57 protein-coding genes and 1 pseudogene (2 of these 58 running past the window's edge) are annotated in these 55,809 nt (G+C 54.3%); 36 read left to right on the top strand and 22 right to left on the bottom strand.

The genetic code is table 11. The features are described 5' to 3' along the window. The 3 genes from ACOTXC_RS05755 to ACOTXC_RS05745 all read left to right on the top strand — a co-directional run. On the top strand, nucleotides 1-360 hold the end of the coding sequence (locus ACOTXC_RS05755) for a glycoside hydrolase family 88/105 protein (protein WP_032622451.1). It extends 780 nt beyond the left edge of the window; only the last 360 of its 1,140 coding nucleotides appear in the window; the start codon falls outside the window, past its left edge; the stop codon is at nucleotides 358-360. Between the two features lie 245 nt (nucleotides 361-605). Further along, nucleotides 606-896: a hypothetical protein gene (locus ACOTXC_RS05750; protein WP_022648496.1), complete on the top strand. Its 291-nt coding sequence runs from the start codon at nucleotides 606-608 to the stop codon at nucleotides 894-896. Nucleotides 897-941: 45 nt separating this feature from the next. After that, nucleotides 942-1,382: a DUF3421 domain-containing protein gene (locus tag ACOTXC_RS05745; RefSeq protein ID WP_171935945.1), complete on the top strand. Its 441-nt coding sequence runs from the start codon at nucleotides 942-944 to the stop codon at nucleotides 1,380-1,382. Nucleotides 1,383-1,427: 45 nt separating this feature from the next. Here the strand turns inward: ACOTXC_RS05745 and argS are convergent, their stop codons facing one another. Next, complete coding sequence (gene argS, locus ACOTXC_RS05740; RefSeq protein WP_063150079.1) at nucleotides 1,428-3,161, bottom strand: arginine--tRNA ligase; 1,734 nt, start codon at nucleotides 3,159-3,161, stop codon at nucleotides 1,428-1,430. Nucleotides 3,162-3,399: 238 nt separating this feature from the next. Here argS and ACOTXC_RS05735 point away from each other — a divergent pair, with 238 nt between their 5' ends. Further along, nucleotides 3,400-3,960 carry a VOC family protein gene (locus ACOTXC_RS05735; protein ID WP_015570274.1) on the top strand — a complete coding sequence of 187 codons (561 nt, stop codon included), beginning with the start codon at nucleotides 3,400-3,402 and terminating at the stop codon, nucleotides 3,958-3,960. Nucleotides 3,961-4,038: 78 nt separating this feature from the next. Then, a complete protein-coding gene (gene cutC / locus ACOTXC_RS05730; protein WP_023300450.1) occupies nucleotides 4,039-4,782 on the top strand; it encodes a copper homeostasis protein CutC in 744 nt (247 codons plus the stop codon). 198 nt (nucleotides 4,783-4,980) lie between these two features. Here cutC and cmoB read toward each other — a convergent pair whose 3' ends face one another. The 5 genes from cmoB to ACOTXC_RS05705 are packed head-to-tail and all read right to left on the bottom strand — an operon-like array spanning nucleotide 4,981 to nucleotide 8,561. Beyond that, nucleotides 4,981-5,952: a tRNA 5-methoxyuridine(34)/uridine 5-oxyacetic acid(34) synthase CmoB gene (gene cmoB, locus ACOTXC_RS05725; protein ID WP_015570275.1), complete on the bottom strand. Its 972-nt coding sequence runs from the start codon at nucleotides 5,950-5,952 to the stop codon at nucleotides 4,981-4,983. Then, nucleotides 5,949-6,692 carry a carboxy-S-adenosyl-L-methionine synthase CmoA gene (cmoA, locus tag ACOTXC_RS05720; protein ID WP_038416270.1) on the bottom strand — a complete coding sequence of 248 codons (744 nt, stop codon included), beginning with the start codon at nucleotides 6,690-6,692 and terminating at the stop codon, nucleotides 5,949-5,951. Before cmoA ends, cmoB begins: the two co-directional genes overlap by 4 nt. A 40-nt stretch (nucleotides 6,693-6,732) precedes the next feature. After that, a complete protein-coding gene (locus tag ACOTXC_RS05715) occupies nucleotides 6,733-7,128 on the bottom strand; it encodes an MAPEG family protein (RefSeq protein ID WP_003859737.1) in 396 nt (131 codons plus the stop codon). 51 nt (nucleotides 7,129-7,179) lie between these two features. After that, nucleotides 7,180-7,998 (bottom strand): DUF72 domain-containing protein, encoded by an 819-nt coding sequence (locus tag ACOTXC_RS05710; RefSeq protein WP_023300448.1) that lies wholly within the window; start codon nucleotides 7,996-7,998, stop codon nucleotides 7,180-7,182. Beyond that, complete coding sequence (locus tag ACOTXC_RS05705; protein WP_320678347.1) at nucleotides 7,995-8,561, bottom strand: hydrolase; 567 nt, start codon at nucleotides 8,559-8,561, stop codon at nucleotides 7,995-7,997. Before ACOTXC_RS05705 ends, ACOTXC_RS05710 begins: the two co-directional genes overlap by 4 nt. Before the next feature lie 263 nt (nucleotides 8,562-8,824). On the opposite strand from ACOTXC_RS05705, the gene aspS reads away from it, so the two are divergent. From aspS to ruvB, 6 genes are all read left to right on the top strand, one after another. Beyond that, complete coding sequence (gene aspS, locus ACOTXC_RS05700; protein ID WP_023300446.1) at nucleotides 8,825-10,597, top strand: aspartate--tRNA ligase; 1,773 nt, start codon at nucleotides 8,825-8,827, stop codon at nucleotides 10,595-10,597. A 1-nt stretch (nucleotide 10,598) separates the two neighbouring features. Further along, nucleotides 10,599-11,042 (top strand): dihydroneopterin triphosphate diphosphatase, encoded by a 444-nt coding sequence (gene nudB, locus ACOTXC_RS05695; protein WP_023300445.1) that lies wholly within the window; start codon nucleotides 10,599-10,601, stop codon nucleotides 11,040-11,042. Between the two features lie 27 nt (nucleotides 11,043-11,069). Next, a complete protein-coding gene (locus ACOTXC_RS05690) occupies nucleotides 11,070-11,810 on the top strand; it encodes a YebC/PmpR family DNA-binding transcriptional regulator (RefSeq protein ID WP_003859747.1) in 741 nt (246 codons plus the stop codon). A gap of 34 nt (nucleotides 11,811-11,844) precedes the next feature. Next, nucleotides 11,845-12,366, top strand: a complete 522-nt coding sequence (ruvC, locus tag ACOTXC_RS05685) for a crossover junction endodeoxyribonuclease RuvC (RefSeq protein WP_014884319.1) — start codon at nucleotides 11,845-11,847, stop codon at nucleotides 12,364-12,366. An 80-nt stretch (nucleotides 12,367-12,446) separates the two neighbouring features. Next, a complete protein-coding gene (ruvA, locus tag ACOTXC_RS05680) occupies nucleotides 12,447-13,061 on the top strand; it encodes a Holliday junction branch migration protein RuvA (RefSeq protein ID WP_022648487.1) in 615 nt (204 codons plus the stop codon). An 8-nt stretch (nucleotides 13,062-13,069) separates the two neighbouring features. Then, the gene (ruvB, locus tag ACOTXC_RS05675; RefSeq protein WP_023300444.1) at nucleotides 13,070-14,080 is read left to right on the top strand and encodes a Holliday junction branch migration DNA helicase RuvB; all 1,011 of its coding nucleotides are present in this window, start codon (nucleotides 13,070-13,072) and stop codon (nucleotides 14,078-14,080) included. A gap of 52 nt (nucleotides 14,081-14,132) precedes the next feature. Here ruvB and znuB read toward each other — a convergent pair whose 3' ends face one another. Continuing rightward, nucleotides 14,133-14,918 carry a zinc ABC transporter permease subunit ZnuB gene (gene znuB / locus ACOTXC_RS05670; protein WP_022648485.1) on the bottom strand — a complete coding sequence of 262 codons (786 nt, stop codon included), beginning with the start codon at nucleotides 14,916-14,918 and terminating at the stop codon, nucleotides 14,133-14,135. After that, nucleotides 14,915-15,670, bottom strand: a complete 756-nt coding sequence (gene znuC, locus ACOTXC_RS05665; protein WP_003859757.1) for a zinc ABC transporter ATP-binding protein ZnuC — start codon at nucleotides 15,668-15,670, stop codon at nucleotides 14,915-14,917. The genes znuB and znuC overlap by 4 nt, the downstream gene beginning before the upstream one ends. A 77-nt stretch (nucleotides 15,671-15,747) precedes the next feature. Between znuC and znuA the strand changes: the two genes are divergently transcribed. The 3 genes from znuA (at nucleotide 15,748) to lpxM (ending at nucleotide 19,118) form a co-directional block, all read left to right on the top strand. Continuing rightward, nucleotides 15,748-16,692, top strand: coding sequence for a zinc ABC transporter substrate-binding protein ZnuA (gene znuA, locus ACOTXC_RS05660; protein ID WP_032622452.1), 945 nt, complete (start codon nucleotides 15,748-15,750; stop codon nucleotides 16,690-16,692). 15 nt (nucleotides 16,693-16,707) lie between these two features. Then, nucleotides 16,708-18,027, top strand: a complete 1,320-nt coding sequence (gene mepM / locus ACOTXC_RS05655) for a murein DD-endopeptidase MepM (protein ID WP_022648483.1) — start codon at nucleotides 16,708-16,710, stop codon at nucleotides 18,025-18,027. 119 nt (nucleotides 18,028-18,146) lie between these two features. Further along, the gene (gene lpxM / locus ACOTXC_RS05650; protein ID WP_022648482.1) at nucleotides 18,147-19,118 is read left to right on the top strand and encodes a lauroyl-Kdo(2)-lipid IV(A) myristoyltransferase; all 972 of its coding nucleotides are present in this window, start codon (nucleotides 18,147-18,149) and stop codon (nucleotides 19,116-19,118) included. 43 nt (nucleotides 19,119-19,161) lie between these two features. Here lpxM and pyk read toward each other — a convergent pair whose 3' ends face one another. Next, nucleotides 19,162-20,604 (bottom strand): pyruvate kinase, encoded by a 1,443-nt coding sequence (gene pyk, locus ACOTXC_RS05645; RefSeq protein ID WP_003859767.1) that lies wholly within the window; start codon nucleotides 20,602-20,604, stop codon nucleotides 19,162-19,164. 114 nt (nucleotides 20,605-20,718) lie between these two features. Continuing rightward, entirely contained in the window at nucleotides 20,719-21,588 is an 870-nt protein-coding gene (locus ACOTXC_RS05640) for a MurR/RpiR family transcriptional regulator (protein ID WP_003859769.1), read from the bottom strand. A gap of 354 nt (nucleotides 21,589-21,942) precedes the next feature. On the opposite strand from ACOTXC_RS05640, the gene zwf reads away from it, so the two are divergent. The 5 genes from zwf (at nucleotide 21,943) to ACOTXC_RS05615 (ending at nucleotide 28,990) form a co-directional block, all read left to right on the top strand. Further along, nucleotides 21,943-23,418 (top strand): glucose-6-phosphate dehydrogenase, encoded by a 1,476-nt coding sequence (gene zwf / locus ACOTXC_RS05635; RefSeq protein WP_022648481.1) that lies wholly within the window; start codon nucleotides 21,943-21,945, stop codon nucleotides 23,416-23,418. A gap of 234 nt (nucleotides 23,419-23,652) precedes the next feature. Continuing rightward, on the top strand, nucleotides 23,653-25,464 hold the full coding sequence (gene edd / locus ACOTXC_RS05630) for a phosphogluconate dehydratase (protein WP_421767477.1): 1,812 nt from the start codon (nucleotides 23,653-23,655) through the stop codon (nucleotides 25,462-25,464). A gap of 39 nt (nucleotides 25,465-25,503) precedes the next feature. Beyond that, entirely contained in the window at nucleotides 25,504-26,145 is a 642-nt protein-coding gene (gene kdgA / locus ACOTXC_RS05625; protein WP_023300441.1) for a bifunctional 4-hydroxy-2-oxoglutarate aldolase/2-dehydro-3-deoxy-phosphogluconate aldolase, read from the top strand. 340 nt (nucleotides 26,146-26,485) lie between these two features. Then, complete coding sequence (locus tag ACOTXC_RS05620; protein WP_421767476.1) at nucleotides 26,486-27,544, top strand: type VI secretion system Vgr family protein; 1,059 nt, start codon at nucleotides 26,486-26,488, stop codon at nucleotides 27,542-27,544. 99 nt (nucleotides 27,545-27,643) lie between these two features. Next, nucleotides 27,644-28,990, top strand: coding sequence for a hypothetical protein (locus ACOTXC_RS05615; protein ID WP_421767475.1), 1,347 nt, complete (start codon nucleotides 27,644-27,646; stop codon nucleotides 28,988-28,990). A gap of 61 nt (nucleotides 28,991-29,051) precedes the next feature. Here the strand turns inward: ACOTXC_RS05615 and purT are convergent, their stop codons facing one another. Then, nucleotides 29,052-30,230 (bottom strand): formate-dependent phosphoribosylglycinamide formyltransferase, encoded by a 1,179-nt coding sequence (gene purT, locus ACOTXC_RS05610; protein ID WP_421767474.1) that lies wholly within the window; start codon nucleotides 30,228-30,230, stop codon nucleotides 29,052-29,054. Between the two features lie 171 nt (nucleotides 30,231-30,401). On the opposite strand from purT, the gene ACOTXC_RS05605 reads away from it, so the two are divergent. Continuing rightward, nucleotides 30,402-31,052: a tellurite resistance TerB family protein gene (locus ACOTXC_RS05605; RefSeq protein WP_022648470.1), complete on the top strand. Its 651-nt coding sequence runs from the start codon at nucleotides 30,402-30,404 to the stop codon at nucleotides 31,050-31,052. A 75-nt stretch (nucleotides 31,053-31,127) separates the two neighbouring features. Further along, nucleotides 31,128-33,203 carry an oligopeptidase B gene (gene ptrB / locus ACOTXC_RS05600; RefSeq protein ID WP_046619432.1) on the top strand — a complete coding sequence of 692 codons (2,076 nt, stop codon included), beginning with the start codon at nucleotides 31,128-31,130 and terminating at the stop codon, nucleotides 33,201-33,203. On the opposite strand, the gene exoX is transcribed toward ptrB, so the two are convergent. The 3 genes from exoX to ACOTXC_RS05585 all read right to left on the bottom strand — a co-directional run bounded on the left by exoX (nucleotide 33,185) and on the right by ACOTXC_RS05585 (nucleotide 34,852). Further along, complete coding sequence (exoX, locus tag ACOTXC_RS05595) at nucleotides 33,185-33,847, bottom strand: exodeoxyribonuclease X (protein ID WP_022648468.1); 663 nt, start codon at nucleotides 33,845-33,847, stop codon at nucleotides 33,185-33,187. The genes ptrB and exoX overlap by 19 nt on opposite strands. 24 nt (nucleotides 33,848-33,871) lie before the next feature. After that, entirely contained in the window at nucleotides 33,872-34,510 is a 639-nt protein-coding gene (locus ACOTXC_RS05590) for a nitrilase-related carbon-nitrogen hydrolase (protein ID WP_023300434.1), read from the bottom strand. 111 nt (nucleotides 34,511-34,621) lie between these two features. After that, nucleotides 34,622-34,852: a DNA polymerase III subunit theta gene (locus tag ACOTXC_RS05585; protein ID WP_003859784.1), complete on the bottom strand. Its 231-nt coding sequence runs from the start codon at nucleotides 34,850-34,852 to the stop codon at nucleotides 34,622-34,624. Between the two features lie 137 nt (nucleotides 34,853-34,989). On the opposite strand from ACOTXC_RS05585, the gene yobA reads away from it, so the two are divergent. Genes yobA through ACOTXC_RS05570 form a run of 3 tightly spaced genes read left to right on the top strand, consistent with a single transcriptional unit; the run spans nucleotide 34,990 to nucleotide 36,587 of the window. Then, complete coding sequence (yobA, locus tag ACOTXC_RS05580; RefSeq protein WP_058646906.1) at nucleotides 34,990-35,361, top strand: CopC domain-containing protein YobA; 372 nt, start codon at nucleotides 34,990-34,992, stop codon at nucleotides 35,359-35,361. Nucleotide 35,362: 1 nt separating this feature from the next. Then, nucleotides 35,363-36,232 (top strand): copper homeostasis membrane protein CopD, encoded by an 870-nt coding sequence (gene copD / locus ACOTXC_RS05575; RefSeq protein ID WP_421767473.1) that lies wholly within the window; start codon nucleotides 35,363-35,365, stop codon nucleotides 36,230-36,232. A gap of 16 nt (nucleotides 36,233-36,248) precedes the next feature. Next, on the top strand, nucleotides 36,249-36,587 hold the full coding sequence (locus tag ACOTXC_RS05570; protein ID WP_063146317.1) for a YebY family protein: 339 nt from the start codon (nucleotides 36,249-36,251) through the stop codon (nucleotides 36,585-36,587). A gap of 125 nt (nucleotides 36,588-36,712) precedes the next feature. Here ACOTXC_RS05570 and ACOTXC_RS05565 read toward each other — a convergent pair whose 3' ends face one another. Continuing rightward, nucleotides 36,713-36,910: a hypothetical protein gene (locus ACOTXC_RS05565; protein WP_063146318.1), complete on the bottom strand. Its 198-nt coding sequence runs from the start codon at nucleotides 36,908-36,910 to the stop codon at nucleotides 36,713-36,715. Nucleotides 36,911-36,955: 45 nt separating this feature from the next. Further along, complete coding sequence (locus ACOTXC_RS05560) at nucleotides 36,956-37,936, bottom strand: DUF535 family protein (protein WP_252065532.1); 981 nt, start codon at nucleotides 37,934-37,936, stop codon at nucleotides 36,956-36,958. A 167-nt stretch (nucleotides 37,937-38,103) separates the two neighbouring features. Between ACOTXC_RS05560 and pphA the strand changes: the two genes are divergently transcribed. Further along, nucleotides 38,104-38,748, top strand: coding sequence for a protein-serine/threonine phosphatase (gene pphA / locus ACOTXC_RS05555; protein WP_421767472.1), 645 nt, complete (start codon nucleotides 38,104-38,106; stop codon nucleotides 38,746-38,748). Nucleotides 38,749-38,782: 34 nt separating this feature from the next. Here pphA and ACOTXC_RS05550 read toward each other — a convergent pair whose 3' ends face one another. The 4 genes from ACOTXC_RS05550 to yebS form a co-directional block, all read right to left on the bottom strand. After that, the gene (locus ACOTXC_RS05550) at nucleotides 38,783-39,022 is read right to left on the bottom strand and encodes a YebV family protein (protein WP_006811010.1); all 240 of its coding nucleotides are present in this window, start codon (nucleotides 39,020-39,022) and stop codon (nucleotides 38,783-38,785) included. A gap of 104 nt (nucleotides 39,023-39,126) precedes the next feature. Beyond that, on the bottom strand, nucleotides 39,127-40,590 hold the full coding sequence (rsmF, locus tag ACOTXC_RS05545; protein WP_421767471.1) for a 16S rRNA (cytosine(1407)-C(5))-methyltransferase RsmF: 1,464 nt from the start codon (nucleotides 40,588-40,590) through the stop codon (nucleotides 39,127-39,129). Nucleotides 40,591-40,646: 56 nt separating this feature from the next. Next, the gene (locus ACOTXC_RS05540; protein ID WP_022648460.1) at nucleotides 40,647-43,280 is read right to left on the bottom strand and encodes a PqiB family protein; all 2,634 of its coding nucleotides are present in this window, start codon (nucleotides 43,278-43,280) and stop codon (nucleotides 40,647-40,649) included. Continuing rightward, nucleotides 43,249-44,532 carry a membrane integrity lipid transport subunit YebS gene (gene yebS, locus ACOTXC_RS05535; RefSeq protein WP_022648459.1) on the bottom strand — a complete coding sequence of 428 codons (1,284 nt, stop codon included), beginning with the start codon at nucleotides 44,530-44,532 and terminating at the stop codon, nucleotides 43,249-43,251. The genes ACOTXC_RS05540 and yebS overlap by 32 nt, the downstream gene beginning before the upstream one ends. Nucleotides 44,533-44,664: 132 nt before the next feature. On the opposite strand from yebS, the gene ACOTXC_RS05530 reads away from it, so the two are divergent. The 4 genes from ACOTXC_RS05530 (at nucleotide 44,665) to htpX (ending at nucleotide 49,088) form a co-directional block, all read left to right on the top strand. Next, complete coding sequence (locus ACOTXC_RS05530; RefSeq protein ID WP_006811006.1) at nucleotides 44,665-45,162, top strand: GAF domain-containing protein; 498 nt, start codon at nucleotides 44,665-44,667, stop codon at nucleotides 45,160-45,162. A gap of 96 nt (nucleotides 45,163-45,258) precedes the next feature. Further along, complete coding sequence (proQ, locus tag ACOTXC_RS05525; RefSeq protein ID WP_421767470.1) at nucleotides 45,259-45,945, top strand: RNA chaperone ProQ; 687 nt, start codon at nucleotides 45,259-45,261, stop codon at nucleotides 45,943-45,945. A 19-nt stretch (nucleotides 45,946-45,964) separates the two neighbouring features. Further along, nucleotides 45,965-48,013, top strand: coding sequence for a carboxy terminal-processing peptidase (gene prc, locus ACOTXC_RS05520; protein ID WP_003859896.1), 2,049 nt, complete (start codon nucleotides 45,965-45,967; stop codon nucleotides 48,011-48,013). A 193-nt stretch (nucleotides 48,014-48,206) separates the two neighbouring features. Then, entirely contained in the window at nucleotides 48,207-49,088 is an 882-nt protein-coding gene (gene htpX, locus ACOTXC_RS05515; RefSeq protein ID WP_003859899.1) for a protease HtpX, read from the top strand. A gap of 52 nt (nucleotides 49,089-49,140) precedes the next feature. Here the strand turns inward: htpX and ACOTXC_RS05510 are convergent, their stop codons facing one another. After that, nucleotides 49,141-50,514, bottom strand: a complete 1,374-nt coding sequence (locus ACOTXC_RS05510; RefSeq protein ID WP_022648456.1) for an MFS transporter — start codon at nucleotides 50,512-50,514, stop codon at nucleotides 49,141-49,143. A 178-nt stretch (nucleotides 50,515-50,692) separates the two neighbouring features. Here ACOTXC_RS05510 and kdgR point away from each other — a divergent pair, with 178 nt between their 5' ends. Beyond that, nucleotides 50,693-51,484 carry a DNA-binding transcriptional regulator KdgR gene (kdgR, locus tag ACOTXC_RS05505; RefSeq protein ID WP_022648455.1) on the top strand — a complete coding sequence of 264 codons (792 nt, stop codon included), beginning with the start codon at nucleotides 50,693-50,695 and terminating at the stop codon, nucleotides 51,482-51,484. 63 nt (nucleotides 51,485-51,547) lie between these two features. On the opposite strand, the gene ACOTXC_RS05500 is transcribed toward kdgR, so the two are convergent. Next, entirely contained in the window at nucleotides 51,548-51,787 is a 240-nt protein-coding gene (locus ACOTXC_RS05500; protein ID WP_022648454.1) for a YobH family protein, read from the bottom strand. A 160-nt stretch (nucleotides 51,788-51,947) separates the two neighbouring features. On the opposite strand from ACOTXC_RS05500, the gene mgrB reads away from it, so the two are divergent. The 6 genes and pseudogenes from mgrB to rlmA all read left to right on the top strand — a co-directional run. Continuing rightward, the gene (mgrB, locus tag ACOTXC_RS05495) at nucleotides 51,948-52,091 is read left to right on the top strand and encodes a PhoP/PhoQ regulator MgrB (protein ID WP_003859906.1); all 144 of its coding nucleotides are present in this window, start codon (nucleotides 51,948-51,950) and stop codon (nucleotides 52,089-52,091) included. A gap of 74 nt (nucleotides 52,092-52,165) precedes the next feature. Next, nucleotides 52,166-52,453 (top strand): YebO family protein, encoded by a 288-nt coding sequence (locus ACOTXC_RS05490; protein WP_023300358.1) that lies wholly within the window; start codon nucleotides 52,166-52,168, stop codon nucleotides 52,451-52,453. Nucleotides 52,454-53,122: 669 nt separating this feature from the next. Further along, nucleotides 53,123-53,267: pseudogene (locus tag ACOTXC_RS05485) on the top strand (DUF2627 domain-containing protein). Nucleotides 53,268-53,279: 12 nt separating this feature from the next. Beyond that, nucleotides 53,280-53,489: a transcription antiterminator/RNA stability regulator CspE gene (cspE, locus tag ACOTXC_RS05480; protein ID WP_001062678.1), complete on the top strand. Its 210-nt coding sequence runs from the start codon at nucleotides 53,280-53,282 to the stop codon at nucleotides 53,487-53,489. Nucleotides 53,490-53,705: 216 nt separating this feature from the next. Then, on the top strand, nucleotides 53,706-55,451 hold the full coding sequence (gene ftsI / locus ACOTXC_RS05475; RefSeq protein ID WP_023300357.1) for a peptidoglycan glycosyltransferase FtsI: 1,746 nt from the start codon (nucleotides 53,706-53,708) through the stop codon (nucleotides 55,449-55,451). A gap of 39 nt (nucleotides 55,452-55,490) precedes the next feature. Next, a protein-coding gene (rlmA, locus tag ACOTXC_RS05470; protein ID WP_022648451.1) for a 23S rRNA (guanine(745)-N(1))-methyltransferase crosses the window boundary here: on the top strand, nucleotides 55,491-55,809 show its 5' end (the start). It continues 497 nt past the right edge of the window; 319 of the gene's 816 nt are visible here — the first part of the coding sequence; it begins with the start codon at nucleotides 55,491-55,493; its stop codon lies off the right edge, out of view.

The following is a 55,809-nucleotide window of genomic DNA, read 5'->3' as shown; positions in this document are numbered from 1 at the left end:
GTGCTAAATGCGCAGATCGCCGCACTGGCAAAATGTCAGGATGAGAGTGGATTGTGGCATACGCTGCTGGACGATCCTGATTCTTATCTGGAGGCGTCGGCCACGGCAGGGTTTGCCTACGGCATTCTGAAAGCCGTGCGCAAGCGGTATGTCGGCGCAGAGTATGCAGAGGTGGCGGAGAAAGCGATCCGCGGTATCGTGCAAAACATCTCGCCGGAAGGGGAACTGCTGCAAACGTCCTTCGGGACGGGGATGGGCAGCGATCTGGCGTTTTACCGCCAGATACCGCTGACCTCGATGCCGTATGGCCAGGCAATGGCGATTTTGTGCCTGACGGAATATTTACGGAAATATTTTTAATACCTGAATAATAATCTCATTACTGCAAAGCCTCTTTTAGAAGAGGCTTTTTTTTATAATGGCACCGGGAAAATACCTTACGCCATCAATATCAGGCGTGTTATATATTGATGGAGTGAATACTATGCTGGAAATACATTACGCTTAGTATTAAAGCGTGATTTTCTTCACAAAACACAATCCGTATTTATCCTATTTTTTATCTGCGTTAAGATTCTTCTAATATTCATACAAGGAGTGATGCAATGGAAAATACAATGGGCGGTATTATCGTTAACCCTGCTGTAAATATGCATGCCGATAAAATGTCTGATGAACATATCAATATGTTCGACACGGTTTTCAAGGATATTGATGGTGCGGGTTATTTCCCACTACTGTATGTCGGAAGCCAGCTTGTGGCTGGCCAGTTCCATACCTTTATTGCGCTTCGCCGTTTTATCCATGCGGAAGGCCCGGAAAAATCACTGGTTAAGGTGATTATTTTTCAAAGCCTGAATAATGACTTTGCCATTCATTCAATTTCTGAGTTTTAATGATTTTAACTACGGATGATTATTTAGACTGAAAAGGACATCATTATGTGGAAATCAGCGAAAAGGGATGAGTTTATCCCATTGGACGCGCCTGTAGCAGGTTATGAAATAGGTGTTCCTGGTATCAAAGGACCATCTCCATTGTTTATTATTCGCGCAAAAGTGAATGGTGGGATTCATCCGGGGAAATGGGTGTTCGGCAATACGGCATGGGTCCCATGGGGAGGAAGAGAGCACTTTTGTAATGAATTTGAAGTTTACGTGGGCGCTTTAAAATGGGTAGACGTTAAGGATAAACATTTCCCACCGAATATGGTTGAGGCGGGACATGAAGCCAATGGCACTAAGCTCTACGTTGCCCGTGCAAAATTCGATAACGGTCTCTTTTTGGGTAAAGCTGGAAGTCACCTCAGCAGAGGTTGCTGCATCGGCTATAACGGCAGAGAGTATGAATTAGATACCTTCCAGGTACTCGTTCACGACTGATGGCGTTCATTTATAAAAAAACCCGGCAACCGCCGGGTTTCTTTTTTACATACGTTCTATGGTTTCGATACCCAGAGTATCCAGACCCAGTTTCAGGGTCTTCGCCGTCAGCTGCGCCAGCTTCAGGCGGCTGTTACGCACCGCTTCGCTCTCGGCGGTCAGGATAGGGCAGTGTTCGTAGAAGCCAGAGAACAGACCGGCCAGATCGTAAAGGTAAGCACACATAACGTGCGGCGTACCGTCGCGCGCGACCACAGAGAGCGTCTCTTCGAACTGAAGCAGGCGGGCAGCCAGCTGTGCTTCACGGTCTTCGGTAAGGGTCACCGTGGCGTTCGCCAGCACGCTTTCGTCAATACTGGCTTTACGGAAGACGGAGAGTACGCGGGTGTAAGCGTACTGCATGTACGGCGCCGTGTTGCCTTCAAACGCCAGCATGTTGTCCCAGTCGAAGATATAGTCGGTGGTACGGTTCTTGGAGAGATCCGCGTATTTTACCGCACCGATCCCAACCGCGTTAGCCAGTTTCTCCAGCTCGTCAGCAGGCATATCCGGGTTCTTCTCGGCCACCAGCCGACGGGCGCGCTCCAGCGCTTCATCCAGCAGATCGGAGAGCTTCACGGTGCCGCCCGCACGGGTTTTGAACGGCTTACCGTCTTTACCCAGCATCATGCCGAACATGTGGTGTTCCAGCGGCACGGATTCAGGTACATAACCCGCTTTACGCACGATAGTCCACGCCTGCATCAGGTGCTGGTGCTGACGGGAGTCGATGTAATACAGCACGCGGTCTGCATGCAGGGTTTCGTAACGGTATTTCGCACAGGCGATATCGGTGGTGGTGTAGAGGTAGCCGCCATCCTTTTTCTGGACGATCACGCCCATCGGTTCGCCTTCCTTGTTTTTATACTCATCAAGGAATACTACCGTTGCGCCTTCGCTTTCCACCGCCAGGTTTTTGGCTTTCAGGTCCGCCACAATGCCCGGCAGCATCGGGTTATACAGGCTTTCACCCATTACGTCGTCGCGGGTCAGGGTCACGTTCAGACGGTTATAGGTAAGCTGGTTCTGGGACATGGTGATGTCCACCAGCTTGCGCCACATCTCGAGGAAGTACGGATCGCCGCCTTGAAGTTTCACCACGTAGCTGCGCGCGCGCTCGGCAAAGGCTTCGTCTTCGTCGTAGTGTTTTTTGGCTTCACGGTAGAAACCTTCCAGGTCTGCCAGCGCCATTTCGCCTGCGTTTTCCTGCTGCTGTTTTTCCAGATATGCGATCAGCATACCGAACTGCGTGCCCCAGTCGCCTACGTGGTTAGCGCGGATCACCTTGTGACCGAGGAACTCCAGGGTACGCACGGCCGCATCACCGATAATGGTGGAGCGCAGGTGACCGACGTGCATCTCCTTCGCCACGTTTGGCGCGGAGTAGTCAACCACCACGGTCTGCGCTTCTGGCTGAGCCACGCCCAGACGGTCAGATTTCAGCGCCGCGTCAACGTGGCTTGCCAGGAACGCAGGCTCAAGGAAAATGTTGATAAAGCCCGGACCGGCGATTTCGGTTTTGCTGGCGATGCCGGTGAGATCCAGATGCGTCAGTACCTGCTCAGCGAGCTGTCGCGGCGGCATGCCCAGTTTTTTAGCCACTGCCATCACGCCATTAGCCTGATAGTCGCCAAACTGTACTTTCGCTGACTGACGAACCTGTGGTTCGCAATCCGCAGGCGCACCTGCGGCAATCAGTGCCTGACTGACTTTTTCTGAGAGAAGAGCCTGAATATTCACCTGGATACCTTACGTTTTTGATGCGGGTAAAAAACACCCACGCCAGTTTAAGAATTTAGGGCGGGAGTATACTGCAAATGGCCTCGGGCGTCAGCCCTGCGGGGGGCGAAGATCGCTCAGAATCCAGGCGAAGACGGTATGCATAATCATGCAGTCAAAAAAACCGTGATTCTGCGGTTGGTCGACAGAGGTCAACAGAGTAAATTAGCGGCTTTGCGACATGAAACGAGACTGACCTATGGCGAACTGGCACACCATTGACGAACTGCATGATATTTCCGCAGATTTACCGCGCTTCACCCAGGCGTTCACAGAACTTGCCACCCGTCTCGGGCTGGATATCGCGCCGCTTGAGGCCGATCACATCTCTTTGCGCTGCCACCAGAATGCCACCGCCGAACGCTGGCGGCGTGGCTTTGAACAGTGCGGTGAACTGCTGTCAGAGAATATCATTAACGGTCGCCCGATTTGCCTGTTCAAACTTCACGCGCCGGTTACGGTGGCGCACTGGCAATTCACCGTTGTGGAACTGCCCTGGCCAGGAGAAAAGCGTTATCCGCACGAAGGCTGGGAGCATATCGAAATTGTTCTGCCTGGGGAGCCCGAGACGCTGAACGCCCGTGCGCTGGCGCTGCTTTCCGACGAGGGGTTAAGCCAGCCGGGTATTTTCGTCAAAACCAGCTCGCCAAAAGGTGAGCGCGAACGCTTACCGAACCCTACGCTTGCCGTAACGGACGGCAACGTGACGGTGAAATTCCATCCCTGGACTATTGAGCAGATCGTCGCCAGCGAAGCGTAAGCACTGTGAGCGTCGATCCAGACACGAATCGGGCAACGTGCCACGATGGTACGTTGAGTGAAATTTAAGGAGGATGACATGGCGCTGCTGGAAATTTGTTGTTACAGCGTGGAGTGTGCCGTCACTGCGCAACGGCAGGGGGCCGATCGCATCGAGCTTTGCGCGGCACCGAAAGAAGGGGGATTAACCCCGTCCTTTGGCGTGCTGAAATCAGCCCGTCAGGCCATCACCATTCCGGTGCACCCGATTATTCGCCCGCGCGGCGGTGATTTTTGTTATACGGCGGGTGAGTTCAGTGCCATGCTTGAGGATATCGCCCTCGTCCGTGATTCCGGTTTTCCGGGCCTGGTGATCGGTGTGCTGGACGAAGACGGAAACATCGATCTTTCGCGTATGCGCCAGGTCATGCGCGCAGCCCAGGGAATGGCGGTCACTTTTCATCGTGCGTTCGATATGTGTCAGGATCCGATACAAGCCTTTGATACGCTGGCAGAACTGGGCGTGGCGCGCGTTCTGACGTCGGGCCAGCAGCCCTCGGCTGAAAAAGGACTGAAATTAATTACGGAACTAAAAGCACATTCCGGTGTTCCAATAATCATGGCGGGCGCAGGAGTACGCGCCAGCAATCTGGAACTGTTTTTAAACGCAGGGGTGGAAGAGCTACACAGCTCGGCGGGTAAATGGATACCTTCACCCATGCGTTATCGCAATACAGGGTTGTCAATGTCGACGGATGCTGAAGCGGATGAGTACTCGCGCTACGGTGTGGATGGAGAGTCGGTTGCGGAAATGAAATCGCTGATTGAACGTCATCACGTGTAGCAACGTACCGATTTTTACCGCGCATCATGTCGCCCAATATGATGCTTGCTTGTACCAGGCCCCTGCAATTTCAACAGGGGCCTTTTTTTATTCTTGCCCCTCACCCTAACCCTCTCCCCACAGGGGAGAGGGGACTGCACGGTGCGGTCTTTTCACCCTCGCCCCTTTGGGGAGAGGGCCGGGGTGAGGGGATAAATACTACGGCTTCGTTGCAATCAGCACCGCACGCATCGGGGCCGGATAGCCTTCGATGGTTTTACTGTGATCGTCCGGGTCGAGGAATTGCTCCAGCGATTCGGTGATCATCCAGTCGGTGCGGCGCTGTTCCTCAACCGACGTCACGCACACATCGGCGATGCGTACATCGACAAACCCACATTTCTCCAGCCAGTTCTTCAGCGCCAGCGCGGAAGGGATGAAGTAAACGTTGCGCATCTGCGCATAGCGATCGCCTGGCACCAGAACGGCATGTTCATCCCCTTCGATGACCAGCGTTTCCAGCACCAGCTCACCGCCGCTGACCAGCTGATCTTTCAGTTGCCAGAGATGCTCCAGCGGGGAACGACGGTGGTACAGCACGCCCATCGAGAACACGGTATCAAAGGCTTTCAGAGCAGGGAGTTGCTCGATACCCAGCGGCAGCAGGTGCGCGCGCTGGTCGTTACCCAGCAGCTTTCGCACCGCTTCAAACTGGCACAGGAACAGCTGCATCGGATCGATACCGACGGCCAGATGCGCGCCTGCGCCGATCATGCGCCACATGTGATAGCCGCTACCGCAGCCCACGTCCAGAATGGTGCGCCCGGTCAGGTCGGATAAATGCGGCAGAACGCGATCCCACTTCCAGTCTGAGCGCCATTCGGTATTGATGTTCACGCCGTACAGCGAGAACGGCCCTTTGCGCCACGGCATCAGGTTACGCATCAGCGTTTCGATGCGGTTGATCTGCCCGGCCGGGAGCGGCTCTTCGCTCTCCGCCGTCACGCTGTGCAGTAAATCCAGACGATGAGGCGTCAGTTCAGGCAGAAACTCCACGGCGTTGGACCACTGCTTCAACAGACCATGCTGCTGATCGCGCTGCCAGGTGGCAATTTGCGCAGGCAGGGTTTCCAGCCAGTGGGAAAGGTGGTTTTTGGCAATCAGTTGATAGAAATTACCGAACTCGATCATGCTGTGTCTCCGGCTTTCAGCGCCACCAGAGAACCAAAATTAAAGCACTGGAACCACAGTTCGCTGTGTTCAAATCCGGCTTTGCGCAGGCGCGCTTTGTGTGTTTCAACGGAATCCGTCAGCATGACGTTTTCAAGCATGCTGCGCTTCTGGCTGATCTCCAGCTCGCTGTAGCCGTTTGCACGCTTGAAATCATGGTGCATGTTGAACAGCAGTTCGCCCACGCTGGCGTCTTCAAAGCTGAATTTCTCAGACAACACCAGCGCGCCGCCCGGGTTCAGGCCCTGATAAATTTTATCCAGCAACCGCTGACGATCGTCCGGCACCAGGAACTGAAGGGTAAAGTTCAGGACCACCATCGAGGCGTTCTGGATGTCGATATCGCGGATATCGCCTTCCACCACCTCCACAGGCGTAGGGGCTTTATACGCGTCAATGTGGCGACGGCAGCGCTCAACCATGGCCGGTGAGTTATCGACAGCCACAATCTTGCAGCCTTCGTGATGAACGTTACGACGAATGGACAGCGTTGCCGCTCCCAGCGAACAGCCCAGGTCATAGACCTGCGTGCCGGGTTGAACAAAACGCTCCGCCAGCATGCCGATCATGGAGATGATATTGGAATAACCGGGAACAGAGCGCTGGATCATATCCGGGAAGACTTCGGCTACCCGTTCATCAAAGGTCCAGTCGCCCAGGCTGGCGATAGGCGCGGAAAAAAGCGTGTCGCGATCTGACATAACGTAAAAATCCGGGAAAAATAAAGGGGCATATTGTGCGCTAATGGAAGGAGAAAACCAACTCCCATGGCATATACCAAAGGTTAGCCAGCACCATCAGCAAAAGCGAGCACCAGGTCGCGCTCATGCCGGAACGACGCCAGCGGATCAGGCGGTGGTGAAAACCATAATAATGCATCAAACGACCTGCAATCAGCAGCAGCCCACAGACGTGCACCATCCAGGTTTCAGCGCCATCCATCTCCATTAACAGCAGTAAAATTAACGCGACGGGAATGTACTCGACCGCGTTGCCGTGGATCCGGATTGCGCTTTGCAGCTCAGAAAAGCCCCCGTCACCGTAGGAGACGCGGTACTGCATTCTCAGGCGCACAACATCAAATGAAAATTTAATCAGCAGTAATGCACCTAACACCGCATACAGCGCGCTGACCATACTAACTCCCTGTTTTTGGCAGATGGCACGTCTCTATGATAGGGGGTGATTTCAGAAAAGAGAAGATTGTTGTGGGATGGACGGCGCGGGGCCAACCGACGGAACCGCCTGCTGCAAGGCCTGCCAGAGAGCATCGACCAGTTCAGGTGCCTGGGCAATATCCGGCGTATGTAAAAACAGGTACGGGGTGGTGGTTTGCTCCCATTTCGCGAGCGTTTGCAGCCAGACGGCGAACATCTCTTCATTCTGTTGCATGTTATCGCTGCCGATAAACCGCACCATCGGGTTCTGCGCGGTAACAATGGCGTGAACCGGTACTTTCGGTTTTTTGCGCTGGGCATCAACAACGGCTTCGCTGTGCGGGATTGCGCTGTGCACGGGGCGGCTGTCGAGGATCACGCGGTTGACCGATCGTTCATGCAGGCCGCGATTCAGCGCTTTCTCCGCGTCACCTTTGGCAAAGAAATCTGGATGCCTCACCTCCACACCGTACGTGAAATCGTGGGGCAGGGCGTCGAGAAACTGCCAGAGGGCTTGTAGATCGCGCGGGCCGAACGTGGCGGGAAGCTGGAGCCAGTACTGGCCAACACGGTTTGCCAGGGGCGACATCCGGGTGAAAAACTCGTGGGTTAAATCATCGCAGTTTCGCAGTGCGGCGTTGTGGGAGATGGTTGCCGGAAATTTGAAGCAAAAGCGGAAATCGTCGGTGGTTTGCTCGCGCCAGCGCTCGACGATCTCCGTGCGTGGCAGAGCGTACAGCGTGGTATTGCCCTCCACGCAGTTAAAGTGTCGGGCATACTCTTCAAGGCCAGTAATACCCAGGCGCACCCATTTCGGGTGCGACCACTGGGGCAAACCCACGTACATCATAGCGCGCTGAGGATCTCATCCGTGCTGCGCACGAGACCAATACGCGGGAAGATATGGGTCATACTGCCCTGATGCTGATCCGCAGAGGCTGCGCTGCACGCATCTTCCGCTATCACCAGGTTAAAGCCCAGCTCCCAGGCGTTACGGGCGGTGGATTCCACACCGATGTTGGTGGAGATCCCGCACAGAATAATAGTGTCTATCCCGCGACGGCGCAGCTGGAGCTCCAGGTCAGTGCCATAGAATGCGCCCCACTGGCGTTTGGTGACTTCTACATCGCTGTCGCGTTTACCGAGCGAGACCGGGTATGTCCACCAGTTGTCCGGCAGCGCATGCGCCGGGGCCTGAGCATCAACTGGCTGCTTTAGCGCTTCGGCGAAATCAGTGGACCAGCCGACGCGCACCATGACGACAGGCGCACCGCTGGCCCGGCATTTTTCCGCCAGACGCGCAGCACGGCTTACAACATCGTCAGCGGTGTGTGGACCACCGGCAAAAGGCAGGATCCCTTCCTGTAAATCAATAACCACAAGGGCGGTTTTGGTGGCATCAAGCGTTAACATTGTCACTCCAGTTAAATTAATTGCTTTTTTACACCTTACGACGGGATGGCCTGTTATCGGTCGGATAATTTTGTTAATTTTTGTGAGAATAGACAATAAGAGCACAGCAAACACGCGTCAGGCCGTGCTTCGCTCTTATCGTGCGGCAGAATTTCCAGTATAATAGCCGCCTTTTTTCATCCAGTTGTGACATACAGAAAGCTGCGACATCGTAGCCTGTAAGACAGGCGACAATCAGCCTGCGGCTAATTAAGGGATATCTCATGCGTACAGAATATTGCGGGCAGCTGCGTCAGTCCCACGTCGGGCAGCAGGTCACCCTGTGTGGTTGGGTCAATCGTCGTCGCGATCTTGGTAGCCTTATCTTTATTGATATGCGTGACCGCGAAGGTATCGTTCAGGTGTTCTTCGATCCGGATCGCGCTGATGCGTTGAAGCTGGCCTCTGAGCTGCGTAATGAGTTCTGCATTCAGGTGACGGGCACCGTGCGTGCGCGTGACGAGAAAAACATCAACGCCGATATGGCGACCGGTGCTATCGAAGTGCTGGCGTCCGATCTGGTGATTATCAATCGCGCAGAAGCGTTGCCGCTGGACTCCAACCACGTCAACACCGAAGAAGCGCGTCTTAAATACCGCTACCTGGATCTGCGTCGCCCGGAGATGGCTCAGCGCCTGAAAACCCGTGCGAAAATCACCAGCTTGGTGCGTCGCTTTATGGATGACCACGGTTTCCTCGATATTGAAACTCCGATGCTGACCAAAGCCACGCCGGAAGGCGCGCGCGACTACCTGGTGCCATCCCGCGTCCATAAGGGCAAATTCTACGCGCTGCCACAGTCACCACAGCTGTTCAAGCAGCTGCTGATGATGTCAGGCTTCGACCGCTACTATCAGATCGTGAAATGCTTCCGCGATGAAGATCTGCGTGCAGATCGTCAGCCAGAATTTACCCAGATCGATGTGGAAACCTCCTTCATGACCGCCGAGCAGGTGCGTGAGGTGATGGAAGCCCTGGTGCGTAGCCTGTGGAACGACGTAAAAGGCGTTGAGCTGGGTGATTTCCCAATCATGACCTTCGCGGAAGCCGAGCGTCGCTACGGCTCCGACAAACCAGACCTGCGTAACCCGATGGAGCTGGTGGACGTGGCAGACCTGGTGAAAGCCGTTGAGTTCGCGGTCTTTGCTGGTCCGGCTAACGATCCGAAAGGCCGCGTGGCTGCCCTGCGCGTACCGGGCGGTGCTGCGCTGAGCCGTAAGCAGATTGACGACTACGGCAACTTCATCAAGATCTACGGTGCGAAGGGTCTGGCCTATATTAAAGTAACCGAGCGTGCAAAAGGTCTGGAAGGCATTACCAGCCCTGTTGCGAAATTCCTGAATGCGGACATCGTGGAAGCTATTCTGGAGCGCACCGGCGCGCAGGATGGCGACATGATCTTCTTCGGCGCAGACAACAAGAAAGTCGTTGCGGATGCGATGGGCGCGCTGCGTCTGAAGCTCGGCAAAGACCTGAACCTGACCGATGAAAGCAAATGGGCGCCGCTGTGGGTGATCGACTTCCCGATGTTTGAAGACGACGGTGAAGGCGGCCTGACCGCGATGCACCACCCGTTCACCTCGCCAAAAGACATGACGGCGGCGGAACTGAAGGCTGCACCGGAAGATGCGGTAGCGAATGCCTACGATATGGTTATCAACGGCTACGAAGTGGGCGGCGGCTCCGTGCGTATTCACAGCGGTGAAATGCAGCAGACCGTGTTCGGCATTCTGGGCATTAACGAGCAGGAGCAGCGCGAGAAGTTTGGCTTCCTGCTGGACGCCCTGAAATACGGTACGCCTCCGCACGCGGGTCTGGCCTTTGGTCTTGACCGTCTGACCATGCTGCTGACCGGCACCGACAACATCCGTGATGTTATCGCCTTCCCGAAAACCACCGCAGCGGCGTGTCTGATGACTGAAGCGCCAAGCTTTGCCAACCCGGCCGCGCTGGCTGAGCTGGGCATTGAGGTGGTGAAGAAGGAAGAGAAAAACTGATATGGCATATAAGCGTCCCGTTTCGGTTCTGGTGGTCATTTATGCAGAAGACTCGAAGCGGGTGCTGATGTTGCAGCGGCGCGACGATCCTGATTTCTGGCAGTCGGTTACCGGCAGTCTGGAAGAGGGAGAGTCCGCGCCGCAGGCCGCCGCGCGTGAAGTAAAGGAAGAGGTCGCCATTGACGTTGCTCGCGAGCAACTGACCCTGAAGGACTGTCAGCGCACGGTGGAGTTTGAAATTTTTAGCCATTTACGTCATCGCTATGCACCGGGAATTGAGCGCAATACGGAATCGTGGTTCTGCCTTGCGCTTCCCCATGAGCGGGAGATCGTGTTCACGGAACACCTGACCTACCGCTGGGTGGATGCGGCGGATGCCGCCGCACTGACCAAGTCATGGAGCAACCGGCAGGCGATAGAAGAATTTGTAATTAACGCTGCCTGAGAAGGCGCGATTTTTGGAGAACTTTTTATGGCAGGTCATAGTAAGTGGGCCAACACCAAACACCGTAAAGCGGCACAGGATGCCAAACGCGGTAAAATCTTTACCAAAATCATTCGTGAGCTGGTTACAGCGGCGCGTCTGGGTGGCGGCGATCCGGCCTCTAACCCACGTCTGCGCGCGGCGGTGGATAAAGCCCTGTCCAACAACATGACGCGAGACACCCTGAACCGTGCAATCGCACGTGGCGTGGGCGGTGATGAAGACGCGAACATGGAAACCATCATTTATGAAGGTTACGGTCCTGGCGGTACGGCGGTGATGGTAGAGTGCCTGTCCGACAACCGTAACCGTACCGTTGCGGAAGTGCGCCACGCGTTCACCAAAACCGGTGGTAACCTGGGCACTGACGGTTCCGTTGCTTACCTGTTCAGCAAAAAAGGCGTCATCTCCTTCGAGAAAGGCGACGAAGATGCGATCATGGAAGCGGCGCTGGAAGCCGGTGCGGAAGACGTAGTGACCTACGACGACGGCGCTATCGATGTCTACACCGCATGGGAAGAGATGGGTGCCGTGCGCGATGCGCTGGAAGCGGCAGGTCTGAAAGCGGATAACGCTGAAGTGTCCATGATCCCTTCCACAAAAGCGGACATGGATGCAGAAACCGCACCGAAACTGCTGCGTCTGATCGACATGCTCGAAGACTGCGACGACGTGCAGGAAGTGTATCACAACGGTGAAATCTCTGATGAGGTTGCAGCGACTCTCTGATGAGAGCCTGTAAACCGTTTACGGGAGACGCGTGATGTCGATTATCCTCGGGATTGACCCCGGCTCACGCGTCACCGGGTATGGCGTTATCCGTCAGGTGGGACGCCAGCTAACCTACCTCGGCAGCGGCTGTATTCGTACCAAAGTGGACGATCTGCCGTCGCGCCTGAAGCTCATTTATGCGGGCGTGTCGGAGATCATCACCCAGTTTCAGCCGGACTTTTTCGCCATCGAGCAGGTCTTTATGGCGAAGAACGCTGACTCGGCGTTAAAGCTCGGGCAGGCGCGCGGCGTGGCGATAGTTGCCGCCGTGAACCAGGACCTGCCAGTGTTTGAATACGCGGCCCGTCAGGTTAAGCAGACGGTGGTGGGCATAGGTAGCGCGGAGAAAAGCCAGGTGCAGCACATGGTGCGTACCCTGCTGAAGCTCCCGGCGAACCCGCAGGCCGACGCCGCCGATGCGCTGGCCATTGCGATTACCCACTGCCACGTCAGCCAGAACGCGATGCAAATGAGTGAGTCGCGGCTCAATCTGGCGCGAGGCAGATTACGATAATGACAAATCAGGCTGGATGTTTATCCAGCCTTTTTTTATTATGTCGGCAGTTAATTTCATCCAGAACGCAGGAGCGTCACGTGATAGGCAGACTCAGAGGCATCATCATTGAAAAACAACCCCCGTTAGTGCTGCTGGAAGTGGGTGGCGTGGGCTATGAAGTCCATATGCCGATGACCTGCTTCTACGAGTTGCCGGAGGCGGGCAAAGAGGCGGTTGTCTTTACCCAGTTTGTGGTGCGTGAAGACGCTCAGCTGCTGTACGGATTCAATAACAAACAGGAACGCACCCTGTTCCGCGAATTAATCAAAACCAACGGCGTCGGGCCCAAGTTGGCGCTGGCGATTCTGTCCGGTATGTCAGCGCCACAGTTTGTGAATGCCGTTGAGCGCGAAGATCCGGCTGCGTTAATTAAACTTCCGGGCATCGGCAAGAAAACCGCCGAGCGCCTGATTGTCGAGATGAAGGACCGCTTTAAAGGTCTGCATGGCGATCTGTTCACTCCGGCGGCCGATCTGGTGCTGACTTCACCGGGCGGGCCAGCGACGGATGATGATGCCGAGCAGGAAGCGGTTGCCGCGCTGGTGGCGCTGGGCTATAAACCTCAGGAGGCCAGCCGTATGGTGAGTAAAGTTGCCAAACCGGATGCCAGCAGTGAAACTCTGATTCGTGAAGCGCTGCGCGCTGCATTGTGAGGTAAAGGATGATTGAAGCAGACCGCCTGGTATCGGCAGGCAGCATTCAGCCAGATGACGTGGTGGATCGCGCGATCCGTCCCAAACTGCTGGATGAGTACATCGGCCAGCCGCAGGTTCGTTCTCAGATGGAGATTTTCATCCAGGCGGCAAAGCTGCGCGGCGATGCGCTCGATCACCTGTTGATTTTTGGTCCGCCGGGGTTAGGTAAAACCACTCTGGCGAATATCGTCGCCAACGAAATGGGCGTTAACCTGCGTACCACCTCCGGCCCGGTGCTGGAGAAAGCAGGGGACCTGGCGGCGATGCTGACCAACCTCGAACCGCATGACGTGCTGTTTATCGATGAAATCCACCGCCTGTCCCCGGTGGTGGAGGAAGTGCTCTATCCGGCTATGGAGGATTACCAGCTGGATATCATGATCGGCGAAGGCCCGGCCGCGCGCTCGATCAAAATCGATCTGCCACCGTTTACTCTGATTGGTGCCACGACGCGAGCCGGCTCGCTGACCTCACCGCTACGTGACCGTTTTGGTATCGTGCAGCGTCTGGAGTTTTATCAGGTGCCCGATCTTCAGCATATTGTGGGTCGCAGCGCGCGCTACATGGGGCTGGATATGAGCGAAGAGGGAGCGTTTGAAGTGGCGAAACGTTCCCGCGGTACGCCGCGTATCGCCAACCGCCTGCTGCGTCGCGTGCGTGATTTTGCCGAGGTGAAGCACGATGGCACCATTTCGGCTGACATTGCTGCGCAGGCGCTGGATATGCTGAACGTTGATGCCGAAGGCTTTGACTATATGGACCGTAAGCTGCTGCTGGCGGTGCTGGATAAGTTCTTTGGCGGGCCGGTGGGGTTGGATAACCTGGCGGCGGCAATTGGCGAAGAGCGTGAGACTATCGAGGACGTGCTGGAGCCGTATCTAATCCAGCAGGGCTTCTTGCAGCGTACCCCGCGTGGTCGTATGGCGACGGTGCGGGCGTGGAATCATTTCGGCATTACGCCGCCCGCGATGCCGTAAGTAGCGATTAATGGTAGCCCCGGTAAGCGAAGCGCCACCGGGGACATGCTGACTACTGCGCGGTCTTTTTCATCATACTGAAAATAAACAACACCGCCGCGCACAATACCACCGACGGCCCTGCTGGCGTGTCATAAAACGCCGAGAAGGTTAATCCGCCCGTCACCGCGATCATTCCGATAATCACCGCGATACCGGCCATTTGCTCCGGCGTACGCGCAAAACGACGCGCCGTGGCGGCAGGGATTATCAACAGCGACGTGATGATCAGCGCGCCAACAAATTTCATCGCCACCCCGATGGTTAACGCCGTCACCAGCATCAAGAGCAGCTTCACGCGCTGAAGCTTCACGCCGTCGACAAAGGCCAGATCGGGGCTGACGGTCATTGCCAGTAAATTCCGCCACTGCCACAGCAGGATCCCGAGTACCACCACCACGCCAATGGCAATGGAAATCAGATCTTCGGGCGTGACGGCCAGCAGATCGCCGAACAGATAAGCCATCAGGTCCACGCGGATGTTTGACATCAGGCTCACCACCACCAGGCCCAGCGACAAGGCGCTGTGCGCCATAATGCCGAGCAGGGTATCAATGGCCAGGTGAGGGCGTTTTTCCAGCCAGACCAGACCGGCGGCCAGCAGCAGCGTGACGACAATCACCGCATAAAACGGGTTTACGTCCAGCAACAAACCAAACGCGACACCCAGCAATGACGCATGGGCCAGCGTATCGCCGAAATAGGACATTCTGCGCCAGACGACAAACGAGCCGAGTGGACCCGCGGCGCAGGCAAGCATAATCCCGGCCAGCCAGCCGGGCAGTAACAGTTCAATCATGAGTGTCCATTTCCCCGACGCAGGACAATTCGTCCCTGTAAATCATGGCGGTGATTGTGATTATGGCGATAGATGCCCAGCTGTTCGGCGCCACGATGGCCAAACATGGAGATAAATTCGGGATGCATTGACACCACTTCCGGCGTGCCGGAACAACAGATGTGATGGTTCAGGCACAGCACTTCGTCGGTTTTGGCCATTACCAGATGCAGATCGTGGGAGACCATCAGCACCGCGCAGTTAAGCTCCCGACGGAGCTGGTCGATAAGATCGTACAGCGCAACCTGACCGTTGACGTCGACACCCTGCGTCGGCTCGTCCAGGACCAGCAGCTGAGGGCTGCTGAGCAGGGCGCGGGCAAGCAATACGCGCTGGGTTTCACCGCCCGACAGCTTTTGCAAAGGCGCCTCAACAAGATGTCCCGCCTGAACGCGTTTTAGCGCCGGTAGGATATCCGCTTTACGCGTACCGGGACGGAGACGCAGGAAGCGGCTCACCGTCAGGGGCAGGGTGGCATCAAGATGTAATTTTTGCGGCACATAGCCGATACGCAATTTGTCCTCGCGGACGATAACACCTGCGTCAGGGGCTACCAGGCCTAATACGACGCGCACCAGCGTCGATTTGCCTGCACCGTTAGGGCCGAGCAGCGTGAGTATTTTGCCGGGCTTCAGATTCAGCGACACGTCAGAAAGGACGCGGCGCTGGCCGAATGAGACCGAAACATTTTCAAGAGAAACTAAAGTCGTCATGTCAATTTAAGCTTGCAGAAGTCATCGAATGTTATAATATCACATTCCACGCATTCATTACGATGATTAGTCGCATTATGTTACAGAAAAATACGCTTCTTTTCGCAGCTTTATCCGCTGCTCTTTGGGGGACAACAGCACAAGATGTTAACGCTGCCGTTGTCGCTTCGCTTAAACCACTTGGCTTTATCGCCGCTGCCATCGCCGACGGTGTGACGGACACAGAGGTTCTTCTGCCTGACGGGGCCTCCGAGCATGATTATTCTCTGCGTCCGTCTGATGTAAAACGCTTACAGAACGCGGACTTAGTCGTCTGGATTGGTCCTGAGATGGAAGCGTTCATGCAGAAATCCGCTAAACAGGTCCCTGCAGAGAAACAGGTGACGATTGGTGAGCTGTCCGCTGTGAAACCGTTGCTGATGAAAGGGGCTGAGGACGAGGGCGACGAACACGACCACGACCATGCTCATGGCGAAAAAGGTGACGACCATCACCATCACGGTGAATACAACATGCATCTCTGGCTCTCCCCAGAGATAGCGCGGCTTACAGCGGTTGCAATCCACGACAAATTAGTGGAACTTATGCCGCAAAGTCGAATCAAACTCGACGCCAACCTGAAGGATTTTGAGGCTCAATTAGCCGCAACCGATAAACAGGTAGGTAACGAGCTCGCACCGCTTAAAGGAAAAGGGTACTTCGTTTTTCATGATGCCTACGGGTATTACGAGAAACATTACGGTCTGACCCCATTGGGGCATTTTACCGTCAACCCTGAAATTCAGCCTGGTGCGCAGCGTTTACATGAAATCAGAACACAGTTGGTTGAGCAAAAAGCGACATGCGTTTTTGCTGAGCCACAGTTCAGGCCAGCGGTCGTAGAAGCCGTGGCCAGGGGAACATCCGTGCGCATGGGAACCCTTGACCCGCTAGGTACGAACATCCAGTTGAGCAAAGCGAGCTATTCGCAGTTCCTCAGCCAACTGGCGAATCAGTATGCGAGCTGCCTGAAAGGAGATTAACGAGGAAGTGAATACGTGCAACAGATAGCCCGCTCTGTCGCCCTGGCATTTAACAATCTGCCTCGACCCCACCGCGTTATGCTGGGGTCGCTTACAGTTCTCACGTTAGCGGTCGCCGTCTGGCGGCCCTATGTTTACCACCCGAGTTCTGCCCCTATTATTAAAACCATCGAACTGGAGAAGAGCGAGATCCGCTCTCTGCTGCCTGAGGCCAGCGAGCCTATCGATCAGGCCGCACAGGAAGATGAAGCTATTCCCCAGGATGAGCTGGATGACAAGATCCAGAATGAAACCGGCATTCATGAATATGTTGTTTCTACTGGCGATACGCTGAGCAGCGTCCTGAACCAGTACGGTATCGACATGGGCAACATTAGCCAGCTTGCCGCATCCGATAAAGAGCTGCGTAACCTGAAAATTGGTCAGCAGCTTTCCTGGACCTTAACGCCCGACGGCGATCTGCAACGTTTGACCTGGGAGATGTCCCGTCGCGAAACCCGCACCTACGATCGCACCGCAAACGGTTTCAAAATGACCAGTGAAATGCAGCAGGGCGACTGGGTTAACAGCGTGATGAAAGGGACCGTCGGCGGCAGCTTTGTTTCCAGTGCCCGCGATGCTGGCCTGACCAGCGCTGAAATCAGCTCGGTGATCAAAGCCATGCAGTGGCAGATGGATTTCCGCAAACTGAAAAAAGGCGATCAGTTCTCTGTCCTGATGTCCCGCGAAATGCTGGACGGTAAGCGCGAGCAGAGCCAGCTTGTGGGTGTTCGTCTGCGTTCAGACGGCAAAGACTACTACGCCATTCGCGCGGAAGACGGTAAGTTCTATGACCGCAGCGGTACGGGCCTGGCAAAAGGCTTCCTGCGTTTCCCAACGGCGAAACAGTTCCGTGTCTCCTCCAACTTTAACCCGCGTCGTCTGAACCCGGTAACGGGTCGCGTAGCGCCGCACCGTGGCGTTGACTTCGCCATGCCGCAGGGCACGCCAGTGCTGGCGGTAGGGGATGGTGAAGTGGTCATGGCGAAACGCAGTGGTGCTGCTGGCTATTACGTTGCTATTCGTCACGGTCGCACGTACACCACCCGCTACATGCACCTGCGTAAACTGCTGGTCAAACCGGGCCAGAAGGTGAAACGTGGCGATCGCATCGCGCTGTCCGGTAACACCGGCCGGTCGACGGGCCCGCACCTGCACTACGAAGTGTGGATCAACCAGCAGGCGGTTAACCCGCTGACGGCGAAACTGCCGCGCACCGAAGGGCTGACCGGGAAAGATCGCAAAGATTACCTGGCGCAGGTGAAAGAGGTGATGCCACAGCTGCGCTTCGACTAAGCTAACACCCTCAAAAATAAGCCGGCGTCAGTGTGCGCCGGCTTTTTCTTTTGTACGCGGACGGCTGCCTCGCTACACTATCTGAATATATTTTTGCGTCACCAGACCCTGGAACCCGCATGGAAACCAAAAAAAACAATATTGAGTACATTCCCGAGTTTGAAAAATCCTTTCGCCACCCGCGTAACTGGGGCGCCTGGCTTGGCGTATACGCGTTTGCTGGCATGGCGTTACTACCTGCTTCCCTCCGCGATCCGGTTCTCGGAAAAGTGGGGTGCCTGGCAGGGCGCTTAGGTAAAAGCGCACGCCGCCGGGCGCAAATAAACCTTCTGTACTGCTTCCCGGATAAAACCGACGTCGAACGTGAAGCAATCATTGATGACATGTATACCACCGCGCCACAGGCCATGGCGATGATGGCGGAACTGGCGCTGAAAGGGCCGGAAAAGATCGTCGACCGCGTTGACTGGAAAGGGCTGGAAATCATCGACGAGATGCGTCGCAATGATGAAAAAGTGATTTTCCTGGTGCCGCACGGTTGGGGGGTCGACATTCCGGCAATGTTAATGGCATCGCAGGGCCAGAAAATGGCGGCGATGTTCCATAATCAGGGAAACAAAATCTACGATTTCGTCTGGAATACCGTGCGCCGTCGCTTTGGCGGACGTCTGCACGCCCGAAACGATGGCATTAAGCCTTTCATTCAGTCCGTACGTCAGGGTTACTGGGGCTACTACCTGCCCGATCAGGATCACGGTCCTGAGCACAGCGAGTTTGTCGATTTCTTCGCGACCTATAAAGCTACGCTACCCGCGATTGGTCGCCTGATGAAAGTCTGCCGCGCCCGCGTGATCCCGCTGTTCCCGGTTTATGACGGTAAAACGCATCGCCTGAGCATTGAGGTTCGTCCGCCGATGGACGATCTGCTGACCGCGGACGATCGCACCATTGCACGCCGCATGAATGAAGAGGTGGAAGTGCTGGTGGGGCCACATAAGGAGCAATATACGTGGATCCTGAAGTTGCTCAAAACGCGTAAACCTGGCGAAACAGAGCCGTACAAGCGTAAAGAGCTTTTCCCGAAGAAATAGGAAACCTTCACCCCTCTCCCCTTAGGGGAGAGGGGATAGGAGCTTACTCTACGGTCAGTACGCGGGTGGTATTGGTTGAGCCGATGGTGCTCATCACGTCACCCTGCGTCACGATAACGATATCACCGGATACCAGATAACCTTTGTCGCGCAGCAGGTTCACAGCATCGTGCGCGGCGGCCACACCGTCATTGGTGCTGTCGAAGTAGACTGGCGTCACGCCGCGATACAGCGCCGTCAGGTTCAGCGTACGCTCGTGACGGGACATGGCGAAGATCGGCAGACCGGAGCTGATGCGAGACGTCATTAGCGCGGTACGGCCAGATTCGGTCATGGTGATGATCGCCGTGACCCCTTTCAGGTGGTTGGCTGCGTACATCGCGGACATCGCAATCGCTTCTTCCACATTGTCGAACTGGATATCCAGGCGGTGCTTGGAGACGTTAATGCTTGGGATCTTCTCCGCACCCAGGCAGACGCGCGCCATGGCGGCCACGGTTTCCGCCGGATACTGACCCGCAGCGGTTTCTGCTGACAGCATCACCGCGTCAGTACCATCCAGCACGGCGTTCGCCACGTCCATGACTTCCGCACGGGTTGGCATTGGGTTGGTGATCATGGATTCCATCATCTGGGTGGCGGTGATCACCGCGCGGTTCAGCTGACGCGCGCGACGGATCAGCGCTTTCTGGATACCGACCAGTTCAGGGTCGCCAATTTCCACGCCCAGATCACCACGGGCAACCATCACCACGTCAGACGCCAGGATCACGTCGTCCATCGCGTCCTGATCGCAGACCGCTTCAGCGCGTTCCACTTTCGCAACGATTTTCGCATCGCAGCCTGCATCACGCGCCAGGCGGCGAGCATAGTTCAGATCTTCGCCGCAGCGGGGGAAGGAGACGGCCAGATAATCCACGCCGATCTGCGCTGCGGTCACGATATCCGCTTTGTCTTTATCGGTCAGCGCTTCGGCAGACAGGCCACCGCCGAGTTTGTTGATGCCTTTGTTGTTGGAGAGCGGGCCGCCGACGGTCACTTCGGTGAACACCTTCATACCCTGAACTTCCAGCACTTTCAGCTGTACGCGTCCGTCGTCCAGCAGCAGGATGTCGCCAGGCACAACGTCAGCAGGCAGACCTTTGTAGTCGATACCCACTTTTTCCTTATCGCCTTCGCCTTTGCTCAGGTTGGCATCCAGCAGGAATTTATCGCCGATGTTGAGGAAGACTTTGCCTTCTTTAAAGGTCGATACGCGGATTTTTGGACCTTGCAGGTCACCGAGGATAGCAACATGGCGGCCCAGTTTAGCTGCGATTTCACGCACTTTGTCGGCACGTAATTTATGGTCTTCTGGCGTACCGTGAGAGAAGTTCATGCGCACCACGTTGGCACCCGCGGCGATAATCTTTTCGAGGTTATTATCGCGGTCGGTGGCCGGGCCTAGGGTGGTGACGATCTTGGTTCTGCGAAGCCTTCTGGACATGTAATACTCCGTTGACTGAAACAACTTTGGTGTTGCGTGAACATAGAATCGGCCTTCATCTATCGCAAGGCAGTAGCGAGGGGACCGAATGCCGTAAATCGTACATCGTCGTTATTAGGGAACATCGCTCTTTATAAGCAATTCTTTATCAAAACGCGATTCTTTCAGGGCTTCCTTGACCCGCTTCAAGTTATCCCGGAATTTTGCGCCCCGGCGTAAAGTAAAACCGGTCGCCAGCACGTCGATGACCGTCAGCTGCGCCAGGCGGGAGACCATCGGCATGTACATGTCGGTGTCTTCCGGTACGTCCAGGGTGATGGCGAGCGTTGCTTCCCGGGCCAGCGGCGTACCTGCCGTCGTCAGGGCGATGACCATCGCATCGTTGTCACGCGCGAGTTGCGCCAGCTCCACCTGGCTCTTGGTGCGGCCCGTATGGGAGATGAGTACCACGACATCATCTTCGCTACAATTCATACAGCTCATGCGTTGCAGCACAATGTCATCGGAGTAAATCACCGGCACGTTAAAGCGAAAGAACTTATTCATGGCGTCATGCGCCACGGCGGCGGACGAGCCAAGGCCAAAGAAGGCAATCCGTTTGGCCTGCGTAAGAAGATCGACCGCGCGATTCACTGAACTCATGTCCAGAGACTGGCGAACATGGTCGAGCGTGGCCATTGCCGATTCAAATATTTTTGCGGTGTAAGCATCAACACTGTCGTCTTCATCTACATTGCGATTAACATACGGGGTACCGTTTGCCAGACTTTGTGCCAGATGCAGTTTAAAATCAGGAAAGCCGCGGGTGTCCAGACTACGACAGAATCGATTGACCGTCGGTTCGCTGACGCCCGATTCCTGTGCCAGAGCGGCGATGCTTGAATGAATCGCCTGAGCGGGCGCGGCGAGAATAACTTCAGCCACTTTGCGCTCGGATTTGCTAAGGTGTTCCAGTTGAAACTGAATTTTTTCCAGCATGTTCATTGTTAACAAGACGCTCATGAGGGCATAAACGATTTCATAGAGATGAAACCTAGATTCGATTTAGCCGATATTACCCCCGGGACACCCGAAAGGGTAATCGTCGACAAGAAATGTTGTTGTTTTTTTTCATTACTTGATCGACGTCGGGTTTTGCTCTGACCCTGTTGCGCAAAGAATCGACATTAGTTGCGTCACCAGACGGGCATTATGGCACCGGCGACGAAAAATCACCGTATCGCACGTGACGTTAAGCGCTAATGGTTTCAGGAAACGCGTAAAAGCAGTACAGTGCATTGTAATAAAATTACAACGATACCTGGCAGAGTACCAGGAGATCTAACTGAGGAGAATGACATGGCGGTAACGCAAACAGCCCAGGCATGTGACCTGGTCATTTTCGGCGCGAAAGGCGATCTTGCACGCCGAAAATTGCTGCCTTCCCTGTATCAGCTCGAAAAAGCGGGCCAGATCCATCCCGATACCCGAATCCTTGGGGTAGGGCGCGCCGACTGGGATAAGGAGGCTTATACCAAAGTCGTGCGCGAGGCGCTCGAAACCTTCATGAAAGAGAAAATCGATGAAAGCCTTTGGGATAAGCTGAGCGGGCGTCTCGATTTCTGCAATCTGGACGTCAACGATGTAAGCGCCTTTACCCGTCTGGGTGAAATGCTGGACCAGGAAAATCGCGTCACCATTAACTATTTCGCCATGCCGCCAAGCACCTTCGGCGCCATCTGCAAAGGTCTGGGCGAAGCGAAGCTGAACGCCAAACCGGCGCGCGTGGTGATGGAGAAGCCGCTGGGTACGTCGCTGGCAACCTCGCGTGAAATCAACGACCAGGTGGGCGAGTTCTTTGAGGAGTGTCAGGTTTACCGTATTGACCACTATCTGGGTAAAGAGACGGTTCTGAACCTGCTGGCGCTGCGTTTTGCCAACTCCCTATTTGTGAACAACTGGGACAACCGCACTATCGACCACGTGGAAATTACCGTGGCGGAAGAAGTGGGCATCGAAGGCCGCTGGGGCTACTTCGACCAGGCCGGCCAGATGCGTGACATGATCCAGAACCACCTGCTGCAAATTCTGTGCATGATTGCCATGTCTCCACCGTCAGATCTGACGGCCGACAGCATTCGTGACGCCAAAGTGAAAGTGCTGAAATCACTGCGCCGTATTGACCGCTCCAACGTGCGTGAGAAAACCGTGCGCGGCCAGTACACCGCAGGTTTTGCCCAGGGGAAAAAAGTCCCTGGCTATCTGGAAGAAGAGGGCGCGAACAAGTCCAGCAACACCGAAACGTTTGTGGCGATCCGCGTGGATATCGACGACTGGCGCTGGGCCGGCGTGCCGTTCTACCTGCGTACCGGGAAACGTCTGCCGGCAAAATGCTCCGAAGTGGTGGTCTACTTCAAAAATCCGGAACTGAACCTGTTCAAAGAATCCTGGCAGGAACTGCCGCAGAACAAACTGACCATCCGTTTACAGCCGGACGAGGGTGTGGATATTCAGATCCTGAACAAAGTGCCGGGTCTTGATCACAAACACAACCTGCAAACCACCAAACTCGACCTGAGTTACTCTGAAACTTTCAACCAGACGCATCTGGCTGATGCTTACGAGCGTCTGCTGCTGGAAACCATGCGTGGTATCCAGGCGCTGTTCGTCCGCCGCGATGAAGTGGAAGAGGCGTGGAAGTGGGTGGACTCAATCACCGAAGCGTGGGCAGCCGACCAGGACGCGCCAAAACCGTATCAGGCGGGAACATGGGGACCTGTCGCCTCCGTTGCGATGATCACCCGTGATGGCCGCTCCTGGAACGAGTTTGAATAACCCCTATCTCTAGCCCAAAGGTGTTATTTTACCGGTAACATGATCTAACACAGCAAGTGGCATAATTTTTAATCTTTTAAGCTCCGCGTGGATTCACCCGCGGAGCTTTTTTTATTACACTCCCTTCAGACATTTTGCCCCTGTGCTCCGGATATCAGGCGTTTCAGCGTTGTTAACAACCGTCAGAAACTGTGTAAACTCCCGAGCCTGGACAGATAAATTAGAGGAGCTTTTATGAATCCGACATTGTTACGCGTAACACAACGCATCGTTGAACGCTCGAAAGAGACCCGTGCTGCCTACCTTGCCCGCATCGAACAGGCGAAGAGTGAAACGGTCCATCGCTCACAGCTGGCCTGCGGGAATCTGGCCCACGGCTTTGCCGCCTGCCAGCCTGGTGATAAAGACGCGCTGAAAAGCATGCTGCGTAACAATATCGCCATCATTACTTCCTATAACGACATGCTTTCAGCCCACCAGCCGTATGAGGTTTACCCGTCTATCATCCGCAATGCGCTGCACAGCGTGAACGCGGTGGGCCAGGTTGCAGGCGGCGTGCCGGCCATGTGTGATGGCGTGACTCAGGGACAGGACGGTATGGAGCTGTCTCTGTTGAGCCGCGAAGTGATCGCCATGTCGGCGGCAGTGGGCCTCTCTCACAATATGTTTGATGGCGCGCTCTACCTGGGCGTATGCGACAAAATCGTCCCGGGGCTGGTGATGGCCGCGCTGTCGTTTGGCCATCTGCCAGCGATTTTTGTGCCGTCAGGCCCGATGGCAAGCGGTCTGCCAAACAAGGAAAAAGTCCGTATCCGCCAGCTGTATGCCGAAGGAAAAGCGGACCGTCAGGCGCTGTTGGAAGCGGAAGCCGCGTCCTATCACGCGCCGGGCACCTGTACGTTCTACGGTACGGCTAACACCAACCAGATGGTGGTGGAGTTTATGGGGATGCAGCTACCGGGCTCGTCGTTCATCCAGCCGGATGCGCCACTGCGTAAAGCGCTGACCGAAGCCGCAGCCCGTCAGGTGACGCGCCTGACCGGTAACGGCAACGAGTGGATGCCAATGGGCAAAATGGTGGATGAAAAAGTCATCGTCAACGGGATTGTCGCCCTGCTGGCGACCGGCGGTTCAACCAACCATACCATGCACCTTGTCGCGATGGCGCGCGCGGCGGGCATTCTGATCAACTGGGATGACTTCTCCGAGATCTCCTCCGTGGTACCGCTGATGGCGCGTCTGTACCCGAACGGTCCGGCGGACATTAACCACTTCCAGGCCGCGGGCGGCGTGCCGGTGCTGATGCGCGAGCTGCTGAAAGGCGGCCTGCTGCATGAGGATGTCAACACGGTGGCGGGCTTTGGCCTGCATCGCTATACCCTTGAGCCGTGGCTGAACAACGGTGAGCTGGACTGGCGCGAGGGGGCGAGCAACTCGCTCGATCCTCAGGTTATCGCGACCTACGAACAGCCGTTCTCTCCTCACGGCGGCACCAAAGTGCTGAGCGGTAACCTTGGGCGTGCCGTAATGAAAACTTCTGCCGTGCCGGAAGAGAATCAGGTTATCGAAGCCCCGGCGGTGGTGTTTGAAAGCCAGCACGACGTTTTACCTGCCTTCGACGCGGGTCTGCTTGATAAAGACTGCGTAGTCGTGGTGCGTCATCAGGGACCAAAAGCGAACGGGATGCCAGAATTACATAAACTTATGCCGCCGCTTGGTGTATTATTGGACCGCCGTTTCAAAATTGCGCTGGTGACCGATGGACGCCTCTCGGGGGCATCCGGTAAAGTGCCTTCAGCGATTCATGTCACCCCGGAAGCCTACGACGGCGGCCTGCTGGCGAAAGTCCATGATGGAGACATGATCCGCGTTAACGGTCAGACAGGCGAGTTAACCCTGCTGGTGGACGAAGCAGAGCTGGCGGCGCGTCAGCCATATATTCCTGACCTGAGCGCATCCCGCGTGGGTACCGGACGCGAGATGTTTGGTGCGTTGCGTGAGAAACTCTCCGGTGCGGAGCAGGGCGCAACCTGTATTACGTTTTAAGACGACTTGATTTTAACGATCTGGCGAGAGAAAACTCTGATGAAAAACTGGAAAACAAGTGCAGAAGCAATCCTGACTACTGGCCCTGTCGTGCCGGTTATTGTGGTAAACAAACTGGAGCACGCTGTCCCAATGGCGAAGGCGCTGGTTGCGGGTGGCGTTCGTGTTCTGGAAGTGACCCTGCGTACTGCCTGTGCGATGGATGCGATTCGCGCTATCGCCAAAGAAGTGCCGGAAGCGATCATCGGTGCTGGTACGGTTCTGAATGCGCAGCAGCTGGCGGAAGTGACCGAAGCGGGCGCACAGTTTGCCATCAGCCCGGGCCTGACCGAGCCGCTGCTGAAAGCCGCAACCGAAGGTACTATTCCGCTGATCCCGGGTATCAGCACCGTTTCTGAACTGATGCTGGGCATGGACTACGGCCTGAAAGAGTTTAAATTCTTCCCGGCTGAAGCGAACGGCGGCACCAAAGCGTTGCAGGCGATTGCAGGCCCATTCTCCCAGGTGCGTTTCTGCCCAACGGGTGGCATCTCTCCGGCCAACTACCGCGACTACCTGGCGCTGAAAAGCGTGCTGTGCATCGGTGGCTCCTGGCTGGTTCCGGCGGATGCGCTGGAAGCAGGCGACTGGGATCGCATTACTAAACTGGCTCGCGAAGCGGTAGAAGGCGCGAAACAGTAACAAATGCTCAATGCATAAAGCAGGCCCTCTGGCCTGATGCTGGTCACTTTATGTGACCAGCATGTATAAGTTCTTCTTCTTCTTCTCCCCACAAACATTTTTAATATCCCTAACCCCAGGCGTATCATTCTTCATTATTAAATAATCCCTCACTTATATATTTGATGAATAATTCATTCTTAATTTATCTGTGATGAGATTGCCTGGGCTCTTTTTATTTATTCTGTGAATAATATTACTTCCTTTGAGTCAATTCAACTTGAGGTTGGGTATTTTAATAGGAGAACGATAGGTGTATTGTTTTTAATAAACGGAATGTTTGTTAAAAGGATAGATAATAATGTCAGGGGAATCTGAGGTGGCTCAACGGTGGGACACGTTAAACAGATATTTATTGTATTTCCCGTGTAGCAAAAATGTTATTTCTGATGTTCATTCTTTTACAGGAAAAGAGATATTAAGCGAGCCTTATCGCTATACCATTCGCTTTACCAGTCCGGATCAAAACATTGCCATTAATGCTGTTCTTAATCAAAGGGCTGAGTTTATTCTGCGTGCACCCAATCTGGAAGCCTCATGGCATGGGCAAACCTCCTGGCTGCCGGTTCGCCAGATTAATGGCACGATCACCCAATTTTCCCGGCTGATGTCTTCAGGTGACGAAGCACTGTATGAATGCGTGCTGGAGCATGAGCTGGCGCTGCTGGATCAAAATTACCGTTCTGCGGTTTACATGAACATGACAGTCCCGGAGCTCGTTACAAAGCTGATGAAGGACAGTGGTCACTTTGACGGCTACAACATTGATTTTGAGCAACTGAGCCACAGCTATCCACGACGGGAAATGATCATTCAGTGGAAAGAAACCGATTTGCGGTTCATCCGTCGGCTGCTGGCAGAGATAGGGATCTGGTTCCGTTTTGAGAATCACAACAAAGTGAAAACGGAAACCGTCGTTATTTTTGGGGATTCTGCGCGTCGTTACAACTTCAGCGACAAACAGATGCCTTATGTCCGACATTCAGGCATGACCAGTTATAACGAATACATCACCGATCTGGAGGAGCAGCACGGCCTGATCCCAAAAAATGTGTTGGTTCGCACCTATAACTACCGTGACCCGCAATCGCCGCAGACGGATAAGACCATTAAAACGAGCGATATTCCCGAAGGTGTAACGACAGGCCAACACTATCACTATGCCGATCACTATCTTGCTGCGGGGGATTTTCACGGTGAAGAGGCGGAAACCGCCGCATTTTACGCTCGTCTGCGTTATGAACGTCTGTTGAACGGACAGAGTGTTCTGGGGGCGACAACCAGCGATCCCGAGCTTCAGCCAGGCATAATGTTTATCCTGCAGGGCCTGTACCTGACGGGTTTAAGTCCGGGTTTGTGATAACTGCGATGATTATCCGCGGCAGCCGTGCTGAACACTATCGCGCCGTACTTTCTGGGATCCCCTATATACAAAAAACAGCCAGACCCGGATTCCACTGTGCCAGTCGTCATGATTGTTTTCCTCTATGTGATAGCCGTCGCAATGGGCCTCGCGATCCGGGCTCTAACCTGGCCTGAACAGGAACACGTTACGGCCCTCTTTTTTGTGCCTTCAGTTATTCTGCCCATCTGTGTTGTGTCGTTGTTAGTTTTTACAAGTTTCATATTTCATGACGCCAACATTCATTATGCTGAAACCCGAAAATTCATAGCAAAAGAGCAGGAGATTAATTTAAAGGCGTATGCGCGGAAAAATATGGCTATCGCAGCATGGTCTTCAATAACCCCCCTGGAGCAACCCGCGCTGAATATGTTGAAACTGGAAGGCGAATTTCCGCTGGCACCGAAAACGCCGGTTAACATTCAGCTGGAAGATCGCTTCGACCAGACCAGGAATGAACAGATGTTTTACCGCTTACTGGACCCGATGGCAGAAAAATTGAAGGGCTATAACTACCGTATTTTTGAAACCGTTGTCTGGGTTCGTGGAGGGAGTGGATCCTGCATTGATGAACTGAGACGCACTCTGGAGCGGTTGGGTATTGAAACGGCCAGCACGTGTAAAATTGAGTACAGCACAGAATGCCCTGACTACGCGATCGTTAGCCAATGGATGAACTTATCTGATTACAGAGTTGAAAACCGGCTGATTGTTATCGTTCATTTACATGAAGAAAGCGGCGAATCAAAGAGCATGGAAAATGCATGTGCATTCCTGCTGACCAGTCATTATGTCCGGGAGGAGGGCGAAAAACCGGTATATTTATATCAGCCTATGTCTGATGTGACCGATGTAGAGGACAAAATGGCGGTCTTCCTTGAGACGGGTTCGGTACTTACGCCGAAAAATCTCTGGTATACCGGGCTGTCCCGTATTGAAAAATATCCATTAATGCAGGCACTGGACAAAAAAGCGCTCATGGTGGAACGGCTGGATATCGATGCCTCTCTGGGCGCAAAGAGTGCCGGGTATCGGTGGCTGGCTCTGGCATTTGCGGCGGATGCGGTAAAATATGCCCAGGGGGAGCAACTGGTAGCATATTCAGACAAAAACAAATTTTGTATTACTGCGCTTTCCTCCATGAAGACAGCTATCCCAAAAAAACTTACCTGGTGTAACTGGAGTAATCCCCTTTATCCTGCGGGGATGGCGGCTTTATTCTGCGTGTTATCCCTCATTGCCTATCGTATCAGTTTCCTGGCGCAAAACGATCCGCCAGCAATCTGGGAACTGATTGCGAGCATAATCATTCCCTTCGTTATTTTTATAGGCCTCGGTAGTTTTGTTTTCATCTCGAAAACGAATGAAGCCTACGAGGACATGGAATACGAATGGAAACGATAGAAACGAAACAACGTTAATCATGCTATGTGGCTGGTCGCTTACTTGACCAGCCTTTAGTTATTTACCCTGTCACTTTCACCGCAGTGGCCGCTTTTTTCGCTCTCGCGACGGCTTCGTCCACGTTTTCCCCGGTCGCTAATGCCACGCCCAGACGACGGCTTCCGTCGATCTCCGGTTTGCCGAACAGCCGAACCTGCAAGCCTGCGCCTACCGCACCTTCGACGTTATCAAAGGTGACATTCTGGCTGGTCAGTTGCGGCAGGATCACCGCCGAGGCTGCCGGGCCGTACTGACGGATGCCGCCAACCGGCAGGCCGAGGAAAGCACGTACGTGCAGCGCGAACTCAGAGAGATCCTGCGAAATCAGCGTGACCATCCCGGTATCGTGCGGGCGAGGGGAGACTTCGCTGAAGATCACCTCGTCGCCGCAAACAAACAATTCCACGCCGAACAGGCCGTAGCCGCCCAGCGCCAGCACCGTTTTGCGGGCGATCTCCTGCGCGCGTGCCAGCGCCAGCGCGCTCATTCGCTGCGGCTGCCAGGATTCGCGATAATCGCCGTCTTCCTGGCGATGACCAATCGGGTCGCAGAAATAAACACCGTCCACGGCGCTGACGGTGAGCAGGGTAATTTCAAAATCAAACTTCACCACGCCTTCTACGATGACGCGCCCGGCACCGGCACGGCCGCCCTGCTGGGCATAGTCCCAGGCTTTGTCCAGCGTGCTGCTGTCGCGGATAAAGCTCTGCCCTTTGCCGGAGGAGCTCATTACCGGCTTAATGATGCACGGGTAGCCAATCTCCTCTACGGCCTGGAGAAACGCAGCTTTATCCCCGGCAAAACGGTAGCTGGAGGTCGGGAGCTGTAATTCTTCTGCCGCCAGGCGACGAATGCCTTCCCGGTTCATGGTCAGTTTTGCCGCTGTGGCACAGGGCACCACGCGCTGGCCTTCCTGTTCAAGGGCAACCAACATCTCAGTGGCAATGGCCTCAATTTCAGGTACCACGAAATCCGGTTTTTCGTCGGCAATTAACGCCCGCAGGGCATTACCGTCAAGCATATCGATGACGTAAGAGCGATGCGCGACGTGCATGGCGGGCGCATTCGCGTAACGGTCCACCGCAATCACTTCCACACCCAAACGCTGGCATTCAATGGCCACTTCTTTACCCAGTTCACCCGATCCCAACAGCATAACGCGCGTCGCGGCAGGACGCAGCGCGGTTCCTAAATGAGTCATAAAAATCCCCCTGAAAAAGATGCGGGCAGTATAAACGAAAACGTTTGCGTATGTCTTGTATGGCAATAACTGGACACGGGGGAAATTTGCGCTTCTTTAGCACTGACAGACATTTCCTGACACCCGCTCGCTTAGGCTGTGAAGGTTACGCACTGTTACGTGAGGAAAAATATGTCAGGCTGGATGAATCAACTGCAATCCCTGTTGGGACAAAAAGGCTCGTCGTCCGGCGAGCAGGGTCTGAGCAAGCTGCTTGTGCCGGGTGCGCTCGGCGGGCTGGCCGGTTTGCTGGTTGCCAATAAATCATCGCGGAAACTGCTTACCAAATACGGTACCGGCGCGCTGCTGGCGGGCGGAGGGGCTATTGCAGGCTCCGTCTTATGGAACAAATACAAAGACAAGGTGCGCAACGCGCATCAGGATGAACCGCAGTACGGGAAGCAGGTATCGCCGTTAGATTTACGCACCGAGCGCCTGATCCTCGCCCTGGTCTTTGCAGCCAAGAGCGACGGGCATATTGATGCCAGTGAACGTGCCGCAATTGAACAGCAGATGCGGGAAGCGGGCGTTGAGGAGCAGGGCAGGGCGCTGGTGGCGCAGGCCATCGAACAGCCGCTCGATCCGCAGCGGCTGGCGCAAAGTGTGAAAAACGAAGAAGAGGCGCTGGAACTCTATTTTCTGAGCTGTGCTGCCATCGATATCGATCACTTTATGGAGCGCAGCTACCTGAACGCCCTGGGTGATGCGCTGAAGATCCCACAGGACGTTCGTGAGGGAATTGAGCAGGATATTCAGCAGCAGAAGCAGACCCTCGCGGGCTAGAAGGCCATGTTTCGCTTGCATCATACGCGTGTTTTGCCAACCTTATAGGATGTAAAACGAAAAAGTAAGAATGCCATGCCTCCAAAAGCCCGACGTACTCCTTATGCGATCACCACGCATGGCGATACGCGTATCGATAACTACTACTGGCTGCGGGACGATTCCCGTTCCCGGCCAGAGGTGCTCGACTATCTGCACGAGGAAAACGACTATGGCCGCCAGGTCATGGCCAGCCAGCAGGCGCTTCAGGATCAGCTCCTGAACGAAATGGTGCAGCGTATCCCCCAGCGTGATGTCTCTGCCCCGTGGTGCAAAAACGGTTATCGCTATCGCCATATTTATGAGCCGGGAAACGAATATCCCATCTACCAGCGCCAGTCTGTGCTAAGCGCCGAGTGGGACGAATGGGAGATCCTGCTGGATGCTAACAAACGTGCTGCCCACAGTGAGTTTTATACGCTGGGCGGCATGTCCATTTCCCCCGATAACGCCATTATGGCGCTGGCTGAGGATTACCTCTCCCGCCGCCAGTACGGTTTGCGTTTCCGCAATCTTGAAACGGGAAACTGGTATCCCGAAATGCTGGATAATGTCTCCCCCGATTTCGTCTGGGGTAACGATTCAGAAACGGTCTACTACGTTAAAAAGCATGCCTCAACGCTGCTACCTTATCAGGTCTGGCGTCATACGGTGGGGACCGATTCCGCCGATGATGAGCTTGTGTATGAAGAAAAAGACGAGACGTTCTACGTCAGCCTGCATAAAACCTCGTCTCGCCACTACGTGATTATCTTCCTTGCCAGCGCCACCACCTCTGAGGTGCTGCTGCTGGATGCCGAACTGCCGGATGCCCAGCCGTTATGCTTCCTGCCGCGCCGTAAAGATCATGAGTACAGTCTGGATCACTTCCAGCACAGCTTTTACCTGCGTTCGAACCGCGAGGGCAAAAACTTTGGCCTTTATAAAACCAAAGTGCGCGATGAACGGAAGTGGGAAGTGTTAATTCCTGCGCGCGATCAGGTGATGCTGGAGGGGTTCACCCTGTTTACCGACTGGCTGGTGGTGGAAGAGCGTCAGCGCGGACTGACCAGTATCCGCCAAATCAACCGCAAAACCCGCGAAGTGGTGGGCATTGCGTTCGATGACCCGGCTTACGTGACGTGGATCGGCTTTAACCCGGAACCGGAATCGTCCCGCCTGCGGTACGGCTATTCGTCAATGACTACCCCGGACACGTTGTTTGAGCTGGATATGGACACCGGGCAGCGTCAGGTGATTAAACAGGCGGAGGTCCGGGGATTTGAGTCGGAAAATTATCGCAGTGAACACCTGTGGGTGACCGCGCGCGACGGCGTTGAAGTCCCCGTGTCTCTCGTCTACCACAAGGATCACTTCAACAAAGGTAAAAACCCCATCCTCATCTACGGTTACGGCTCCTACGGATCCAGCATGGACGCCGATTTCAGCAGCAGCAGGCTGAGCCTGCTCGACCGCGGTTTTGTTTATGCGATTGCCCATATTCGCGGCGGCGGCGAGCTGGGTCAGCACTGGTATGAAGACGGAAAATTTCTCAAAAAGAAAAATACCTTCAATGACTACCTTGATGTCTGCGATGCGCTGATCGCGCAGGGTTATGGCGATCCGCAACTCTGCTTTGGCATGGGGGGCAGCGCCGGAGGCATGTTAATGGGAGCCGTGGTAAACCAGCGGCCTGAACTGTTTAAAGGCGTTATCGCTCAGGTGCCGTTTGTGGACGTGGTGACGACCATGCTGGACGAAACCATTCCGCTGACCACCGGGGAGTTTGAGGAGTGGGGGAACCCGCAGGATGAAACCTATTACCGCTACATGAGAGAGTACAGCCCGTACGATAACGTCGAGGCGAAAGCCTATCCGCATATGCTGGTGACCACCGGCCTGCACGATTCCCAGGTGCAGTACTGGGAGCCCGCGAAATGGGTGGCGAAGCTGCGTGAGCTAAAAACTGACGATAATCTGCTGCTGCTGTGTACCGATATGGACTCGGGGCACGGAGGGAAATCAGGGCGATTTAAATCCTATGAAGGGGTGGCGCTGGAGTACGCCTTTTTGATTGGCCTGGCGCAGGATACGCTGCCAGGCCGCGCGGGAACTCAGGCTTCGCCTAAATAATGCTTCAGCGTCAGGCGCAGTTCCGGGCTCATTCTGTCGAGGTTGTTGTACAGCCAGCGCAGATAGCCCGGATCGTTGTCCGCCACTTCCGATACCGGTTTTCCACGATATTTACCGAACGTGAAGGTGGTCAGTAGGGCGGGGCGGCCGGTAATGGTCGCCATATCGTCCGGCGTCCAGCCGGAAGTATTCATGATATCAATCAGGAGCGCTGCGGTGATGTAGCAGTCATAGAGGGCGCGGTGATGATGCAGCCCTTCCGGCGTCCGCACGCTTAGTTTGCGCGACTTATACAGCGCCATATTGCTGTATTTGATCCCCGGCCACAGACGGCGCGCCAGCTTCATGGTGCAAATCCATTCACCGGGCATCTCCGGCAGCACGCGGCGGTCAAAGCTGGCGTTATGGGCGACATACCACTGGCTACCGTGGTAAAGAGGGATGATCTCTTCAATCCACGGCTTATCCGCCACCATCGATTCCGTAATGCGATGAATTGCCATCGCCTGCGCACTGATAGGACGGTCCGGGCGCACCAGGTGGCTCATTGGATTGACTATCTTTCCGTCAACCACGTCGACAGAGGCGACTTCCACAATTCCACCCTGCAAATCGCAGGTTTCGGTATCGATAACGCGCAGCATTGATCGCTCCTGATCCTAAAATGCCTAGCCTAATGGAATGATATCCCCTTGCCAACCCTGTCGGCCCAAAGAACCGGTTAACAGCAACTCTCCCTTATCGGCACGCACGATCAGCTGACCTTTTTCATCCCATAACGCGCTACCGCTGCGCGCGTTCGCCATTAATACCGCGATGGCGTACTTATGCGCGAAGCGTTGTAACGAACTGATGGATTGCCGCCAGCGTTGCTCACCCACCGCCAGGCTGCTGGTGAACAGCGTTGCCTCTGGGTCCAGTTCCGGGGCGTCAGCCTGATTATCAACGATGGTTAACCGTTTATTGCCAGGAATAACACCCGCACCGTTACCCTGGGGATAACGCCGGATGGTCGACAGGTTAGGGGTGAAAAGCGCGAGTCCTTTCTGTTGCTGGAGAGTAATACCGGCAATCACCGTGATGAAACGTGACTGCGCCGCGTGAAGGAGGGGGGCAAGCTGCAAATCGTCGGGGGGTGGGGGTAAGGTTGTTCCGCCAGGGCCGGTAAGCGAAAGCTCCGGAAAGACGACTAAATCGCACCCATGCGAGGCAGCCTCGGCAATAAAGTGCAGGTGATGTTTTACGTGCTCATCAACACAGTTGTGCCGCGGAGCATACTGAGCCGCGGCAATAGTCCATCGTGACATCGTGACTTCCTTATACACTAAGTCGCTGGGATTTTAAGATTACACCTAAATTTATCAGGGTTTTCTTATCCTGCCACATAACGCGTAAGGAAGTGTAACGGGACGTTAAGCTTATTTAACTTTAGGTTCGTACGGCAGGCGCGAGAGATTAACGGAGGCGAGGCGATGCGCAATAAGACGTTCGCGGAACCAGTCGCGCAGATGCGCGGGTTGTTCACGCTCTACCACTTCAGCCACGACGGGCATGTTGTAACGCTCTTTGAATGCGACCCCCGCGGCGGCGAGATCGACATTCACTTTGTCCATCTCGTCCTGAGGAAGGGCGGCCAGGTTAACGTTCATTTCCTTCTCCTTTTTCTGCGGCGGCAACGTTACCGCGATTGTTAAACGATGACAAGGGAGCAAAGGATGTTCCTCGACTCGTTAATTATACAGAGTTATTCTTTAGCATTCAGGCATAACGAAAAGGAATGATTGTGATGCACTTTACCCCTTCCCGCGTCGCGTGTGCGCTGGTGTTTCTGCTCTCTTCGGCAATCGCGCCATCAGCTCTGGCCCATGCGCACCTTAAGCAACAATCCCCGCAGGAAAATACCGTCGCGACGGCACCCGATGTCATTACCCTGAATTTCTCGGAAGGCATTGAACCTGCCTTCAGCGGCGTCGTGGTGACGGACGCGCAGCAGCACAAAATCCAGACCGGCGGGGTGAAGCGTGACGAGAAGGATAACGCAAAGCTGATTGTTCCTCTTGAGAAACCGTTGACGACCGGCACCTATACGGTGGACTGGCATGTGGTCTCCGTGGACGGCCACAAAACCAAGGGCAGCTATCACTTTAGCGTGAAATAGTATGCTGGCCCTGAGCTACGTAGCGTTTCGCTTTATCCATTTTGTTGCGCTGATACTACTTTTCGGCAACGCGCTATACAGTGTCTGGTTTGCACCGTCTTCGTTGCAGCGCCTCATGACGCAGCGTTTCCAGCGCCAGCAGAATATCGCGGCCTTAATCAGCCTGATGGCTGCTCTGCTGATGTTCGGCCTGCAAAGTGGGTTAATGGGTAACGGCTGGGGTGATGTCATTCGCCCGGCGGTCTGGCGCAGCGTGCTGGGCACGCAGTTTGGTGGCGTCTGGCTGTGGCAAATGGTGCTGGCCGCTGTGACCGCGGGCGCTGCATGGCTTACCCCGCAAAAGGGCTCACGGCTGTTACTGCTCGCGATGGGGCAACTGGTGCTGCTGGCGGGCGTGGGACATGCCGCGATGAACAGTGGCGCGCCGGGTGCGTTGCATCGTCTGAACCATGCGCTTCACCTGCTCTGCGCCGCCACCTGGGTGGGCGGTCTACTGCCGCTGCTGTTCTGTATGCGGCTGGCGAAAGGCCGCTGGCAGCCAGCCGCTATCTTTACCATGATGCGCTTCTCCCGCGTGGGGCATTATGCCGTGGCGGGCGTGCTGCTGACCGGGATAATCAATACGCTCTTTATTGTGGGCTTAGACGTGCCGTGGGAAGCGCCTTATGTACGGCTGTTGTTGTTCAAATGTGCGCTGGTCATCATGATGGTGGCAATTGCGCTGGCGAATCGGTATTTTCTTGTGCCACGCTTTCGCCCTGATGCCGGGCGGGAACAACAGATTTTTATCAGGATGACACAGGCAGAAGTGGTGCTGGGCGCGCTGGTACTGGCGGCCGTCAGCCTGTTCGCGACCTGGGAACCCTTCTGACAAGGTTTAATAACTTATGAAAAAGACACTGCTTTCTCTTTTACTTCTCACCTGTGCCAGCAGTGCGCTGGCCGCGCCGCAGGTCATCACCGTCAGCCGGTTTGAAGTGGGTAAGGACAACTGGGCATTTAATCGTGAAGAGGTCATGCTCACCTGCCGTCCCGGTAACGCGCTGTATGTCATCAATCCCAGTACGCTCGTGCAGTATCCGTTAAATGACGTAGCGGAGCAGCAGGTTGCCAGCGGGAAAAGTAACGGACAGCCTGTCAGCGTGATCCAGGTGGATGACCTGGCAAACCCCGGGCAGAAGAAGAGTCTGGCACCGTTTATTGAGCGCGCTAAAAAGCTCTGCTAGCCGTCAGGTTTCCAGTAAAAAAAAACCGCAGGTGCTTGTAAAAGCTCTGCGGTTTTTCACATTTAGTGATGTTCTGACGCTTTTTTTCAGACCACTTTTACTGTGGACTGGAAAACCTGACGTCGTCATCTATTCTTAAAGGGCAAGGCGATTGAGCCTGCATTAATGCCAACTTTTAGCGCACGGCTCTCTCCCAAGAGCCATTTCCCTGGACCGAATACAGGAATCGTATTCGGTCTCTTTTTATCTGCATGAAAATAAACGATAAAATCCGGTTTTCGACTCAGCAGAAGGTTCACTTCCTGTGCGCCTGCTTCAAACATACCACAACCCGGCAGGCGTAAGTCCAGTCCTTTTTGGCTGTTTTGTTAAATTTTTGTTTGTGTTTTGCCTGAGACGAGTGCGGGATCAATGCGCGCATGTACGGAAGCCGCAATATCATCAAGTAACTTAAAGCGGCGACGGTATTCGGCGCGTTTTTTGCTGGCAATCTCCTCCAGTGCTTTACGCTCCATCTGGAGCGGCAACTGCCAGCAGAAGGGGGAGAGTTTCTTTCCGTTCAGGCCTTCCCAGAACTCGTCGTAGCTGGCGTGAAAATGACGCCCTTTGCTCAGACGGTAGCGCAGCGCGCGGAAAACATGGCCTTCATCGCTGACGGCAAAAATCGCGCTGATGTTCGAGCGTGAGGCAAGCTGGAAGATCACCTCCATCAGCACGCGTTTCGGGAAAAGCCCATGGCAGGCACGGGTAGCCTGCTTAATCACCTCCCGTGAAACATGACGACGTGGACCCTGGAGGCCGCCGATCACCAGCACCATACGGCCGTTACTGCGTGCGACACAGAACGTCAGGCTGGCAAGCAGCGTGTTGTCATTGTCATGCAGCCAAAGCGTGCTTTCGCCTTCACGTTCAGCCTTACCTGCGGACGAGGCGTGGACGGTATAGATTTCGCCGTTTTTTGCCTCGAACCGGACAACCGGCACCTCTTGCGGATTGGTCAGCGCGTGGGCGAGGGCGGTATTTTTCAGACTATCAATCCACTGATAGTGGCTGACGATAGCATCGGCCCGGTCGTTTGAGTTCAGGCCACGCATCAGATACTGGCGGTGAGTTTTGCTCGGCAAGGTAATTTGAGAGGTGATCAGCCTGTCGAAATCATCGCGCCCGGATAGCGCCTCCAGCATGCGATGGGTGGAGGACCAGAATAAAAGCGAGCGCAGAAGGAACTTTAACCGGTAATCACGTTTGTGCCAGATTGGGCCGGGAACGCGTTTCCCTCTCACCAGTTCAGAAATAATATTTGTGCGATGCGGATAAAAAACATCGTTTTGCAGGTGTATGTTTGACACGTGAAAATCCCTCTTTTTATTCCGCACTATTTTAAAGGTCAGGGAATAAGGGATTAATAGCGCAGCGATCTTTATTTCCGGCTGGTTTATGGTTTGTTTGGATTCGCGATATCCATCGTCGGCTCATGACATTTTCTGTGGCAGCTATACTTCTTACAGGAGGCGTTATGTATCAGAAAATAGAGGGAGAACACTGGCGTCATGTCTGGGTTGTCAGCGATATTCATGGTTGCTATCAGTGGCTTATGGATGAGCTGAAACGACGGCATTTTAATCCTGCTGCGGATCTGCTTATCTCGGTGGGGGATATTATCGACCGCGGTCCCGACAGCATGAAATGTTTACAGCTGATGCAGGAAAAGTGGTTTTATGCGGTACGCGGTAATCACGAGCAAATGGCGTTAGATGCGCTTGAAAATAATGATTTTAGTCTCTGGAAGATAAATGGCGGTAACTGGTTTACCGGGCTTACGGTCGCTCAACAAAAGCAGGCGAAGGATTTACTCGACGCGTGTCGGGACTTACCGCACGTTATTGAAATAACCTGCAAAAACGGTCTGAACGTGATTGCTCATGCGGATTATCCCGCCGCCGAATATGCCTGGCATAAGCCGGTAGATGCCCAGCGGGTGCTGTGGGATCGCGACCGGTTAATGGGCTTTATGGTGGGTAGAGGGCAGGGCATTAGCGGTGCGGATCACTTCTGGTTCGGACATACGCCTGTGGACAAGCGCTACGATTTCAACAATCTGCACTACATTGATACGGGAGCGGTGTTCGGGGGCGTTCTGACGCTGGCGCAGCTTCAGTAATAAATAACCCGCCTTCGGGCGGGTTCTCTTTGGGTTATGCAAGACGCAAGACCCAGGCATCGGTTTTACTGTCGTAATGTTCACGGTACAGAACGGAATGTTCCCCATCAAGGATCGCCGGGACGCTGGTATCTGCATCCCAGGCGTCCAGTTGCATGCACAAATCCGGATCGGATTTGCAGGGAATACTTAACGTTCGTTCACCTTGTGCTTCGCCGCGCAATTCAGCGTCGTCGATTTCAAAAGCGCCAATGCGTACGCTGGTTTTCGTCATAATGCTCTCCGGTTTGTTGCCCAAAATCTGGTATGACCAGTGCAGTCATCCATTTTTGATCCTAGACAAGGAGAGCGAAATCGCCAGTAAAAAAATGCGTTTTTTCAGTCAGTGCGGCTGTTACCGGTAAACAGGCGACCATCGCGTACCAGTTCACGCGGATAGCTGTTTTTCAGCCGCGAGCCGACTTTTTTCGCCAGCCCGAGCGGATAGCCCTGATACGTCACAATGACTTCATCCTGTGACGGGCCGTCTTCCGGGTAAACGTCACGACCGCGATACCACTCTTCCGCTTCATGATGCGTCAGGGCGAAGGAGTTCTCATTGCCGGCCAGCGCAATGACCGCTTCGTGCTGCCAGCGATAGCCTTTGTTGTGGATCTCCGCCAGGCGAATACCGAGGCGGGAGAAACGCACCTTACCAATCAGCGGTTCGATGTTGACCGGGAACAGCCACAGCTCTTTGTCACGCATCCAGAGGCGCAGGCTCTCATCCCAGTGCAGTCCCACTTTGCTGGCAGCCGCTTGCGCCTGTGCCGCCTCACGGCCTTTGACCGGCGCGAACGGGAAGTTGCCGACCTTAAACTTAGGGACAGGCAGCTGATCGACGGCGCGGGTTTTACGCAGTCGTGCGACAAAGAACCCCTCGCAATCGTAAATCTGCGGGAAGACGTGCAGGAAGCCTTCAGGGGTGGCCGCGTGACTGGCCGAATCGAAGAGGGTGTCCAGCGGCAGAAACTCGACGGCATCCGCATAGCGTTGCCTGAGCCACAGGCAGACGTCCTCGTTTTCATCGCGATTCAGCGTGCAGGTGGAGTAAACCAGCGTTCCACCGGGGCGCAGGGCATGAAACGCACTGTCGATCAGTTCACGCTGCGTGGCGGCGATCTCCAGGTTGCTTTCAACGGACCAGTTTTTTAACGCATCAGGATCTTTACGCACTACGCCTTCGCCGGAGCAGGGCGCGTCGAGCAGGATGGCATCAAAAGCTTCCGGCAAGGCAGCGCCAAACACGCGACCGTCGAAGTGTGTTAACGCGACGTTGTGGATCCCGCAGCGGCTGATATTGGCGTGCAGGACTTTGACGCGGCTGGCGGAAAATTCGTTGGCGAGGATCGCGCCGCGGTTGTTCATCCGGGCGGCAATTTGCGTGGTTTTAGAGCCCGGCGCCGCCGCGACATCCATCACCCGCTCAGGCTGGTTTCCGTCGGCAAACAGCGCGGCAACCGGCAGCATGGAGCTGGCTTCCTGAATATAAAACAGCCCGCTCAGGTGCTCGGCGGTGCTGCCGAGCGGCAGGCTCTCCTCGTCATCCCGCTCGATCCAGAACCCTTCCTCACACCACGGCACCGGCGTCAGCTGCCAGCCGTAGGAGGAGACGAGATCCAGAAACGCTCCGACGCTGATTTTCAGCGTATTGACGCGAATACTTCGACGCAAAGGGCGCTGGCAGGCGGCGACGAAATCGTCGAAAGAGAGATGAGCAGGAAGCGCCTCGCGCATCTGTGCGAGGAATTGTTCAGGAAGAAATACGGAGTTTTGAGCCACGGGCACACCAAAGGGAAACATTCAGGCGCGCAGTGTAACATAAAGGCTCCGGCGCGTTGACACCGGAGCCTGCGAGATTAACGCGGCAGCGCCGTTCCCCATTCGCGCCACTCTTTCGGTTCACTTTCCAGCAGCAGGAAGTGTTTTCCTGCCTGCGCCTTAGGCGCCAGAGGCGTGCCAGGCGGCGTCGCGAAGGCAATGCCGCCGCGAATGAACTGGTTAAAGGTCCCCGTTTTGACCACGCCACCGGTCAGGCCGAAGTCCAGCGAGTAGCCTGAAGCGAGCCAGAACACTGAGTTGTTGCGAACCAGATGCTGATAACGCTGGCTGATGCGCAGGCCGACCATCACGCGGTCGGACAGATTACCCAGCGTCAGGCTTGTTACTGTCCCCACTTCAATACCGCGGAACAGGACCGGCGTACCGATGCCCAGCGAACCGGCTTCCGGTACTTCAACCACAATGCTCAGACCGTCCAGATAACGGGAATCGGTGATGGTCGCCTCCTGCAACTCAAACTCACGACGCGCGTTGCCCCGACCCGGTTCAACGTTAATGTACGGCTGAAGTATGGTGTCGAGATGCTCAACCCCTGCGGCAGAAATTTGCGGCGTAACCACCGAGAAGCGCGAGCCTGCCCGGGCGAACGTCTGTACATATTCCGGATAAAGCACGGCGGTAGCCTGAACTTCATTGCGCGCGGTGATCAGCGTCAGCTTCTGAACCTGCCCGATATCAATTCCGAGATAGCGGATAGGCATGCCTTCTGCCAGTTTACCGGCATCAAAGGTGTGCAGGGTAATCTGTCCCCCGACGGCGCGCGCCGCGGTTTCAGACGGGAAGAGGATCCGCTTGTCACCTTTACGCATGTTGCCGCCCGCGCCGCTCAGGTTATCGAAGCTGATCGCACCGCGCAGGGCACGGGAGAGGGGAGACGCCTGTACGGTCAGCCCGTTGCCATTGAGCTGCACTTTCGCGCCGCCTTCAGCCCAGAACACGCTGTTTGGCGTGAGCAGCTTGCGATACTCCGGCTTGATATGCAGTTCGATATCAAACGCGTCCGCACGAGGACGAACGGTGATCACTTCTCCGACCTCAAACTTACGATAAAGCACGACGGAGCCTGCCTGGACATCCGGCAGCGTTTCAGCGCTTAAGGTCAGCGTGGTGGTCGGCAGGTCGCCGAGGCTGTTTTCAATGGCTTTGTCCAGATTGGCGAACAGTGGATAGCTCTCACGCAGCGCGCCTTTGCTGCCCGGCAGAATGCGGATCCCGCCGTTAACCCACTCGCTGGCGCTGGCGCCGAGGAACTCAACGCCGTCCAGACCCACCTTCACGTCGACCCGGCTGTTCACCACAAATTTACTGTCGCCGTGCACAAGGTTGCCGTACTGCGGATCGATGGCGGCGGAGAAGGAGACCCCTTTTTCCGTCAGCTTTCGTTCCAGAACCTGACCCACCTGCACACCGTGCAGGATTAGCGGTTGACCGGCTTCGATACCATAGCTTTCCGGCGCATTCAGCTTAACCGTCAACACGCCCGGTTTTTGCAGCAGAGCTTTATCCGCCGGCGCGATGACAAAGTTTTTATTCGGCGCACCTTCACCGGGGATCAGCTCAAAGGTGCTTCCCGTCAGCAGGGAACTGATGCTGGCGTCGCTGAGGGAGAGCTTCGGATTACGCAGCTCGATGCGTGTTTTTTCCCGCAGGAGGTCCACAACGCTCGGATCCACCGTCATTTCGCCGGTAACGGAGCCGCCCGCGTTGAGGGTTAATTTTGTCAGTTGCCCGACCTCTAAACCCTGGTACATCAGCGGGGTCGAACCGGCTTTCAGGCCTTTGGCATCCGGCAAGGTCAACTTGACGATGACACCGCGCTGGCTGTGTGCCAGGTCGGCGTACAGACCAAAGGTATCCTCTGCGGCGGCAGGGCTGGAGTCAGCAGGTGAGTCGAAGGCGATAGCGCCATTCACCAGCGCCGCCAGGCTCTCAAGCTTCACTTTCGCACCGCTTAAGCTCAGGTCAGCATCGACGCCAGAGACGTTCCAGAAGCGGCTGCCTTTTTTTACCAGGTTGGTAAAACGGCGATCGATCAGTACATCAATGGTCACGCCATCTTTGTTCGGGTTAATGGCGTAGTCGTAAACGCGGCCAACCGGAATTTTGCGGAAATAGACCAGAGAACCACTGTTCAGCGAGCCCAAATCCGGCGCGCGGAGGTGGATCATCAGATCGCCGTTATTCAGCCGATATTTCGGCTGGGTATCCAGCGCAACAAAGTGATCCTGTGGCTCACCTTTGCCAGGCATCATGCCGATATAGTTACCGCCCACAAGCGCATCCAGCCCGGAAACGCCGGCCAGGGAGGCTTTAGGCGTGACCAGCCAGAACTGCGTTTCGGCGCGCAGGGCATCCTGCATGTCAGACTTAATGCTCGCCCGGACCTGGATTTTGTTCAGCCCTTTGCCGAGGGAAATATCCTGCACGGTACCCACTTCCACCCCCTGGAAGCGAACGGGGGTACGTCCGGCGACAATGCCGTCCGCAGACTGGAAATCAATCGTGATGGTACTTCCGCGATCTTCATAGCTCGTCCAGATAAGCCAGCCTGCGATCATCAGCGCGATGACAGGCAGCAACCAGAATGGCGAAATGCGGCGTTTTGTTTTAATTCTCGCTTCAGTCGGCGAAGCGGGCGTTTCCTGACTCATGTGCGTCCCAAAGTAAGCGGCTGTCCAGCCATTCCACTGCAAGAATAGTCAATATCACCGCAGAGCCGAAATAAAAAGCTGCGGGTCCCATGGTAAAAGCAAGTAACTGATCGCGATTGATGAGCGACATCATCAGCGAAATCACGAACAGATCCAACATCGACCAGCGACCAATCCAGGTCACGAATCGCAGAAGCAGGATACGGGTGCGTAGTCCTTGTTCGCATTTAAAGTGAATGCTGATAAGTAGCGTAAACATCACCACCACTTTGGTAAAGGGCACCAGAATACTGGCGATGAACACAATGGCGGCAACCCCCACGTTACTGTGCGCCAGAGAGATAATCCCCGAAAGGATAGTATCTTCCTGTCGGGCGCCGTTCACATAAATTACGGAGATCGGCAGCATATTGGCCGGGAATAAAAATATCAGTGAGGCGATAAGCGCCGCCCAGCATTTTTGCAGGCTGTTGTTGCGCCGCAATCTTAACGGAATGTGGCAGCGAGGACACCTCCCGCGTTTATCCGGAAAACCGGTGTAATGGCACCCCAGGCAGACGCGCAGGTTTTCATCAGGCCGGGTCGCGGGACGCTGAGGGTAAAATCGCTCCCAAAGCTGTTCAACATTCAGATGAATCAGGGTCAAAATACTCAGCAGGACCAGTGAAATAAACGCAAAAAGGCCAATGCCGGGTTGTAAAAACGCATAATCCTGCACCTTAATGGAGGCCACGCCGACGCCCACCAGATAGATGTCCAGCATCACCCACTCCTTGAGCTTTTCCAGCATGAGCAGGACAGGGCGCAGGTTCATCCCCAGAATGTTGCCAAACCACAGGTAGGCAATTGCCGCGACCAGCACCAGCGGCGCGCCGACGACGCAGAACAGCACCATAGCGCCGGTGAGCGGATCGCCCTCGCGCGTCATCTGCCAGATCCCCTGCAATACGTTAGCGTCAATACGCACGCCAAGCAGGTAGAGCTTTAACAGCGGCTCGGTCCAGGCGAACGGCATCAGCAGCAGCATGGTAACCGCCATTGCCGCCAGACGCGTCAATGACCAGTCCCGGCCGTCGCGAATTTTGGCATCGCAGCAAGGGCAAAAAGCACTTTGGTGCGATTTCATCTTCGGCAACATAAAAAGCGTATCGCACTGGGGACAACGCTGATAATGTGCACGAGGCAGAGCCTGGCTTACCGTACGGACAACGATCTTTCTTGTCGGCGTAATTTGGGGTGTTTTTAGGGCCATCAGTCGCACACAGATAAGTATTGTTGAAAGTTATAATAACTCATGAACGGATTCATCTTGAGCATGAGCGCATTTAATGCTTATTTTAATAGGCTATGCGGTAATTATGTAAGATAACTAAGTGATTGAATAATGAACAAAACAGAATTCTACGCGGATCTGAATCGCGATTTTAAGGCATTAATGGCAGGGGAAACCAGTTTCTTAGCCACTCTGGCAAATACCAGTGCGTTACTGTTCGAACGCCTTTCTGACGTGAACTGGGCGGGCTTTTATCTGCTGGAAGGCGACACGCTGGTGCTGGGGCCTTTCCAGGGGAAACTCGCCTGCGTACGCATCCCGGTAGGTCGCGGCGTGTGCGGTACCGCAGTGGCGACCCGTCAGGTTCAGCGTGTCGAAGATGTACATGCGTTTGACGGCCACATTGCCTGCGATGCCAGCAGCAATTCTGAAATCGTACTGCCGCTGGTGGTTAAAAATCAGATTATTGGCGTTCTGGATATCGACAGCACGGTCTTCAGCCGCTTTACTGCCGAGGATGAGCAGGGGCTGCGCGCGTTGGCCGCAAACCTGGAAAATGTTCTGGCAGAGACCGATTATCATAAATTCTTTGCGAGCGTCGCAGGATAATCAACGGATAACGTAGCATTTACTGATAGCGTCATTATAATGTCGCCTGTTCATGCCTGCGCTTGTTGGCAACGTCCGTTGTAATCAGGAAATTTCATGGAAAATCAACCTAAGTTGAATAGCAGTAAAGAAGTTATCGCATTTCTGGCCGAGCGTTTCCCGCAGTGCTTCAGCGCTGAAGGTGAAGCGCGTCCTCTGAAAGTCGGTATCTTTCAGGATCTGGTCGCGCGCGTTGAGGGGGAGATGAACCTCAGCAAAACGCAGCTTCGTTCTGCCTTGCGCCTTTATACCTCGAGCTGGCGTTACCTGTACGGTATCAAGCCGGGTGCGACCCGTGTCGACCTTGACGGCAACCCGTGTGGTGAGCTGGACGAGCAGCACGTAGAACATGCGCGTAAGCAGCTTGAAGAAGCCAAAGCTCGCGTTCAGGCACAGCGTGCTGAACAGCAGGCCAAAAAACGCGAAGCCGCAGCGGCAAACGGTCAGGAAGACGCCCCTCGTCGCGAGCGTAAACCGCGTCTGGCACCGCGTCGTACTGAAAATAACGATCGCAAACCGCGTGCTGACAAACCAGCAGTTAAAGCCCCACGTGCGCCGCGCGAAGAGCCGCGCCACACCCCAGTTTCGGACATCAACGCCCTGAGCGTAGGTCAGTCTCTGAAGGTTAAAGCGGGTAACAATGCGATGGATGCCACCGTACTGGAAATCACCAAAGATGGCGTTCGTGTACAGCTGACTTCTGGTATGTCAATGATTGTACGCGCAGAACACTTGTTGTTCTGAAACGGAGGCCGAGCCTGGCATGAACACTTTTTTTAAGCTCACCGCGCTGGCTGGCCTGTTTGCTATAACAGGCCACGCTTTCGCTGTGGACGATATTACGCGTGTTGATCAAATTCCGGTTCTTAAGGAAGAAACTCAGCACGCGACGGTGAGTGAGCGCGTGACGTCGCGCTTTACTCGTTCGCACTATCGTCAGTTCGATCTCGATCAGGCCTTTTCGGCCAAAATCTTTGACCGTTATCTGAACTTGCTGGATTACAGCCATAACGTACTGCTGGCCAGCGATGTCGAACAGTTCGCTAAACGCAAATCCGAAGTGGGTGATGAGCTGCGCTCCGGAAAGCTGGATCTTTTCTACGATCTGTACAACTTATCGCAAAAGCGCCGTTTTGAGCGTTATCAATACGCGCTGAAAGTGCTGGAACGTCCGATGGACTTCACCGGCAACGACACCTTTAATCTGGACCGCAGCAAAGCGCCATGGCCGAAAGATGAGGCTGAACTGAATGCGCTGTGGGACGGAAAAGTCAAATATGACGAACTGAGCCTCAAGCTCACAGGCAAAGACGAGAAAGAGATCCGTGAGACGTTAAACCGTCGCTACAAATTCGCAATTCGTCGTCTGGCGCAGACCAACAGTGAAGATGTTTTCTCGCTGGCGATGACCGCGTTTGCGCACGAAATTGATCCGCACACTAATTATCTCTCTCCACGTAACACCGAACAGTTCAATACCGAAATGAGCCTGTCTCTGGAAGGTATCGGTGCTGTGCTTCAGATGGATGATGACTACACCGTTATCAACTCCATGGTGGCCGGTGGCCCTGCGTCGAAAAGCAAAGCGATCAGCGTAGGCGACCGTATTGTCGGTGTAGGTCAAACCGGAAAGAGCATGGTGGACGTGATTGGCTGGCGACTTGATGACGTAGTTGCGTTGATCAAAGGGCCGAAGGGCAGCAAAGTTCGCCTGGAGATCCTGCCAGCCGGAAAGGGGACCAAAACCCGTATCGTTACTCTGACCCGTGAGCGTATCCGTCTGGAAGATCGCGCGGTGAAAATGTCGGTGAAAACCGTGGGTAAAGAGAAGGTTGGCGTTCTGGATATCCCTGGCTTCTACGTTGGCCTGACCGATGATGTAAAAGTGCAGCTCCAGAAGCTTGAAAAGCAGAATGTCAGCAGTGTGATCATCGACCTGCGCAGCAACGGCGGCGGGGCATTGACCGAGGCCGTCTCGCTCTCCGGGCTGTTTATCCCGTCTGGCCCGGTGGTTCAGGTGCGCGATAACAACGGTAAAGTGCGTGAAGATGCCGATACCGATGGCGTGGTCTACTATAAGGGGCCGCTGGTGGTGCTGGTCGATCGCTTCAGCGCCTCTGCATCGGAAATCTTCGCTGCTGCCATGCAGGATTACGGCCGGGCGTTAATCGTCGGCGAACCGACGTTTGGCAAGGGCACCGTTCAGCAGTACCGCTCTCTGAACCGTATTTACGACCAGATGCTGCGTCCTGAATGGCCGGCGCTGGGCTCAGTACAGTACACCATTCAGAAGTTTTACCGTGTTAACGGCGGCAGTACGCAGCGCAAAGGCGTGACACCGGACATCATGATGCCGACAGGTACCGAAGAGACGGAAACGGGCGAGAAGTTTGAAGATAACGCGCTGCCGTGGGATAGCATTGATGCCGCGACATTCGTGAAATCGGGTGATATGAAACAGTTCGGTCCGGAACTGCTGAAAAATCACAATGACCGCATCGGGAAGGATCCGGAATTCCAGTACATCATGAAGGACATCGCGCGTTTCAACGCTCTGAAAGCGAAACGGAACATTGTCTCTCTGAACTACGCCCAGCGTGAGAAAGAGAACAATGAAGATGACGCGACACGTCTGGCGCGTATCAACGATCGCTTCAAACGTGAAGGCAAGCCTCTGCTCAAAAAACTGGACGATCTGCCTAAGGATTACCAGGAGCCCGATCCGTATCTGGACGAGACGGTGCATATCGCGCTTGATCTCGCGAAGCTGGAAAAAGAGAAACCTGCCGTACAACCTGCTCCGACAAAATAATCCCCCAACAGGCACAAGAAATTGTGCCTGTTTCTTTTTGTTCCTCATCCTTCCGTCAGGCAGATTTCCAATTGTGTAAAGTTGTGTCTTTCTGGTGACTTACGCCGTCTGGATGCTTGAAAATAGCCGCAATACCCATACGATGTGGGTAATCGCATAGTGCGTTTTGTTAAACTGAGGTTAAAAGAATATTATGATGCGAATCGCGCTCTTCCTGCTCACCAACCTGGCGGTGATGGTGGTATTCGGGCTGGTGCTAAGCCTGACGGGAATTCAATCGAGCAGCGTTCAGGGTCTGTTGATTATGGCGCTGCTGTTTGGTTTCGGTGGCTCTTTCATTTCACTGCTGATGTCGAAGTGGATGGCACTGAAATCCGTGGGCGGTGAAGTTATTGAGCAGCCGCGTAACGATATGGAACAGTGGTTGATGAGCACGGTTGCTCAGCAGTCAAAGCAGGCGGGCATAGCCATGCCGCAGGTGGCGATCTACCACGCGCCGGATATCAACGCGTTTGCTACCGGTGCGCGTCGTGACGCGTCCCTGGTGGCCGTCAGTACCGGTCTGCTGCAAAACATGAGCCGTGACGAAGCGGAAGCGGTTATTGCTCACGAGATCAGCCACATCGCTAACGGCGATATGGTCACCATGACCTTGATCCAGGGCGTGGTGAACACCTTCGTTATCTTTATTTCCCGTATTCTGGCGCAGATTGCTGCCGGATTTATGGGTGGCAACCGTGATGAGGGTGAAGAGAGCAACGGTAACCCGCTGATCTATTTTGCTGTTTCAATGGTACTGGAGCTGGTGTTCGGTATCCTGGCAAGCATCATTACCATGTGGTTCTCCCGTCATCGTGAGTTCCACGCGGATGCCGGTTCTGCGAAACTGGTGGGTCGTGAGAAGATGATTGCTGCGCTGCAACGTCTGAAAACCAGCTACGAGCCGCAGGAAGCAAACAGCATGATGGCCTTCTGTATCAATGGTAAATCAAAGTCGCTGAGCGAGCTGTTTATGTCACATCCGCCGCTGGATAAACGTATTGAAGCGCTGCGAAGCGGCGAATACCTGAAGTAATACCCGCCGGATGAAAAAAAACCGGGCAGGAGACAATCTCCGCCCGGTTTTTTTATGCCTGCGCCTTTGGCTGGGTCACACGAAGGCCGCTAATGATAGCCGCGAGGGTCGCCAGTGTCCCTGCGGTAATCAGCGCAACGTGTGTCGCATTTTGCCCGGCAAGGTTAAACATCAACGCCACCATTGCGGCCCCGGTGCTTTGCCCTAATAGTCTTGCCGTACCCAGCATCCCGCTGGCGCCACCGCTGCGATGACGTGGGGCAGAGGTGATAATTGTGTGGTTGTTAGGTGACTGGAACAGACCGAAACCTGCCCCGCAAAGGATCATGCGCCAGATAATATCCAGATCCCCCGGCGAGGAGGGCAGGAGCGATAGCGCAAACAGTCCTGCTGCCATGACGATCAGCCCGATAGCCCCCAGCAGTCCGGCATGAACGCGCTCAATAAGGTACCCGGCCAGCGGGGCCATCACCATGGTTGCCAAAGGCCAGGGTGTGAGCAGCAAGCCTGTTTCCACTTCCGAACGGCCAAGCACGCTCTGCAAAAAGAATGGCAGCGCAACCAGCGCCAGCATCTGGGCGCAGAACGAGCAAATGGAGGTACAAATTGATAGCGAAAACAGCGGAATACGCAGCAAATCGACCGGCAGTAACGGCACGGGCAGCGCCAGCTGGCGTCGTACAAAGAAAAAGCCGATGATAAGCAGGGCAACGATTTCTGCGGCAATGAGCGACAAAGACTGTCCCTGCGCAAATCCGCTCAGCGCAGTAATCAGCAGGCCAAAGGTCAGCGCGTTCATCACAGCGCTGGGCAGGTCAAAACGTGGCATGGTGTTTTTCGGACCATTTTCCGGAAGATAGCGCAGGGCGAAGAAGATCGCCACAATGCCCAGCGGCACGTTAATGGCAAACAGCCACTGCCACGAGGCAACGGACAGAATGGCAGCGGCAATCGTCGGCCCGGCGGCGGACGACACGGCCACAATAAAGGAGTTAATGCCCATGCCGCGCCCCAGATGGCGATGAGGATAGATAAGCCGTATCAGGGCCGTGTTCACGCTCATTAGCGCCGCACCGCCAAAACCCTGTGCGATACGCGCAAGCGTAAGGGTGTGCAGTGAATCGGAAAGGGCACAGAAGAGCGAGGTGAGAGTAAAGACCACCAGCCCGCACTGATAAACCCGGCGATAACCAAACATATCGCCCAGGAAAGAGAGTGACAAAAGGGAAATCACAATCGCTATCTGGTACGCGTTCACAATCCAGATGGAGCTTGCCGGAGAAGCATTAAGGTCTTTGGCAATGGTAGGAAGAGCCACATTGGCAATCGCACCGTCAAGGACAGCCATCGAAATGCCGATGACAATAGTGGCAATTGCCCCGTACCGCTGTGGTAAGGGCAGGCCATCAGAAACGTTTTTTTGCATGGGAAAAGAATGACTCAGTGTGAAATTATTTTCAGAGTAACTATTTTAGCATCGTTATTTCGGTTTTATGTCGCAGATTTGTAACGAAGTAAACCCAGATAGATTGCAGCGCGCATCACACGAATTTATAATAAAAACCGGTTCTGATTTTTATAAAACACTCTCCATGAGGTGATAAATGGCAATCGCAGATTTGGATAAGCAGCCAGATTCTGTTTCTTCCGTGCTGAAGGTGTTTGGCATCTTGCAGGCGCTCGGAGAAGAGCGTGAAATTGGTATTACAGAGTTGTCGCAGCGTGTGATGATGTCGAAAAGCACCGTTTATCGCTTTTTGCAGACGATGAAATCATTGGGTTATGTCGCGCAGGAAGGAGAATCAGAAAAATATTCTCTGACCCTGAAACTGTTTGAATTGGGCGCCCGCGCCTTGCAGAACGTGGATCTGATCCGCAGCGCTGACATTCAGATGCGTGAACTTTCGCGGTTGACGAAAGAGACAATTCACCTCGGCGCACTGGATGAAGACAGCATCGTTTATATCCACAAAATTGACTCCATGTACAACCTGCGCATGTATTCACGCATCGGTCGTCGTAACCCGCTGTACAGTACCGCAATTGGTAAAGTCCTGCTGGCCTGGCGCGATCGTGAAGAGGTTAAGCAAATCCTTGACGGTGTGGAATACAAACGCAGCACCGATCGCACGATTACCAGTACGGATGAACTACTGAGCGTGCTGGATAAAGTGCGTGAGCAGGGTTATGGGGAAGATAACGAAGAGCAGGAAGAAGGGTTGCGCTGCATCGGTGTGCCGGTGTTTGACCGCTTCGGCGTTGTCATTGCGGGACTGAGCATCTCTTTCCCAACGCTGCGTTTCTCCGAAGAGCGTCTTCATGAGTATGTGGCAATTCTGCATACCGCAGCGCGCAAAATTTCAGAGCAGATGGGCTATAACGAATACCCGTTCTGATCAATGCCTCCAATAAAAACGCCGCACTCTTGCGGCGTTTTTGTAAGCGAAATTTAGCGCTGATTAGCCGTTATCAACCACAACAGATGATTTACGCAGCACAGGACAGTTGGTTAACCCGATGATCCCGCTGTCGGAATGGATGTACTGAGCCGTGCTTACCCCCTGGGCGGTGAGATATTTACACTGAATACCCAAACCCGCGGCATTCTCTTTGCTTCCCATTAATACGCCATACCCACTTAACAGCAGGCCGATCCACACAAGTGCCAGTACAATTATCGTACGAACGAGTAAACGCATCGATGCCTCTTTTTTCTTTGTTGTCATGGAGTAAGCGTAACGGGTTTACGCAGTGAAACAAGTGCACGATTCCGAAAAGCGTCTGTTGAAGGTACAGTTAGCCCCTGTTTAAGATAGCCGTGATAACCTGGCTACATCAGGTCATAAGACGGAGTGTGGAGTGAAAAAAATACGCTGGGTAATTCTGATTATAGTGCTGATAGCATGCGTGGTGCTGTGGACGCAGACTATCAATGTGATGTGCGATCAGGATGTACAGTTCTTTAGCGGCATTTGTTCAATCAATAAGTTTATCCCCTGGTAGTGGCTATTTTTGCACTGAGCGATGTCCTTACGTGGCTGCAGTGGTAAAATGACTGTTTTTACTGAGGTGGTGAAATGGGTGAGTTAATGAATTCGGGGCTGCTGAGCATTGCATCCCTGGTAATGTCTTTAGTGGTGCTGGTCGTTGGACTGGTGCTGTGGTTCTTCGTTAATCGCGCCAGCTCCCGCACAAACGAGCAGATTGAGCTGCTGGAAGCATTGCTCGATCAGCAGAAACGGCAGACTGCGTTGCTGCGTCGTCTGTGCGAAGCCAACGAGCCGGAGGAGAAAGCGGTGCCGAAGGAAGCTGATGCTCAAAAACAAGACGAGGAAGAGTTCATTCGCCTGGTGGCCGAACGATAGTCTGCCCGGAACGGGGAGGTGGCCTGACGTGCGGCGTAAATCTCCTCCCTTATCAAATGTGTCCCATAACATCCCAACATATAATTAAGCAGCAGTTAACTACTGTTTCAGTATACTGAAAACTGGCGAATATTTATCCTTATACAAGTCGTACCGTTTCGTTGAATAAATTGTGAGCTTTAACTTTCCTGAAGTGTTTTATTTTTATCGAAACGTTTTGCTTGCCTTGTTTTGAGGCAGAGTCATAAAAATTTCATTATTTTGGTGCAGAATAACGCTTATTAAATGGTGGATTTTAATACAGTTAGCAAAATGTATTTAACATCGTTTATTCACTGTCACACTCTGGTGCATTGCGATGTTTTCAGCATAACTTTTCACAAAATGTTCTAACTCAGTCATTCCTTTAAAGAAATTCAGGGATTGGGATGGACGCTTTGAAATGATTGAGCTATGTTTAAAAAGTCTTTGATTACAGGGCGCGCCAGCGCACCCTGTGGGCGGTGAGGTCAGGTGGCGCTTCATTTGACAATTCGCATAACTGTGCAGATTGTTATGGAGTAACGCCTGAATTTGTGCGGCGGATCGAGACACGTTTAAAAATGGCTTGCCATATTAAACGTTGTGTGTGATAACACGTTTTGGGTCAAACGAGGTACAGTTCTGTTTATGTGTGGCATTTTCAGTAAAGAAGTCCTGAGTAAACACGTTGTCGTTGAATACCGCTTCTCTGCCGAACCTTATATTAGTGCCTCAAGCAGTAATGTCTCAGTTTTATCTATGTTAAAGCCTGCGGGCTAAGAAAACACTCTAAGGAATTTTGCAAATGGCAAAGATTAAAGGTCAAGTTAAGTGGTTCAACGAGTCTAAAGGTTTTGGTTTCATTACTCCTGCTGACGGCAGCAAAGACGTGTTCGTACACTTCTCTGCAATCCAGGGTAACGGCTTCAAAACTCTGGCTGAAGGCCAGAACGTTGAGTTCGAAATTCAGGACGGCCAGAAAGGCCCAGCTGCGGTTAACGTAACTGCTATCTGATCGAATCACTGCTGACTGAAGCGCTTAGCGCTTCGATCTCAGACATAAGCCTCGCCGATGCGGGGCTTTTTTATTCACTTATTTTTCAAAATGTTACGTATTCCTCCTCTGTTATTATCTTGTTGCAAACCCGCGAGATTATTAGCATTGTTTTCCCGCCTTATTATCCCTTTTTCCCGTTAAATCAGGGCGTTGATTAACAGCCCTGGGGTTAAAGTGAAAAAAAAGACAATAACGGCCAACGGAAACTTTACACCGGCACGTTTTGCACTTCTGTGTCTCGCCATCTTTTGTAGCCTTGCTTTTCTGTTAGGCCGCGTGGCATGGCTACAAATTATCAAACCGGATAATCTGGTGAAGCAGGAGGATATGCGTTCTCTGCGCGAAGTGGCGATAGACGCCCCGCGTGGGATGATTGTTGACCGTGAAGGGCGTCCCCTTGCGGTAAGCGTACCTGTCCAGGCCGTCTGGGCCGATCCCAAAACTGTGCTTGATAAAGGGGGGATCGGCTTTGATTCGCGCTGGCAGGCCCTGGCAAATGCTTTACACCTTTCTCTGAGCACGCTCGCATCGCGAATAAACAGCAATCCGCACGGGCGATTCATTTATCTAGCTCGTCAGGTTGATCCCTCCCAGGCAAAGTGGATTGATAAGCTGCGTCTTCCCGGTATCAACCTACGCGATGAGTCCCGCCGCTTTTATCCTGCCGGACACGTGGCGGCAAACCTGATTGGCTTCACTAATATTGATGGTCAGGGTATTGAGGGCGTCGAGAAAAGCTTTAACACGCAGCTCACCGGGAAGGCAGGCGTGCGGCTGGTCAGGAAAGATCGCTACGGGCATGTGGTTGAGAACCTCACGGAGGTGGCGCCCGTACCGGCACATAATATCCAGCTTAGTATCGATGAACGCCTGCAAACTATCACCGAAGACGCGCTGGACAATGCCGTGGCGTGGAATAAAGCCGAGTCAGGCGCGTCGGTGCTGATTAATATCCAGACGGGCGAAATTCTGGCGATGGCGAGCTTCCCTGACTTCAACCCCAACAATCGGGAAGGGGCAACACTGGATGATTTTCGTAATCGCGCGATCAGCGACACCTTTGAACCGGGTTCGACCGTTAAACCTCTGGTGCTGATGACGGCGCTACAGCAGGGGCTGGTGCAGCCTGACAGCGTGATAGACACGCATCCCTACACCATTGATGGCCATCGTATTCGCGATGTGGGCTACTACCCCGAGCTGACAATGACTGGGATCCTGCAAAAATCCAGCGACACGGGCGTATCCCGTCTTTCTCTCGCGATGCCCGTGCAACGGTTACTTGATACCTATAAAAACTTTGGTTTTGGCGAGAGTACCGGGCTTGGCTTAACGGGAGAAAGCTCAGGTTTACTGCCGCAGCGAAAATTCTGGAGTCAGTTAGACAGGGCGACCTTTGCCTTTGGGTATGGCCTGATGGTTACCCCCCTTCAACTGGCGCATGTGTATGCCACCATCGGTAGCTATGGCATTGAACGGCCTCTGTCCATCACCCGTATCGATCCCCCCGTGATTGGCAAACGGGTGATGCCCGGGGAGATTGTTCACGAGGTGGAACACATGATGGAGAGCGTCGCGTTACCCGGCGGTGGCGGGATCAAAGCGGCGGTGCGTAACTATCGTGTGGCGATTAAAACCGGGACGGCCAAAAAAATCGATGAACACGGTAAGTATGTGGATAAATACGTCGCCTACACAGCAGGCGTTGCGCCCGCCAGCGATCCCCGTTTTGCACTGGTGGTGGTGATCAACGATCCGAAAAACGGAGCCTACTACGGCGGGGCCGTTTCCGCGCCCGTGTTCAGTGAAATTATGGGTAACGTCTTGCGCCTGGAAAACGTGAAGCCAGACGGGCTGCCGGCAGATTCTGACCATCTGATCGTGATGCGTCACCCAGCCGTTTATAACCCTGGCGAATAGCGGTACACTTCGCCTTTTGGTTTTCGCCCTGGAGCTGTCATGTCTTTCAGTTGTCCCCTTTGCCACGCGCCGCTGACGCGCGCGGAGAAAACGTTTATCTGTCCACTGGGACATCAGTTTGACCGGGCTAAAGAGGGCTATGTCAATCTTCTGCCGGTACAGCACAAGCGCTCCCGGGATCCGGGTGACAGCGCGGAGATGATGCAGGCGCGCCGGGCGTTTCTTGACGCCGGGCACTATCAACCGCTCAGGGATGCCGTTGTCGACTTACTCCGTCAATATCTGACAGAAGGCGCATCCGCCATGCTGGATATCGGCTGCGGTGAGGGCTACTACACCGCCACGTTTGCTGACGTCG

Source organism: Enterobacter cloacae complex sp. IR5428 (assembly GCF_049238585.1).
GTDB lineage: Bacteria > Pseudomonadota > Gammaproteobacteria > Enterobacterales > Enterobacteriaceae > Enterobacter > Enterobacter intestinihominis.
This window is presented reverse-complemented; position numbering and strand designations above follow the sequence as displayed.

Excerpts from the sequence above, each read along its gene's own strand:
- ACOTXC_RS05510 (WP_022648456.1), bottom strand. The coding sequence starts at position 50,514 with ATGCAAAAAAACGTTTCTGATGGCCTGCCCTTACCACAGCGGTACGGG.
- ACOTXC_RS05570 (WP_063146317.1), top strand. The coding sequence starts at position 36,249 with ATGAAAAAGACACTGCTTTCTCTTTTACTTCTCACCTGTGCCAGCAGT.
- cmoA (WP_038416270.1), bottom strand. The coding sequence starts at position 6,692 with ATGTCAGATCGCGACACGCTTTTTTCCGCGCCTATCGCCAGCCTGGGC.
- ACOTXC_RS05500 (WP_022648454.1), bottom strand. The coding sequence starts at position 51,787 with ATGCGTTTACTCGTTCGTACGATAATTGTACTGGCACTTGTGTGGATC.
- ACOTXC_RS05640 (WP_003859769.1), bottom strand. The coding sequence starts at position 21,588 with ATGAACATGCTGGAAAAAATTCAGTTTCAACTGGAACACCTTAGCAAA.
- znuC (WP_003859757.1), bottom strand. The coding sequence starts at position 15,670 with ATGACGACTTTAGTTTCTCTTGAAAATGTTTCGGTCTCATTCGGCCAG.
- purT (WP_421767474.1), bottom strand. The coding sequence starts at position 30,230 with ATGACTCATTTAGGAACCGCGCTGCGTCCTGCCGCGACGCGCGTTATG.
- ACOTXC_RS05620 (WP_421767476.1), top strand. The coding sequence starts at position 26,486 with ATGTCAGGGGAATCTGAGGTGGCTCAACGGTGGGACACGTTAAACAGA.
- ACOTXC_RS05705 (WP_320678347.1), bottom strand. The coding sequence starts at position 8,561 with ATGTTAACGCTTGATGCCACCAAAACCGCCCTTGTGGTTATTGATTTA.
- cspE (WP_001062678.1), top strand. The coding sequence starts at position 53,280 with ATGGCAAAGATTAAAGGTCAAGTTAAGTGGTTCAACGAGTCTAAAGGT.
- kdgA (WP_023300441.1), top strand. The coding sequence starts at position 25,504 with ATGAAAAACTGGAAAACAAGTGCAGAAGCAATCCTGACTACTGGCCCT.
- zwf (WP_022648481.1), top strand. The coding sequence starts at position 21,943 with ATGGCGGTAACGCAAACAGCCCAGGCATGTGACCTGGTCATTTTCGGC.
- cmoB (WP_015570275.1), bottom strand. The coding sequence starts at position 5,952 with ATGATCGAGTTCGGTAATTTCTATCAACTGATTGCCAAAAACCACCTT.
- nudB (WP_023300445.1), top strand. The coding sequence starts at position 10,599 with ATGGCATATAAGCGTCCCGTTTCGGTTCTGGTGGTCATTTATGCAGAA.
- edd (WP_421767477.1), top strand. The coding sequence starts at position 23,653 with ATGAATCCGACATTGTTACGCGTAACACAACGCATCGTTGAACGCTCG.
- rsmF (WP_421767471.1), bottom strand. The coding sequence starts at position 40,590 with ATGTTTCCCTTTGGTGTGCCCGTGGCTCAAAACTCCGTATTTCTTCCT.
- ptrB (WP_046619432.1), top strand. The coding sequence starts at position 31,128 with ATGCCTCCAAAAGCCCGACGTACTCCTTATGCGATCACCACGCATGGC.
- pyk (WP_003859767.1), bottom strand. The coding sequence starts at position 20,604 with ATGTCCAGAAGGCTTCGCAGAACCAAGATCGTCACCACCCTAGGCCCG.
- proQ (WP_421767470.1), top strand. The coding sequence starts at position 45,259 with ATGGAAAATCAACCTAAGTTGAATAGCAGTAAAGAAGTTATCGCATTT.
- ACOTXC_RS05490 (WP_023300358.1), top strand. The coding sequence starts at position 52,166 with ATGGGTGAGTTAATGAATTCGGGGCTGCTGAGCATTGCATCCCTGGTA.
- ruvC (WP_014884319.1), top strand. The coding sequence starts at position 11,845 with ATGTCGATTATCCTCGGGATTGACCCCGGCTCACGCGTCACCGGGTAT.
- yebS (WP_022648459.1), bottom strand. The coding sequence starts at position 44,532 with ATGGCCCTAAAAACACCCCAAATTACGCCGACAAGAAAGATCGTTGTC.
- ACOTXC_RS05735 (WP_015570274.1), top strand. The coding sequence starts at position 3,400 with ATGGCGAACTGGCACACCATTGACGAACTGCATGATATTTCCGCAGAT.
- ruvB (WP_023300444.1), top strand. The coding sequence starts at position 13,070 with ATGATTGAAGCAGACCGCCTGGTATCGGCAGGCAGCATTCAGCCAGAT.
- ACOTXC_RS05550 (WP_006811010.1), bottom strand. The coding sequence starts at position 39,022 with ATGACGAAAACCAGCGTACGCATTGGCGCTTTTGAAATCGACGACGCT.
- lpxM (WP_022648482.1), top strand. The coding sequence starts at position 18,147 with ATGGAAACCAAAAAAAACAATATTGAGTACATTCCCGAGTTTGAAAAA.
- ACOTXC_RS05750 (WP_022648496.1), top strand. The coding sequence starts at position 606 with ATGGAAAATACAATGGGCGGTATTATCGTTAACCCTGCTGTAAATATG.
- ACOTXC_RS05585 (WP_003859784.1), bottom strand. The coding sequence starts at position 34,852 with ATGAACGTTAACCTGGCCGCCCTTCCTCAGGACGAGATGGACAAAGTG.
- htpX (WP_003859899.1), top strand. The coding sequence starts at position 48,207 with ATGATGCGAATCGCGCTCTTCCTGCTCACCAACCTGGCGGTGATGGTG.
- znuB (WP_022648485.1), bottom strand. The coding sequence starts at position 14,918 with ATGATTGAACTGTTACTGCCCGGCTGGCTGGCCGGGATTATGCTTGCC.
- ACOTXC_RS05715 (WP_003859737.1), bottom strand. The coding sequence starts at position 7,128 with ATGGTCAGCGCGCTGTATGCGGTGTTAGGTGCATTACTGCTGATTAAA.
- pphA (WP_421767472.1), top strand. The coding sequence starts at position 38,104 with ATGTATCAGAAAATAGAGGGAGAACACTGGCGTCATGTCTGGGTTGTC.
- ACOTXC_RS05565 (WP_063146318.1), bottom strand. The coding sequence starts at position 36,910 with ATGTTTGAAGCAGGCGCACAGGAAGTGAACCTTCTGCTGAGTCGAAAA.
- copD (WP_421767473.1), top strand. The coding sequence starts at position 35,363 with ATGCTGGCCCTGAGCTACGTAGCGTTTCGCTTTATCCATTTTGTTGCG.
- znuA (WP_032622452.1), top strand. The coding sequence starts at position 15,748 with ATGTTACAGAAAAATACGCTTCTTTTCGCAGCTTTATCCGCTGCTCTT.
- cutC (WP_023300450.1), top strand. The coding sequence starts at position 4,039 with ATGGCGCTGCTGGAAATTTGTTGTTACAGCGTGGAGTGTGCCGTCACT.
- ACOTXC_RS05540 (WP_022648460.1), bottom strand. The coding sequence starts at position 43,280 with ATGAGTCAGGAAACGCCCGCTTCGCCGACTGAAGCGAGAATTAAAACA.
- kdgR (WP_022648455.1), top strand. The coding sequence starts at position 50,693 with ATGGCAATCGCAGATTTGGATAAGCAGCCAGATTCTGTTTCTTCCGTG.
- ACOTXC_RS05745 (WP_171935945.1), top strand. The coding sequence starts at position 942 with ATGTGGAAATCAGCGAAAAGGGATGAGTTTATCCCATTGGACGCGCCT.
- prc (WP_003859896.1), top strand. The coding sequence starts at position 45,965 with ATGAACACTTTTTTTAAGCTCACCGCGCTGGCTGGCCTGTTTGCTATA.
- ACOTXC_RS05590 (WP_023300434.1), bottom strand. The coding sequence starts at position 34,510 with ATGTCACGATGGACTATTGCCGCGGCTCAGTATGCTCCGCGGCACAAC.
- exoX (WP_022648468.1), bottom strand. The coding sequence starts at position 33,847 with ATGCTGCGCGTTATCGATACCGAAACCTGCGATTTGCAGGGTGGAATT.
- aspS (WP_023300446.1), top strand. The coding sequence starts at position 8,825 with ATGCGTACAGAATATTGCGGGCAGCTGCGTCAGTCCCACGTCGGGCAG.
- ACOTXC_RS05605 (WP_022648470.1), top strand. The coding sequence starts at position 30,402 with ATGTCAGGCTGGATGAATCAACTGCAATCCCTGTTGGGACAAAAAGGC.
- yobA (WP_058646906.1), top strand. The coding sequence starts at position 34,990 with ATGCACTTTACCCCTTCCCGCGTCGCGTGTGCGCTGGTGTTTCTGCTC.
- ACOTXC_RS05530 (WP_006811006.1), top strand. The coding sequence starts at position 44,665 with ATGAACAAAACAGAATTCTACGCGGATCTGAATCGCGATTTTAAGGCA.
- ACOTXC_RS05710 (WP_023300448.1), bottom strand. The coding sequence starts at position 7,998 with ATGATGTACGTGGGTTTGCCCCAGTGGTCGCACCCGAAATGGGTGCGC.
- ACOTXC_RS05690 (WP_003859747.1), top strand. The coding sequence starts at position 11,070 with ATGGCAGGTCATAGTAAGTGGGCCAACACCAAACACCGTAAAGCGGCA.